Source organism: Massilia sp. UYP34, from assembly GCF_056279385.1.
This window is the reverse complement of sequence record NZ_JBWBRF010000007.1, coordinates 57,672-115,342: the sequence shown is the minus strand read 5'-3', so window position 1 is coordinate 115,342 and position 57,671 is coordinate 57,672. Positions and strand designations below refer to the sequence as shown.

The 57,671-nt window shown below is 63.1% G+C and carries 47 protein-coding genes (2 of these 47 cut by a window edge); 21 read left to right on the top strand and 26 right to left on the bottom strand.

Features of this window, described 5'->3' with window-relative positions; genetic code table 11:
* The 3 genes from ACZ9AQ_RS13535 to ACZ9AQ_RS13525 all read left to right on the top strand — a co-directional run.
* Nucleotides 1-1,717: the 3' portion of a methyl-accepting chemotaxis protein gene (locus tag ACZ9AQ_RS13535; RefSeq protein ID WP_429203796.1), read on the top strand. 5 nt of this gene lie to the left of the window's left edge; only the last 1,717 of its 1,722 coding nucleotides appear in the window; the start codon falls outside the window, past its left edge; the stop codon is at nt 1,715-1,717.
* A gap of 198 nt (nt 1,718-1,915) precedes the next feature.
* A complete protein-coding gene (locus tag ACZ9AQ_RS13530; protein WP_429203795.1) occupies nt 1,916-3,292 on the top strand; it encodes an MFS transporter in 1,377 nt (458 codons plus the stop codon).
* A 20-nt stretch (nt 3,293-3,312) separates the two neighbouring features.
* Complete coding sequence (locus ACZ9AQ_RS13525; RefSeq protein WP_429203794.1) at nt 3,313-5,658, top strand: GH36-type glycosyl hydrolase domain-containing protein; 2,346 nt, start codon at nt 3,313-3,315, stop codon at nt 5,656-5,658.
* Nucleotides 5,659-5,791: 133 nt separating this feature from the next.
* Here ACZ9AQ_RS13525 and ACZ9AQ_RS13520 read toward each other — a convergent pair whose 3' ends face one another.
* Entirely contained in the window at nt 5,792-7,573 is a 1,782-nt protein-coding gene (locus tag ACZ9AQ_RS13520; protein ID WP_429203793.1) for a glycoside hydrolase family 16 protein, read from the bottom strand.
* Nucleotides 7,574-7,814: 241 nt separating this feature from the next.
* The gene (locus ACZ9AQ_RS13515; RefSeq protein WP_429203792.1) at nt 7,815-8,333 is read right to left on the bottom strand and encodes a gluconokinase; all 519 of its coding nucleotides are present in this window, start codon (nt 8,331-8,333) and stop codon (nt 7,815-7,817) included.
* Between the two features lie 302 nt (nt 8,334-8,635).
* Between ACZ9AQ_RS13515 and ACZ9AQ_RS13510 the strand changes: the two genes are divergently transcribed.
* The 4 genes from ACZ9AQ_RS13510 to cynS are packed head-to-tail and all read left to right on the top strand — an operon-like array spanning nt 8,636 to nt 12,304.
* Entirely contained in the window at nt 8,636-10,030 is a 1,395-nt protein-coding gene (locus tag ACZ9AQ_RS13510; RefSeq protein ID WP_429203791.1) for a CmpA/NrtA family ABC transporter substrate-binding protein, read from the top strand.
* A gap of 14 nt (nt 10,031-10,044) precedes the next feature.
* Nucleotides 10,045-10,920: a nitrate ABC transporter permease gene (gene ntrB / locus ACZ9AQ_RS13505; protein WP_429203790.1), complete on the top strand. Its 876-nt coding sequence runs from the start codon at nt 10,045-10,047 to the stop codon at nt 10,918-10,920.
* Nucleotides 10,910-11,815, top strand: coding sequence for an ABC transporter ATP-binding protein (locus tag ACZ9AQ_RS13500; RefSeq protein ID WP_429203789.1), 906 nt, complete (start codon nt 10,910-10,912; stop codon nt 11,813-11,815). The genes ntrB and ACZ9AQ_RS13500 overlap by 11 nt, the downstream gene beginning before the upstream one ends.
* 39 nt (nt 11,816-11,854) lie before the next feature.
* Nucleotides 11,855-12,304, top strand: coding sequence for a cyanase (gene cynS / locus ACZ9AQ_RS13495; protein ID WP_123068334.1), 450 nt, complete (start codon nt 11,855-11,857; stop codon nt 12,302-12,304).
* Nucleotides 12,305-12,329: 25 nt separating this feature from the next.
* On the opposite strand, the gene gntR is transcribed toward cynS, so the two are convergent.
* From gntR to ACZ9AQ_RS13480, 3 genes are all read right to left on the bottom strand, one after another.
* Complete coding sequence (gene gntR / locus ACZ9AQ_RS13490; RefSeq protein WP_429203788.1) at nt 12,330-13,358, bottom strand: HTH-type transcriptional regulator GntR; 1,029 nt, start codon at nt 13,356-13,358, stop codon at nt 12,330-12,332.
* A gap of 92 nt (nt 13,359-13,450) precedes the next feature.
* Nucleotides 13,451-16,651 (bottom strand): error-prone DNA polymerase, encoded by a 3,201-nt coding sequence (locus ACZ9AQ_RS13485; protein ID WP_429203787.1) that lies wholly within the window; start codon nt 16,649-16,651, stop codon nt 13,451-13,453.
* Between the two features lie 251 nt (nt 16,652-16,902).
* Nucleotides 16,903-19,050, bottom strand: a complete 2,148-nt coding sequence (locus ACZ9AQ_RS13480) for a hypothetical protein (protein WP_429203786.1) — start codon at nt 19,048-19,050, stop codon at nt 16,903-16,905.
* Between the two features lie 313 nt (nt 19,051-19,363).
* Here ACZ9AQ_RS13480 and ACZ9AQ_RS13475 point away from each other — a divergent pair, with 313 nt between their 5' ends.
* Both ACZ9AQ_RS13475 and ACZ9AQ_RS13470 read left to right on the top strand, forming a co-directional pair.
* Complete coding sequence (locus tag ACZ9AQ_RS13475) at nt 19,364-21,538, top strand: protein kinase domain-containing protein (protein WP_429203785.1); 2,175 nt, start codon at nt 19,364-19,366, stop codon at nt 21,536-21,538.
* Nucleotides 21,538-22,116 carry a hypothetical protein gene (locus ACZ9AQ_RS13470; RefSeq protein WP_429203784.1) on the top strand — a complete coding sequence of 193 codons (579 nt, stop codon included), beginning with the start codon at nt 21,538-21,540 and terminating at the stop codon, nt 22,114-22,116. The genes ACZ9AQ_RS13475 and ACZ9AQ_RS13470 overlap by 1 nt, the downstream gene beginning before the upstream one ends.
* Before the next feature lie 12 nt (nt 22,117-22,128).
* Here ACZ9AQ_RS13470 and ACZ9AQ_RS13465 read toward each other — a convergent pair whose 3' ends face one another.
* Nucleotides 22,129-23,670 carry a sigma-54-dependent transcriptional regulator gene (locus ACZ9AQ_RS13465; RefSeq protein WP_429203783.1) on the bottom strand — a complete coding sequence of 514 codons (1,542 nt, stop codon included), beginning with the start codon at nt 23,668-23,670 and terminating at the stop codon, nt 22,129-22,131.
* 222 nt (nt 23,671-23,892) lie between these two features.
* On the opposite strand from ACZ9AQ_RS13465, the gene ACZ9AQ_RS13460 reads away from it, so the two are divergent.
* The 4 genes from ACZ9AQ_RS13460 (at nt 23,893) to ACZ9AQ_RS13445 (ending at nt 28,297) form a co-directional block, all read left to right on the top strand.
* The gene (locus ACZ9AQ_RS13460) at nt 23,893-24,600 is read left to right on the top strand and encodes a PhzF family phenazine biosynthesis protein (RefSeq protein ID WP_429203782.1); all 708 of its coding nucleotides are present in this window, start codon (nt 23,893-23,895) and stop codon (nt 24,598-24,600) included.
* 138 nt (nt 24,601-24,738) lie between these two features.
* Complete coding sequence (locus ACZ9AQ_RS13455) at nt 24,739-27,135, top strand: TonB-dependent receptor plug domain-containing protein (protein WP_429203781.1); 2,397 nt, start codon at nt 24,739-24,741, stop codon at nt 27,133-27,135.
* A 126-nt stretch (nt 27,136-27,261) separates the two neighbouring features.
* Nucleotides 27,262-28,065 carry a hypothetical protein gene (locus ACZ9AQ_RS13450; RefSeq protein WP_429203780.1) on the top strand — a complete coding sequence of 268 codons (804 nt, stop codon included), beginning with the start codon at nt 27,262-27,264 and terminating at the stop codon, nt 28,063-28,065.
* Nucleotides 28,066-28,147: 82 nt separating this feature from the next.
* A complete protein-coding gene (locus tag ACZ9AQ_RS13445; RefSeq protein WP_429203779.1) occupies nt 28,148-28,297 on the top strand; it encodes a hypothetical protein in 150 nt (49 codons plus the stop codon).
* A 208-nt stretch (nt 28,298-28,505) separates the two neighbouring features.
* Here the strand turns inward: ACZ9AQ_RS13445 and ACZ9AQ_RS13440 are convergent, their stop codons facing one another.
* The 5 genes from ACZ9AQ_RS13440 to ACZ9AQ_RS13420 form a co-directional block, all read right to left on the bottom strand.
* Nucleotides 28,506-29,636, bottom strand: a complete 1,131-nt coding sequence (locus tag ACZ9AQ_RS13440) for a branched-chain amino acid ABC transporter substrate-binding protein (RefSeq protein ID WP_429203778.1) — start codon at nt 29,634-29,636, stop codon at nt 28,506-28,508.
* Nucleotides 29,637-29,738: 102 nt separating this feature from the next.
* On the bottom strand, nt 29,739-31,088 hold the full coding sequence (locus ACZ9AQ_RS13435; protein ID WP_429203777.1) for an ATP-binding protein: 1,350 nt from the start codon (nt 31,086-31,088) through the stop codon (nt 29,739-29,741).
* Nucleotides 31,085-31,747 (bottom strand): response regulator, encoded by a 663-nt coding sequence (locus tag ACZ9AQ_RS13430; protein ID WP_429203776.1) that lies wholly within the window; start codon nt 31,745-31,747, stop codon nt 31,085-31,087. The genes ACZ9AQ_RS13435 and ACZ9AQ_RS13430 overlap by 4 nt, the downstream gene beginning before the upstream one ends.
* Before the next feature lie 48 nt (nt 31,748-31,795).
* Complete coding sequence (locus ACZ9AQ_RS13425) at nt 31,796-33,325, bottom strand: Do family serine endopeptidase (protein WP_429203775.1); 1,530 nt, start codon at nt 33,323-33,325, stop codon at nt 31,796-31,798.
* Nucleotides 33,326-33,593: 268 nt separating this feature from the next.
* Nucleotides 33,594-34,064 carry an Hsp20 family protein gene (locus ACZ9AQ_RS13420; protein ID WP_429203774.1) on the bottom strand — a complete coding sequence of 157 codons (471 nt, stop codon included), beginning with the start codon at nt 34,062-34,064 and terminating at the stop codon, nt 33,594-33,596.
* A gap of 217 nt (nt 34,065-34,281) precedes the next feature.
* Here ACZ9AQ_RS13420 and ACZ9AQ_RS13415 point away from each other — a divergent pair, with 217 nt between their 5' ends.
* Complete coding sequence (locus ACZ9AQ_RS13415; RefSeq protein WP_429203773.1) at nt 34,282-36,195, top strand: M61 family metallopeptidase; 1,914 nt, start codon at nt 34,282-34,284, stop codon at nt 36,193-36,195.
* Between the two features lie 92 nt (nt 36,196-36,287).
* Here ACZ9AQ_RS13415 and ACZ9AQ_RS13410 read toward each other — a convergent pair whose 3' ends face one another.
* The 11 genes from ACZ9AQ_RS13410 to ACZ9AQ_RS13360 form a co-directional block, all read right to left on the bottom strand.
* Entirely contained in the window at nt 36,288-36,656 is a 369-nt protein-coding gene (locus tag ACZ9AQ_RS13410) for a hypothetical protein (protein WP_429203772.1), read from the bottom strand.
* Nucleotides 36,657-36,723: 67 nt separating this feature from the next.
* Entirely contained in the window at nt 36,724-38,325 is a 1,602-nt protein-coding gene (locus ACZ9AQ_RS13405; protein ID WP_429203771.1) for a Y-family DNA polymerase, read from the bottom strand.
* Between the two features lie 234 nt (nt 38,326-38,559).
* Entirely contained in the window at nt 38,560-38,826 is a 267-nt protein-coding gene (locus ACZ9AQ_RS13400) for a monovalent cation/H(+) antiporter subunit G (protein WP_429203770.1), read from the bottom strand.
* Between the two features lie 20 nt (nt 38,827-38,846).
* Complete coding sequence (locus tag ACZ9AQ_RS13395) at nt 38,847-39,113, bottom strand: MrpF/PhaF family protein (RefSeq protein ID WP_429203769.1); 267 nt, start codon at nt 39,111-39,113, stop codon at nt 38,847-38,849.
* Nucleotides 39,110-39,457: a Na+/H+ antiporter subunit E gene (locus tag ACZ9AQ_RS13390; RefSeq protein ID WP_429203768.1), complete on the bottom strand. Its 348-nt coding sequence runs from the start codon at nt 39,455-39,457 to the stop codon at nt 39,110-39,112. The genes ACZ9AQ_RS13395 and ACZ9AQ_RS13390 overlap by 4 nt, the downstream gene beginning before the upstream one ends.
* Complete coding sequence (locus ACZ9AQ_RS13385; protein WP_429203767.1) at nt 39,454-40,923, bottom strand: complex I subunit 5 family protein; 1,470 nt, start codon at nt 40,921-40,923, stop codon at nt 39,454-39,456. The genes ACZ9AQ_RS13390 and ACZ9AQ_RS13385 overlap by 4 nt, the downstream gene beginning before the upstream one ends.
* A complete protein-coding gene (locus ACZ9AQ_RS13380) occupies nt 40,920-41,306 on the bottom strand; it encodes an NADH-quinone oxidoreductase subunit K (RefSeq protein ID WP_429203766.1) in 387 nt (128 codons plus the stop codon). The genes ACZ9AQ_RS13385 and ACZ9AQ_RS13380 overlap by 4 nt, the downstream gene beginning before the upstream one ends.
* Complete coding sequence (locus ACZ9AQ_RS13375) at nt 41,303-41,728, bottom strand: MnhB domain-containing protein (RefSeq protein WP_429203765.1); 426 nt, start codon at nt 41,726-41,728, stop codon at nt 41,303-41,305. The genes ACZ9AQ_RS13380 and ACZ9AQ_RS13375 overlap by 4 nt, the downstream gene beginning before the upstream one ends.
* On the bottom strand, nt 41,725-43,977 hold the full coding sequence (mbhE, locus tag ACZ9AQ_RS13370) for a hydrogen gas-evolving membrane-bound hydrogenase subunit E (protein ID WP_429203764.1): 2,253 nt from the start codon (nt 43,975-43,977) through the stop codon (nt 41,725-41,727). Before mbhE ends, ACZ9AQ_RS13375 begins: the two co-directional genes overlap by 4 nt.
* 8 nt (nt 43,978-43,985) lie before the next feature.
* On the bottom strand, nt 43,986-45,083 hold the full coding sequence (locus tag ACZ9AQ_RS13365; RefSeq protein WP_429203763.1) for a calcium/sodium antiporter: 1,098 nt from the start codon (nt 45,081-45,083) through the stop codon (nt 43,986-43,988).
* Between the two features lie 154 nt (nt 45,084-45,237).
* Nucleotides 45,238-45,666, bottom strand: coding sequence for a tellurite resistance TerB family protein (locus ACZ9AQ_RS13360; protein WP_429203762.1), 429 nt, complete (start codon nt 45,664-45,666; stop codon nt 45,238-45,240).
* A gap of 101 nt (nt 45,667-45,767) precedes the next feature.
* Here ACZ9AQ_RS13360 and ACZ9AQ_RS13355 point away from each other — a divergent pair, with 101 nt between their 5' ends.
* Nucleotides 45,768-45,974, top strand: coding sequence for a LysR family transcriptional regulator (locus tag ACZ9AQ_RS13355; protein ID WP_429203761.1), 207 nt, complete (start codon nt 45,768-45,770; stop codon nt 45,972-45,974).
* Here ACZ9AQ_RS13355 and ACZ9AQ_RS13350 read toward each other — a convergent pair.
* Nucleotides 45,971-47,115, bottom strand: a protein-coding gene (locus ACZ9AQ_RS13350) for an IS3 family transposase (RefSeq protein ID WP_429203760.1) whose coding sequence is annotated in 2 segments (ribosomal slippage) — nt 45,971-46,857 and nt 46,857-47,115 — 1,146 coding nt in all. Because the reading frame shifts where the segments join, the coding sequence is not laid out codon by codon here. The two genes, ACZ9AQ_RS13355 and ACZ9AQ_RS13350, sit on opposite strands and share 4 nt — an antisense overlap.
* 85 nt (nt 47,116-47,200) lie before the next feature.
* On the opposite strand from ACZ9AQ_RS13350, the gene ACZ9AQ_RS13345 reads away from it, so the two are divergent.
* The 6 genes from ACZ9AQ_RS13345 (at nt 47,201) to gmtX (ending at nt 55,777) form a co-directional block, all read left to right on the top strand.
* The gene (locus tag ACZ9AQ_RS13345) at nt 47,201-47,926 is read left to right on the top strand and encodes a LysR substrate-binding domain-containing protein (RefSeq protein WP_429203759.1); all 726 of its coding nucleotides are present in this window, start codon (nt 47,201-47,203) and stop codon (nt 47,924-47,926) included.
* Nucleotides 47,927-48,367: 441 nt separating this feature from the next.
* Entirely contained in the window at nt 48,368-49,111 is a 744-nt protein-coding gene (gene imuA, locus ACZ9AQ_RS13340; RefSeq protein ID WP_429203758.1) for a translesion DNA synthesis-associated protein ImuA, read from the top strand.
* A complete protein-coding gene (locus tag ACZ9AQ_RS13335; RefSeq protein WP_429203757.1) occupies nt 49,044-50,513 on the top strand; it encodes a Y-family DNA polymerase in 1,470 nt (489 codons plus the stop codon). The genes imuA (ACZ9AQ_RS13340) and ACZ9AQ_RS13335 overlap by 68 nt, the downstream gene beginning before the upstream one ends.
* 37 nt (nt 50,514-50,550) lie before the next feature.
* Nucleotides 50,551-52,017, top strand: coding sequence for a gamma-mobile-trio recombinase GmtY (gene gmtY / locus ACZ9AQ_RS13330; protein WP_429203937.1), 1,467 nt, complete (start codon nt 50,551-50,553; stop codon nt 52,015-52,017).
* Nucleotides 52,014-55,127 (top strand): gamma-mobile-trio integrase GmtZ, encoded by a 3,114-nt coding sequence (gene gmtZ / locus ACZ9AQ_RS13325; protein WP_429203756.1) that lies wholly within the window; start codon nt 52,014-52,016, stop codon nt 55,125-55,127. Before gmtY ends, gmtZ begins: the two co-directional genes overlap by 4 nt.
* The gene (gene gmtX, locus ACZ9AQ_RS13320; protein WP_429203755.1) at nt 55,124-55,777 is read left to right on the top strand and encodes a gamma-mobile-trio protein GmtX; all 654 of its coding nucleotides are present in this window, start codon (nt 55,124-55,126) and stop codon (nt 55,775-55,777) included. Before gmtZ ends, gmtX begins: the two co-directional genes overlap by 4 nt.
* A 55-nt stretch (nt 55,778-55,832) precedes the next feature.
* Here gmtX and imuA (ACZ9AQ_RS13315) read toward each other — a convergent pair whose 3' ends face one another.
* From imuA (ACZ9AQ_RS13315) to ACZ9AQ_RS13305, 3 genes are all read right to left on the bottom strand, one after another.
* The gene (gene imuA, locus ACZ9AQ_RS13315; protein WP_429203754.1) at nt 55,833-56,429 is read right to left on the bottom strand and encodes a translesion DNA synthesis-associated protein ImuA; all 597 of its coding nucleotides are present in this window, start codon (nt 56,427-56,429) and stop codon (nt 55,833-55,835) included.
* A 131-nt stretch (nt 56,430-56,560) separates the two neighbouring features.
* The gene (locus tag ACZ9AQ_RS13310) at nt 56,561-57,589 is read right to left on the bottom strand and encodes a DUF2955 domain-containing protein (protein WP_429203753.1); all 1,029 of its coding nucleotides are present in this window, start codon (nt 57,587-57,589) and stop codon (nt 56,561-56,563) included.
* Nucleotides 57,590-57,591: 2 nt separating this feature from the next.
* Nucleotides 57,592-57,671 carry the end of an HlyD family secretion protein gene (locus tag ACZ9AQ_RS13305; RefSeq protein WP_429203752.1) on the bottom strand. It continues 1,087 nt past the right edge of the window, so 80 of the gene's 1,167 nt are visible here — the last part of the coding sequence; the start codon falls outside the window, past its right edge; the stop codon is at nt 57,592-57,594.

Here is a 57,671-nt window from a genome sequence, read left to right as displayed (position 1 = left end):
CAATTTCATCAAACTCAACATCGGTACGCGCCTGGCCGCGGGCTTCGCCCTGACACTCCTGATGACCGTCATCATCGCCACCGTCGGCGTCTGGCGCCTGAACCAGGTCGCCCAGGAGACGTCGTCGATTCTGGCAGAACCGCTGGCGAAGGAGCGCATGATCTCCGAGTGGTATACCCAGATCTTTGCCGCCGTGCGCCGCACCGCCGCCATCGTCAAGAGCAGCGACCCATCGCTGACCGAATTCTTCAAGGAAGACGCGGCCGCCACCGGCAAGCTGTCGGCTGATTTGGTCAAGCAGATCGAACCCTTGATCAGCGGCGACGACGAAACCGCCCTGTTCAAGTCGGTGATGGAACACCGCGCCGCCTACAGCAAGGCGCGCGACGGCGCGGTCAAGGCCAAGGCCGAGGGCAACGTCGAACTGGCGGATCAGATCCTGACCCAGCAATTCAACCCGACCGCCAAGGCCTATCAGGAACGCGTGAAGGAACTGGTCGACCTGCAGCACAAGCGCATCGCCACCAGCGCCGAGCTGATCGCCAGCACTGCGGCCCGCGGCAACGTCGTGATCGGTTCGCTGGCCGCCGGCGCCCTGCTGCTGGGCGGCGTGTTCGCCTGGCTGCTGACCCGCTCGATCACCCGTCCGCTGCGCCAGGCCGTGCACGCTGCCGAGCAGGTGGCGGCCGGCGACCTGACGGTGGACATCGACAGCAAGGCCCATGACGAAACCGGCGCCCTGCTGCGCGCCCTGGGCCATATGAATACCAGTCTGTCGAAGATCGTGGACGAAGTGCGCAGCGGCACCCAGACCATCAGTGGCGCCTCGAGCGAAATCGCGGCCGGCAGCTTCGACCTGTCCAGCCGCACCGAGCAGCAAGCCGCGGCGCTGGAAGAAACCGCCGCCTCGATGGAAGAACTGACCGGCACCGTGCGCCAGAACGCGGACAACGCGCGCCAGGCCAACCAGCTGGCGATCACCGCCTCGAGCGTCGCCACCCAGGCCGGCCAGGCGGTCGACCAGGTAGTCGCCACCATGGGTTCGATCAACGATTCGTCGCGCAAGATCGTCGACATCATTTCGGTCATCGACGGCATCGCCTTCCAGACCAATATCCTGGCGCTGAATGCGGCCGTCGAAGCGGCGCGCGCCGGCGAACAGGGCCGCGGCTTCGCAGTGGTCGCGTCGGAAGTGCGCACGCTGGCGCAACGCTCGGCCGCCGCCGCCAAGGAAATCAAGCAGCTGATCGGCGACTCGGTCGAGAAGGTCGACACCGGCACCAAGCTGGTCGACCACACCGGCGCGACGATGCGCGAAGTGGTCGACTCGATCCGGCGCGTGACCGACATCATGGGCGAGATTTCGTCGGCCAGCCAAGAACAGATCACCGGCATCGACCAGGTCAACCAGGCCATGGTGCAGATGGACAATGCGACCCAGCAGAACGCGGCGCTGGTCGAGGAAGCCACCGCCGCCACCGCGGCCCTGCAGGAACAGGCGCAGCGCCTGGCGCAGGTGGTCGATGTGTTCAAGCTCGATGCGCGCCATGTGACCCCGGCGGCGCCGGTGACGCCGGTGAAGCGTCCGCCGGCGCGTCCGGCGCTGGCCAAGCCGGCGCCGAAAGCGGCGGCCAAGCCCGCCCCCCTGGCCAAGCCAGCAGCCGCCAAGCCTGCGGCCACAGCCAAGGTCAGCGAGACGGAATGGGAAGAGTTCTGATCGTCCCGCACCGCTAGTCAACAAGCCGCCGTCCCTTGTCTGGCACGGCGGCTTTTTCATTTGGTGCGCACCCTTTCCATCAACCTTTGCATCGCGCTACTCGCGACGTCGTGATTCTGTTTGACATGCCGTTCACTCGACGGCATACTTGCCGGAGATGTTAGCGCTCACATAACACACAAAAATCTGGAGACGACCATGTTCAAGCGCGGGCCCGAGACACCTGCAGCAGCGAACGCCCCCCTCGGCTGGCGCGAAAAGCTCAGCTATGGCGTAGCCGATATGGGCTTCAATTTTTATTGGGCCAATATCGCGACCTTCCTGCTGATCTTCTATACCGACACCTTCGGCATCTCGGCGGCGCAGGCCGCCACGCTGCTCGCCTCGATCAAGCTGATCAACGCCTTCACCGACCCGCTGATCGGCGCCGCCGCGGACCGCACCAGCACGCGCTTCGGCAAGTTCCGCCCCTACCTGGTCTGGATGTCGATCCCGCTCGGCGCCGCCGCCGTGCTGACCTACACCACGCCCGACCTCGACGCCGACGGCAAGCTGCTGTGGGCCTACGCCAGCTACCTGGCGATGATGGTGTTCTACACCTGCGTCAACATCCCCTACAACGCGCTGTCCGGCGTGATGTCGGCCGACCCGCAGGAGCGCTCGACCATCAACGGCCTGCGCTTCATCTTCGCCTTCGCCGGTTCCACCCTGGTGACGGCCGCCACGCCGTCCATGGTGGCGTGGCTCGGCGGCGGCGACGATGAACGCGGCTGGCAGCTGACCATGGTGGCCTGGAGCGTCGCCGCCGCACTGATGTTCCTGATCACCTTCGCGGGCACGCGCGAGCGGATCGCGCCGCCGCCCGGCCAGAAGAGCGACGTGCTGCGCGACATCCGCGACCTGGCCGCCAACCGTCCCTGGGTCGTGCTGTTCGTGCTGGCCCTGGTGATCATGGTGACCATCACCCTGCGCACCACCACCTCGGCCTATTACTTCAAGTACGTGGTCGAACGTCCCGAGCTGATGGCCAGCTTCGTGCCGACCTATATGATCTTCGCCGCCATCGGCGCCGCCTGCACGCCGCTCATGACCCGCTTCGTCGACAAGAAGCTGCTCATGATCGTCCTGATGAGCGCGACCGCGGTATTCTCCGCCGCCTTCTTCCTGATCCCCAGCGACCGCATCGACCTGATGTTCGCGCTGCAGGCGGCCACCGGCTTCGTGCTCGGCCCCAAGTCGCCGCTGGCGTTCTCGATGTACGCCGACACTGCCGACTACAACGAATGGACCACCGGCCGCCGCGCCACCGCCATGACCTTCGCCGCCGCCACCTTCTCGCAAAAGCTCGGCACCGCGGTCGCGGTGAGCGTGATCGGCGCCGTGTTCACCGCCCTCGGCTACGTGCCCAACGCCGCGCAGACGACCGGCTCGCAGGCCGGCATCGTGTGGCTGATGTCGTTCGTGCCGGCCGCGTTCGCCCTGCTGGCGGTGCTGGTCATGTGCTTCTATCATCTCGACGCCAGGCTGCTGGCGCGCATCCAGCTCGATCTGGCGGCGCGCAAGGCGGCGCCATGAACACCCAGGAGATCCGATCCATGCTGCACCCGCAAGACGACCGTTATGTGCTGACCAGCCCCACCGCGATGCCGCAGGCCGGCGGCTTCCTGTGGAACCGCCGGATGATGATCCAGTCGACCTGCCGCGGCTATGCCACCGCGCAGTTCATGCAACCGGAGCCGAGCAAGTATTCGCACGCGCCGAACATGCAGGCCAAGTCCTTCATGCAGCCCGAGCAGCATTATTACGCCCACCATCCGGGGCGCTTCTTCTATGTGAAGGACGAAGACACGGGCGAGCTGTTCTCGGCGCCCTACGAGCCGGTGCGCGCCAGCACCGACCGGTTCGAATTCTCGGTCGGCCGCCACGACCTGCGCTGGACCGTCGAGAAGTTCGGCATCCGCATCGAACTCGTGCTCGGCCTGCCGGTGGACGACGTCGCCGAGCTGTGGTCGATGGCGGTGACGAACCTGTCGGACCGCCCGCGCCGCATCAGCGTCTACCCCTATTTCACGATCGGCTACATGTCGTGGATGAACCAATCAAGCGAGTACCGCCACGACCTGGGAGGCATTGTGGCTTCCAGCGTCACGCCCTACCAGAAGCTGGAAGACTATTTCAAGAACCGCCTGTTCAAGGACCGCACGGTGCTGCTGTGCGAGCAGCCGCCGGACGCCTGGGAGACGGGCCAGATCGCCTTCGAGGGCGAAGGCGGCCTGCATGCGCCGTCGGCGCTGGCGGGCGAACGCCTGGGCTGCGGCGACGCGCGCTACGAGACGCCGGCCGCCGTGGTCCAGTACCGGCTGGCGCTGGCACCAAGCGAAGCCACGACGCGGCGCTTCCTGTTCGGCCCTGCGTTCGACGATGCCGAGATCGTGTGCCTGCGCGAACAATACCTGAGCGAACAGGGCTTCGCCGCCGCCGCGCGCGACTACGCAGCCTACATCGCCGAAGGAGAAGGCGTGCTCCGGATCGCGACCCCGGACCGCGAGCTCGACAACTTCGTCAACACCTGGCTCGCGCGCCAGGTCTACTACCACGGCGACGTCAACCGCCTCTCCACCGACCCGCAGACCCGCAACTACCTGCAGGACAATATGGGCATGGCCTTCGTCAAGCCGGCGGCGGCGCGCGCCGCCTTCCTGCATGCGCTCTCCCAGCAGGAGGCCAATGGCGCGATGCCGGACGGGATCCTGCTGTTCGACGGCGCGGAACTGAAGTACATCAACCAGATCCCGCACACCGACCACTGCGTGTGGCTGCCGGTCTGCCTGCGCGCCTACCTCGACGAGACGGGCGACGACGCCATTCTCGATGAGCCGGTCGCCACCCACGACGGCGAAGTGAAAACCGCGTTCGAGCGCATCTCGCTGGCGATGGACTGGCTGTTGCAGCGGCGCGATGCGCGCGGCCTGTCTTACATCGAGCAGGGCGACTGGTGCGATCCGATGAACATGGTCGGCTACAAGGGCCGCGGCGTCTCGGGCTGGCTGACGGTGGCGGCGGCTTACGCGCTGAACCTGTGGGCCGACGTGTGCGCGGCGCGCGGCGACGCCGCTTCGCTGACGCGCTACCGCGCCGGCGCCGAAGCGATGAACGGCGCCGCCGGGGAACATCTGTGGGACGGCGCCTGGTTCGCGCGCGGCATCACCGACGACGACGTCAAGTTCGGCGTCGCCAGCGATACCGAGGGCCGCATCTACCTGAACCCGCAGAGCTGGGCCTTTCTTTCGGGCGCCGCCAGCGTCGAGCAGCGCGCACTGATGCTGGAGGCGATCGACGAAGAGTTGCGCACGCCCTACGGCGTGCAGATGTTCGCGCCGCCCTACAGCGGCATGCGCGAGGACGTCGGCCGCGTCACGCAGAAGCATCCCGGCTCGGCCGAGAACGGCGCCGTGTACAACCACGCCTCGGTGTTCTACGTCTACAGCCTGTACACGATCGGTGAAGCCGACCGCGCCTTCGACGCGCTGCGCAAGATGATCCCCGGCCCCGGCCTGGACGACTACCTGCAGCGCGGCCAGCTGCCGGTGTTCATCCCCAATTACTACCGCGGCGCCTACAAGGAATATCCGCGCACCGCCGGGCGCTCGAGCCAGCTGTTCAACACCGGCACCGTGGCCTGGGTCTACCGCTGCCTGATCGAGGGCCTGTGCGGCCTGAAGGGAGACCTGAAGGGCTTGACGGTGGCGCCGCAACTGCCGTCCGGCTGGGACGGCATGACGGTGAGCCGGCGCTTCCGCGACGCGACCTTCGAGGTCGACATCAAGCGTGGCGCGGTTGACCGGGTCGAGGTGACGTGCGATGGCGCCGCTATGCCCGCGGCCCGCATCGACAGTATCGAAGCGGGCCGCACGTATCGTCTGGACGTGATCGTACCGTAGGGTTGGCGGCTCGTAATCTGGTCCACTGGACCAGATTACCCGACGCGGTGATGGTTGGCGGCGAGATCATCCGGTACGAAACCGGGACCGATAACGATCACCGCGTCGGCGGCATAGCCGCCGACCCTACGCGTTATTGCATCGTATGCGCCTGCTGCTGCGTATCCACCGCGAAGTTACGCTGCGCGTCCCAGTAGGTGAACCAGTAACGCACCACGTCGCCGATCTTCAGGCCACCTGCGGTATACGTGTTGACGCCGTTCGCGAGCTGCATCCGCACGTTCTGTTGCGCCCCGTTGTTGACGGTGTAGTGCACGTCGGCCCAGCCGCCGGTGGTGGTGCGGAACTGCAGCATCGTCGACGAGATCTGGCTGACCGAGGTCGGGCCGCTCGGCTCCGGTTGCGGCGTGGCGCCGCCGCTGCCCGACTCCCACACGATGTCGTCGATCGCGAACTGGAAGCTCGACGATGGCAGCGCGCCGTCGATGCTCGAGATCATGAAGATGTCGTGGATCGACTGCGCCGCGACCAGCGGTCCGAGCAGGGTCGAGACGGGAATCGAGGCCTGCGCCCACTGGCCGTTGCGCGTCAATCCGTAGGCGGTGGTATTGGCCGGGAAGTTGACCCAGTTCTGGTTGGTGTAGGTGTCGCCGATGCCGATCCTGAAGCCCACGTTGGCCGGAATCCGGATGCGGAATTTCACGGTGCCGTTGGCGCGGTAGTTGCTCAGGTTGCGCGCCTGGCGCGCCTGGATGCCGCCGCCGAACCACTGGCCCGGCGCCGTATAGTTCCAGGCGATGACGTTGCTGCCCTCGAACGGCGCGGTGTTGCCGGCGCCGGTGGAGGCGGCGTTCCACAGGAAGATGTCGGAGCTCGTCCCCGCCACCAGCCTGTTGTTGACCGCCGTGGTGTCGGTGAACACGCCGAACTTGCCGGCCACTTCGGGCACGGTCTGGTCGCCCAGCTTCACCTGGCCCTTGCCGTCCATCTGGTAGACGCGCACGTAGTCGACGTACATGGTGGCCGGCAGCGGCGCGGTGACCTGGCCCGGGTTGGCGGCGTCGGTGAAGTTGCCGCCCACGGCCATGTTCAGCAGCAGGTAGAACGGCGCCTGCAGCGCACTCGAATTGACCGGCAGCGGCGCGTTGTACATATTGTGCTCGACGCCGTTGTCGACCGTCGTGAAGCGCATCTGGCTCTCGTCCCAATAGAAGCGGTAGGTGACGAAGCGGTTCGCGAGCGAGTTCTGGGGCACGTACCAGTTCTTGGTCTGCCATGCGGTCGAGGCGGCGCAGCTCTCGTTGCCGGGCACGCAGGCGGCCTGCTGCCAGGTGATCACGTTCGAGCCGACGAAGTGGTTCGACGACGGCGCCCCGCCGTGCGCCCGCTCGGATGCCTTGTGGCCCATCTCCATGATGTCGATCTCGCCGTTGCGCGGCCAGGTCTGCGGGCTCACGCCCAGCAGCCACGCGGCCGGCCACAAGCCGGTGCCGAGGTTCGGCGTGGCCATGCGCACCTCGATCATCCCGTACTGCACCTGCACCTTGTTCTTGGTGTCGAGCCGGGCCGAGGTGAAGACATTGTTGCCGACCGTCTGGCTGCGCGCCTGGATCGCCAGCGCACGCGTGCCCGATTCGAACGGCACGTTGACGATGCTGGCGTTGTTGGGGCTGTAGTACTCGAGCTCGGCGTTGCCGTAGCCGCACAGGCCGATCTGGCAGCCGTTACCGTCCTGCAAGTTCCACACGCCGGTGTTCACGCTGCTGCCGTTGAACTCCTCCGACCACAGCAGCTGGCCGATGACCGGGTTGGTGACGCTGGCCGCCGCCTGCGCCCCGCACGCCAGCAGGATGCCTGCGGCCAGCGCGTGGAAAGGTTTCCATCTCGAACGATGATTCTGGTTCTGGTTGTTCACGTCGACTCCTCTTGTTCTCAGTACAAGAATATGCGGCCGTGCCGGGATGGCGCGCCGCGCCCCGCCAACTTTGCCGTTGGTCTCGAATGTGCGGATTCGTGCGGAATACGGGATTTGGAAACCTTTCCACAACCGGAACGAAAAATATAGTCCGATTCCCGGAAGGCGTCAAACAGATGTGAACGGTTCGCGTGCGATTATCCCGCCAGCATATGCATGCGGCAGGGCGGAGGGCGCCGCATCAACGGCCGACGCTGGCGAGGATCTGCGCGACCAACCGTTCCGGGGTGTCGCGAATGTCGAGGGTGATGCCGGCTTCGTCCGGCTGCAGGGGTTCGAGCGTGCTCAGCTGGCTGTCGAGCAGCGACGGCGGCATGTAGTGCCCGGGGCGGTTGCTGACGCGCTCGAGCAGCAGGGCGCGCTCGCCGGCCAGGTGCGCGAAACGCACGTCGCCGCCGGCGCTGCGCAGCAGGTCGCGATAAGCGCGCTTGAGCGAGGAACACGACAGCACCACCCCGCCCTCGCGTGCGGCGAGCTGGTCGCGCAAGGTCAGGAGCCAGTCGTGGCGATCGTCGTCGGTCAGCGCGGCCCCGGCGGTCATCTTGGCGATATTGGCCGGCGAATGAAAGGCGTCGCCTTCGATGAAGGGCACGCCCAGCGCCAGCGCCAGCTGCGCGCCGATGCTGCTCTTGCCGCAGCCGCTCACGCCCATGACCACCCAGGCCGTTCCCTTGTCGTCGTCTCGCGCTTGTCTCGTCATGTTCTCTATGTTAACGCTAACACCCATGCGGCGATTGTAGCGTCTGCGCAGGAAGGATGTAAAGCGCTCATGCACCATGGTTGGGCAGATGCGCGGCGCCGGTGCCGGCTCGCGGCAATCGCACGCTCCAGCCGCGCCGCAGCCGGCCGCCGAAAATGACGGAATTCGCCTTTGAAATGAACGGCTTACCCCTGCACGACGCCAGATGGCACAGGTCTTGCTGATGACATTGCTCAAGCATGGGCATGCCCGCCTCGCCAATTCGTTTTTTGCGTCATCACCACTACCAGGGGTCTTCGCCAATGAAAGATGAGAATCTGTACCGTCCTTATTCGACCGAGTCTTCCTTGACCGGCTGCGCCTGCGGCAGGCATGGTTCCCAGGACGAGCACGATCGCGAGGCGCAAGCCGCCCGGCTGCGCCGCGCAGGCGACGCCGAAGCCTTGTCGGGCGACTTCGTCGAAGCGGCCGCGGTGCGCGCGCTGTTTCCGCATGAAGCGACGCGCCGCAACCTGATCAAGGCGGTGGGCGCGCCGACGCTGATGGCGGCGATCGGTTCGCTGCTGCCGCTGGCCAGCCTGCAGGCCAATGCGATGGAAAAATCAGGCGCGCTCGAAAAGAAGAACCTGAAGATCGGCTTCATCCCGATCAACTGCGCCACTCCCTTGATCATGGCCGACCCGATGGGCATGTACAAGGCGCAGGGTCTGAACGTCACCCTCAGCAAGACCGCCGGCTGGGCGCTGGTGCGCGACCAGATGATCAACCGCGAGCTCGACGCCTCGCACTTCCTGGCGCCGATGCCGCTCGCGATGTCGATCGGCCAGGGCGGCACGCCGCAGCCGATGCGCGTCGCCACCATCCAGAACATCAACGGCCAGGCGATCACGCTCGGCCTCAAGCACAAGAACAACCGCGACCCGCGCAACTGGAAGGGCTTCAAGTTCGCGATTCCGTTCGAGTACTCGGTCCACAACTTCCTGCTGCGCTACTACCTGGCCGAGCATGGACTGGACCCGGACCGCGACGTCCAGCTGCGCGTGACGCCGCCGCCCGAGATGGTCGCCAACCTGCGCGCCGGGAACATCGACGGCTTCCTCGGCCCCGATCCGTTCAACCAGCGCGCCGTGTTCGACCAGATCGGCTTCATCCACATCCTCACCAAGGACATCTGGAATGGCCACCCTTGCTGCGCCTTCGGCGCCTCGAAAGCCTTCATCGACCAGAACCCGAACACCTTCGCCGCGCTGTACCGCGCCATCCTGAACGCCACCGCGATGGCGCACAAGGCCGAGAACCGGGCCGAGATCGCCAAGGCCATCAGCAAACCGGCCTACCTGAACCAGCCTGAGACCGTGGTGCTGCAGGCGCTTTCCGGCCGCTTCGCCGATGGCCTGGGCAAGGTGCGCAACGAGCCGGACCGCGCCGACTTCGACGCCCTGCCCTGGTATTCGATGGCGACCTGGATGCTGACGCAAATGCGGCGCTGGGGCTACCTGAAGGGTGACGTCAACTACAAGGCGCTGGCCGAACAGGTGTTCCTGCTCACCGATGCGCGCAAGCAGATGGCGGCCCTGGGCATGCCGGCGCCGGCCGCCGCCGCGAGCGGCTACCGCCCGTTCACGATCATGGGCAAGACCTACGATCCGGCCAAGCCGCAGGCCTATCTGGACAGCTTCGCGATCAAGCGCGCCTGAGACGGGACGAAACAATGCACAAGCAACTCAAGTTCAAGGCGGCGCTGCTGTCGCTGGCGCTGCTGCTGGTCTTGCTCGGCGTCTGGCACATCGCCACCGCGCCGCGCGCCGCGGCGCCGGCCGTGGCGATGAGCGCCGAGGAAGCCGAGTACGCGGCCCTGATGGGACAGGCGCCAACCGCCGCCGCGGATCCGGCGCCCGCCGCGGGCAGCGGCTTTCCCACGCCGTCGCAGTTCGCGCGGATAGCGGCCGGCCACCTGGGCGAACCGTTCTACGATCGCGGCCCGAACGACCGCGGCGTCGGCATCCAGCTCGGGCATTCGCTGGTGCGCGTCGCCCTGGGCTATCTGCTGGCGATGCTGGTGGCGATCCCGCTGGGCTTCGTGATCGGCATGTCGCCGCTGCTGTACCGCGCGATCGATCCGTTCATCCAGGTCTTGAAGCCGATCTCGCCGCTGGCCTGGATGCCGATCGCCCTCTACACGATCAAGGATTCGTCGATCTCGGGCATCTTCGTGATCTTCATCTGCTCGATCTGGCCCATGCTGATCAACACCGCCTTCGGCGTGGCCGGCGTGCGCAAGGACTGGCTCAACGTCGCGCGCACGCTCGAAGTGTCGCCGCTGCGCAAGGCCTTCCTGGTGATCCTGCCGGCGGCGGCGCCGACCATCATCACCGGCATGCGCATCTCGATGGGCATCGCCTGGCTGGTGATCGTCGCCGCCGAAATGCTGATCGGCGGGAACGGCATCGGCTACTTCCTGTGGAACGAATGGAACAACCTGTCGCTGGCGAACGTGCTCTTCGCCGTGCTCATGATCGGCATCGTGGGCATGGCGCTGGACCTGATGTTCGCCGCGCTGCAAAAGAAAGTGACCTATGCCGAATGATCGTTTCGTCCAGGTCGATGGCCTGGCCAAGACCTACCGCGCCGGCCAGCCGCCGGTATTCGAGGGGGTGAGTTTCGCGATCGAGCGCGGAGAGTTCATCTGCATCATCGGCCACTCGGGCTGCGGCAAGAGCACCATCCTGAACGTGCTGGCCGGACTCGAAGCGGCCAGCGCCGGCACCGTGATCATGGACGGCCGCGAGGTGACCGGCCCGGGGCTCGATCGCGGCGTGGTGTTCCAGAACCACGCCCTGCTGCCGTGGCTGAGCGTGGAAGACAATATCGGCTTCGCCGTGCGTTCGCGCCACCCTGACTGGTCGCGCGACAAGGTGCGAGAGCACGGCGCGCGCTTCATCGAGATGGTTGGCCTGAGCGGAGCGGCGCGCAAGAAGCCGTCCGAGCTCTCCGGCGGCATGAAGCAGCGGGTTGGCATCGCGCGCGCCTTCGCTGTCGAGCCCAAGATGCTGCTGCTGGACGAACCGTTCGGCGCGCTCGACGCGCTCACCCGCGGCACGATCCAGGACGAGCTGCTGGGCATCTGCGCGGCCACGCACCAGACGGTGTTCATGATCACCCACGACGTCGACGAGGCGATCCTGCTGGCCGACCGCATTTTCTTGATGAGCAACGGGCCCCAGGCGCGGATCGCCGAGATCGTCGTCAACACGCTGCCGGCCGAGCGCAGCCGCGCCACGATCCACCGCGATCCCCAGTTCTACAAGATCCGCAACCACCTGGTCGACTTCCTGGTGCGCCGCTCGAAGATGCTGCAGCAGTCCGGCGCCGACGGCGCCGAGCCGCAGACGACGCGCATCGTGCGTCCCGGCCTGGAAGACGCAGCAGCGCCGGCCGCGCCCACCGCACCCGACCATTACCCCGCCCGGGCTTCGGCCTGAGCATCCACCTTTACCACTACCACATCGATGGAGCCCACTATGATTTCATGCCGTGAAGACGTCACCAAAATGATCCTGTCCGCCAAGGTCCGCAAGGGCATCAAATGGCGCGACGTGACCGAGGCCACCGGCCTGTCGAAGGAATGGACCACCGCCGCCTGCCTGGGCCAGATGACGCTGACCAAGCCCCAGGCCGAGGCGGTCGGCAAGATCTTCGAGCTGTCCGACGAAGCCATCGCCTGGCTGCAGATCGTGCCCTACAAGGGTTCGCTGCCCACCGCCGTGCCGACCGATCCGCTGATCTACCGCTGGTACGAACTGGTGAACGTGTACGGCACCACGATCAAGGAACTGATCCACGAAGAATTCGGCGACGGCATCATGAGCGCCATCGATTTTTCGATGGACATCCAGCGCACCGAAGACCCGAAGGGCGACCGCGTCAATGTTGTCTTGTCGGGTAAGTTCCTGCCTTACAAGAGTTACTAAAAACGCGCTACTCGCCTTCGTCGGCTCAGGCGCTCTCGCGCTCGCGCAGGGTGAAGCCCAGGTCGATGCGCTTGCGTTCGGGCTCCTGGCCCTTGATCACCTGCAGCAGCAGGCCGGCGGCCTCGAAGCCGATCTGGTAGCGCGGCGTGTCGACGGTGGTCAGGGACGGCATCATCCATGCGGACGCGGGCAGGTCATTGAAGCCGCATACGGCGATGTCCTGCGGGATGCGGATGCCGTGGCGCTGGCAGTGATAGATGGCGCCGTGGGCCAGGTCGTCGTTGCAGCAGAAAACGGCGTCGCAGTCGGGCATGTCCGCCATCATCCGTCCCATCAATTCGGCGCCGAGCGCGATGGTGGAGCGCTCGGGCACCATCAGCTCGAGCCGTGGGTCGGCCAGGCCCGCCTCGGCCATCGCGGCCCGATAGCCGTCGGCGCGCCGCAGCGTGCGCTCGTCGAGCTGGGCGCCGATGAAGCCGATGCGGCGATAGCCCTTCCTGACCAGGTGGCGCGTCATCTCCATGCCGGCCTCGAACTGCGAGAAGCCGACCGACAGCGCGCCGGGATCGTCCGACAGGTCCATCATCGACACCGACGGCACCTGCGACGCTTCCAGCATCTTCGTCACGGCCGGGCTGTGGGCCTGGCTCGAGAACAGGATGCCGTCCGGGCTCGACTGCAGATAGGTACGCAGCAGCTTTTCTTCCTCGGCCTGCGAATAATAGGTATTGCCGATCAGGAGCTGGTACTGGCCCGGCGCGACGGCGTCGTGGATGCCTTCGAGGACGGCGGTGAACACGGCGTTGGAAAACGACGGCACCAGCACCACGATCACATGCGATTGCGACGAGGCCAGCGCGCGCGCGGCGCGGTTGGGCACGTAGCCGAGTTCCGCCACCGCCTGCTCCACCTTGACCCGGGTGAGCTCGGAGACCATCTGCGGCTGGCTCAGCGCGCGCGAAGCGGTCATGATCGACACGCCCGCCATGCCGGCCACCTGCTCGAGCGTCGCGCGCCCCGTCCCCCTGCCCTTGCTGCGGCCCGTCTTATCCATGGTCATCCTGTCGTAGCGTTCTACATCCCTGGTTCCATTCTATCAACAATGACCAGGGCCTTCGTCGCGAACCTCGGCGGGCCGCCGCGCCATCAGCAAAAATCCCTGCTGCGCGCATCCAGAGCGCCCAGCAGGTGCGACAGGTCCACCAGCCGCTTGGCCACCAGGTGGCGCACTTCTCCCTGGCGCTGCCAGATGCCGTACACCCCGAGCAGCGGTGCATTGAGGACTTCACGCCGCTGCTGCTCGACCAGGGTCGGCCACACGATCACATTGACGTTGCCGGTCTCGTCTTCCAGCGTCATGAACAGCACGCCCTTGGCCGTGCCCGGGCGCTGGCGCACCGTGACCAGGCCGCAGGCGCGCGCCAGCTGGCCGTCCTGGTAATCCATCAGGGTCGACGCCGGCATGAAGCGCTGCCCGAGCAGGCGCGCGCGCAGCAGCGCCAGCGGATGGCGGCCCAGCGTCAACCCCTGCGCGCGGTAGTCGCCGACGATCTCTTCGCCTTCGCTCGGCGCGGCCAACGTGGGCGTCTCTTCGCGCGGCACGGTCGGGCGCAGCAGATCCTTGTCGGGCGCCGCGCCCGATGCCTGCCACAAGGCTTCGCGCCGGTGCCCGGCCAGCGAGCGCAGGGCGTTGGACGCGGCCAGCACCTGCAGGTCGCCCCGGTCGAGATGCGCGCGCCGCGCCAGGTCGGCCACGCTGTCGAACGGCCGTATGGCGCGCGCCTGCTCGATGCGCTCGGCCGCTTCCTGCTTCAATCCGCGTTGCAGCGAAAAGCCCAGCCGCACCGCCGGCTGGCGCGAACGGTCGACGGGGTCGTATTCTTCCAGCGCCGAATCCCAGCCGCTGACGGCGACGTCGACCGGCCGCACTTCGATGCCGTGGCGGCGCGCGTCCTGCACCAGTTGCGAGGGACTATAAAAACCCATCGGCTGGCTGTTGAGCAGCGCGCACAGGAAAGCGGCCGGCTCGTGGCACTTGAGCCACGAACTCGCATAGGCCAGCAGCGCGAAGCTGGCCGCGTGCGATTCGGGAAAGCCATACTCGCCGAAGCCCTGGATCTGGCTGAAGATCGCTTCGGCGAATTCCTGCTGGTAGCCGCGTTCGAGCATGCCGCCCACGATGCGCTCGTAGTATTTTTCGAGGCCGCCCTTGCGCTTCCAGGCCGCCATCGCGCGCCGCAGCTGATCCGCCTCGCCCGGCGTGAAGCCGGCGCCCAGGATCGCCACCTGCATCACCTGCTCCTGGAAGATCGGCACGCCAAGGGTGCGCCCGAGCGCGACCTTCATCTCGGGGCTCGGATACTCGACCGGCTCCAACCCCTGGCGCCGGCGCAGGTAGGGATGGACCATGCCGCCCTGGATCGGGCCGGGCCGCACCACGGCCACCTCGATCACCAGGTCGTAGAAGCGGCGCGGCAGCATCCGCGGCAACATGCTCATCTGCGCGCGCGATTCGATCTGGAACACGCCGATGGTGTCGGCCTGGCAGATCATGTCGTAGGTGGCGCTGTCTTCGAGCGGGATGTCCTGCATCTCGAACACGTCGCCATAGCGCTGGCCCACCAGTTCCAGGCCGCGCCGCATCATCGACAGCATGCCCAGCGCCAGCACGTCGACCTTCATCAGGCCCAGCTCTTCGAGATCGTTCTTGTCCCACTGGATCACGCTGCGGTCCGCCATCGTCGCGTTCTCGATCGGCACCAGGCGCGAGAGCTTGCCCTTGGCGATCACGAAGCCGCCCGGATGCTGGGACAGGTGGCGCGGGAAGTTCAGCAGCGACTGCGCCAGCGTGGCCCACTGGCGCGACAGCGGCGCCTCGGGATCGAGGCCGCTTTCGGCCAGGCGGCCCAGCAAATCGGCGCGGCTGTCGAACCAGTGATGGGTCTTGGCCACCTTCTCGACGATGGCAAGGTCGATGCCGAGCGCCCGCCCGCTGTCGCGCAGCGCGCTCTTGGGCCGGTAGCTGATCACCACCGCCGCCAGCGCCGCGCGCTGGCGGCCGTACTTGTTGTAGATGTACTGGATGACCTCCTCACGCCGCTGGTGTTCGAAGTCGACGTCGATGTCGGGCGGCTCGTTGCGTTCACGCGAGATGAAGCGCTCGAACAGCAGGCTGGCGCGGGCCGGATCGACCTCGGTGATGCCGAGGCAGTAGCACACCGCCGAGTTGGCGGCCGAGCCGCGCCCCTGGCACAGGATGTGTTGCGAGCGCGCGAAGCGCACGATGTCGTAGACGGTGAGGAAGTAGTGTTCGTAGCCCATCTCGGCGATCAGGTCGAGCTCGTACTCGATCTGGGCCTGCACCTTGGCCGGCACGCCCTGGCGAAAGCGCCGGTGCGCGCCGATCCAGGTTTCGCTGCGCAGGTAGCTGCTGGCGTCGTGGCCTTCGGGGACCACTTCGTCCGGGTATTCGTAGCGCAGCTCGTCGAGCGAGAAGGTGCACAGGCGCGCGATGCGCACCGTCTCGGCCAGCGCCTCGCGCGAATAGATGTTGGCCAGGCGCAGGCGCGCGCGCAGGTGCTGCTCGGCGTTCTGCGCCAGGCCGTAGCCGCAGGCGCCCACCGGTTTGCCCAGGCGGGTCGCGCTCAGGGTGTCCTGCAAGGGTTTGCGCGAGCGCACGTGCATACAGACGTGGCCAAGGGCGACGATCGGCAGGCCGTGCTGCCAGCCCACCTCTTCCACCGTGGTGCGGTGGGCGTCGTCGAAGGCGCGGTGCAGCTGGGTGAGGCCGAGCCAGGCGCGGCCCGGGAAGGTGGTGGCCATCCATGCGGCCTGCGCATGCAGGCGGTCGACGTCCTGGGCCTCGTGACCGGGGTATGGCGGCAGCAGGATCGCCAGGCAGTCGGGCATGTGCTGCAGGTGCGCGTATTCCTGGATGGGATTGGCCAGGTCGTCGGGCGTGAGCAGATAGGTGCCCTTTTCGCTGCGCGTGCGGCCGATCGTGATCAGTTCGGACAGGTTGCCATAGCCGTTGCGGTTCTGCGCCAGCAGGATCAGGGAGGGGGCCGGCGTCAGAGCGTCGTCGGGGTTCTTGAGGTGGAAGTGGGCGCCGATGATCAGGGGCAGGCCGGCGTTTTTCGCTTCGGCGTGGGCGCGCACGACGCCGGCCAGCGAGCATTCATCGGTGAGGGCCAGCGCGAAGTACCCCAGCTGCACCGCGCGCGCGACCAGCTCCTCGGCGTGCGAGGCCCCTTGCAGGAACGAGAAGTTCGAGAGGCAGAACAACTCGGCGTAGGGGGGCAGCGCCTGGGGAGAGGGGGGCTGCGCGGTGGGGGTGGGCTTGGTCACGCTGGCGAGCTGTCGAACAGCCAATACTGTATAAAAACACAGTATAACCGAGCTGGGGGATGTGGCTGGGGAAGTTGTGGCTATGGCTTGGTCATGAGGGATAGGCTGGATTGGGGGGTGAGCAGTAGCTTGTGGTGACTGGACGTGCAGAAAGATATTTCTGCGTCGCAATCGTCAATTCTCTTTAAGCATTGACGATAAGAAACCAAGTGTTCTTATTCTAGGCGGAAAATTTCCGCGTTTATCAGCGACTAAGACTTACACGTATGTCGGAAAGGCCGCGGCATTGGCCCAAAGAACGAGCCGGAAATATCTTGCGGCCCCATCCGCTCGCGCAGGCTGAACGCACCACCACCTTCCGCGCGGCGCAAAACTGGCTGATCCGCACTGACCATACGCTCATATGCAAGCATCAAGGCAGCTCCACCCGTGGAATTGATGTAGTCGAGCATCTCCATCGTGGTCTCATAAGCCCAATCAGAGAAGCTCTCGCCCAGTTCGCCCCCTGCCGTCGCGCCGGTACTCGTGACGCCGCCCTGCACTTTCGTCAGGATCGTGACGATGGCCCACGACATCCCCATCCATCCAGTCGTCGCCAGCGTCATGCGCAGCACCGGCATGAGGATGCCCGCTTCGTGGATCGCCTTGAGCACGCCAAGCAAGGCGCCCGCCGGCATCGCGCGGTTGCAGTCGATGGTCGCGATCAGGATCGCGATCTTGTTCATCACGCCAGGATAGCGCCGCAGAAAGCGGTACAACGCCGGACCGATCTGCTGCGGGTCGCCGAGCAGTCTTCCAAGGCCGGCCGCTAGAAAGCAGCCGCCGGTGAGCTTCCACACCACGTTCACCAGCTTCATGTCGACTGGACCATCCAGCACCGTCGCGCTGGCGAAGGCTTGCAAATGGCTGGCATTGCCGGCCCGCGTGGGGCTCAGCAGCAGGTTGAAGCAGGTGGAAAAATTGGCCTCGTAGCTGCCGTCGATCGCGATGGCGCCGCTTGCGGTCACCGCGATGAACGGCGCTCCCGCTCCACCGACGACGCCGATATTGATGGCGCCATTGGCCTGGAGCGACGCCATCAACCGGATCGCATCCTGAGCGCTGCCGCCCGCGCGCAAAGTGCCGTCGCTATCCGCGCTCACATAGCTGCCGTCACGGCATTGCAGGGTGATGGCGGCGGCATCCAGGGCCTCCGGCACGCCGATGGTGAACACCTCGGCCGCATCGCTCGAGGTCCCGAGCGCCGTGATCCGGCCGTCGGCGGCGATCGACCAGTAGCCGGCTGCCCCGGTCTGGAGCTTGATCTCGTCGCCGGCAGCGAGCAGCCCAGCCAGCGAGACGAAGTTTCTGTCCGTGGTGAACGCAGGCTCGGGCTGGGTGATCGAGACCGGCGTATCTTCGGGCACGTTGACGCTCGATATCGCCGCCACGCCCCAGCTATAGACCATCGAGAACGACTTGACGGCGGCCGGCCAGGTGTCGCCAAAGGTCAGGCTGTCGGCCGTGAACGACAGGCTTCCATTCTCGACCAGCGCGACGACCTTCGCCGTGACGTCGACCGGTCCGTAGGCGGCGGCGAGGATGTTCAGGGCGCGTGGGTCGAGCGACGCCTGCGCGGCGGGAGCGGCCGGGTCGTAGTCGATCTGTAGAAGCTGGTTCTCGATCGTCGCGGCCAGTTGCGGCTTGCGGCCGGCATACTGGTAGACCACGTGCAGGGTCTTGCGCATGGCCGGCCAGCCATCGCCGAATACGCTGCTGGATGCGGCGACGGACAGCCTGCGCCGGCTCACGCTGGCGCGGACGATGTCAGTGACGTCCTTCAGGCCATAGAAGGCGTTCAGGATGTGCAGCGGCGGACGGTAGCTGAGCGCATAGGGGTTGCCCTCGACGACGATGTCGATGAACGGCACCTGACCGCTGTAGCTGGCCACGATGACGAAGGTGTTGCGCCTCTCCTTATCGGCCTCGCCAAGGGTGGCGCTGTCAGCGACCAGGGACAAGGTTCCGGCCGAGTGATCGGCCAGATTGCGTACCGTTGCGCTCACGTCGGCGGAGCCGAAGCTGGCGCCCCACACGGTCAGTGCCGGCTGCGCGGTGTTGTCTTCCTTGATTGGGGCAGGAACCTGGGCAGCTTGCCCGAATTGCTGCGCGCCGATGTTCAGCGTCTGGCCTTCTAACGCCGTCGCCACGAACGTCGGGCCGCCATCATAGCGATAGACGACCGTCAGCGTCTTTTCGTGGCCGACCCAGGCGTCGCCGAACGCCTGGTTGCTCGCCAACACAGACAGGGTCTCTGGAAAAGCCTGACGGTTGACCTGCTTGATGACCTGGGCAGTGACCTGCCTGAGTCCATAAGCCGCGCCAACGATCTGCAGGACGCCTGTGCCTTGGGTAGCCATACTTGAATCTTCTTTCCGGAATGAATAACATGCATTGCGACAGTTGCAACGAGAGGCGAGACAATGGTCGTTACGTCTCTGTCGGTACACTGGTTTGCAAGCTCCGTGCCACCGTAAAACATGGCGTCGCCGCAACAAAATCAAGGATTTAGTCGACTATGTATGCCTGCTGGGTGTAAAACAGCGGGGGTTTTTACATGTCAACAAAGAAGTTGACACGCTGGTGCCTGAATCGCGAGGTTTGGAATGTGTATTCGGCAAGTTTCTCTTCCTGTAGCATTTATGGCGCCTGCGCCAACCTAATGAGCCGCAAATGACTTCATCGCCTGACCTGATTGCCAACCCCAGTACCGAGCGATATCGCCTTGGTAAGTTGCTTGGCAATGGTGGTTTTGGCGACGTGCATGAGGCGTGGGATCCCGCGCTGCAGCGTAGTGTTGCCATCAAGCGTTTGAAGCCTGATCTGGTGCGCGATCAGCCGGACAACCTGCTGCAGGAAGCCCGGCTTGCGGCGTCACTGCGGCATCCTGCTTTCATCCAGATTTATTCGCTCGAAGACGACGGCCATAGCAAATCGATCGTGATGGAACTGGTAGGGGGCAAGACTCTGCATCAGTTGCTTTCCACGACCAAGCTATCGAGGGATCAGATACTTGATATCGTTTGCCAGTTGGCGGATGCGATGGCGCAGGCGCATGCGGCGGGCTTGATTCATGGGGATTTGAAGCCGGCCAACTTGATGATCGAGCCATCAGGGCAGTTGCGCATCATGGATTTTGGGCTGGCACGCAAGATCGATCCGCTTGCGACCGAGTCGGGCGATGTGCTGCAGACTCAGGGCACCATCGCCTATCTCGCGCCTGAAATTTTGAATGGCAAGTATCCGAGTATGCTCAGCGATATTTATGCTGTGGGCGTATTGATGTACGAGATGATGCACGGAGAGCGTCCATTTTCCCATTTGCATGGGTTGGCGTTAGCTGCTGCGCAAGTACAATCGTCCTGCGCGCAGTGGACGTTTTCTCCTGATGCCGATCAGGATATGGTTACATTGGTACGTTCAATGTGTACGCCCGATCCGTCTACACGGATGGGAACAATGATGGCAGTTCACCAAGCTGCATGCACATTGCGAGAATCGAAAACTTATACGGACCCGACATCACCTATAAATCTTCCAGAAGCGGTAGCACTCTCTTCGTTTTTTGGTAACTGGCGCAAGATTGGATATGCGTGCGCGGCATTTGTGCTTGCGATAGGCAGCATGGTATATGCTCCAATATCGGAAAACCTCAATCATCAGCTGGCACCTACAATTTCTGATTCCACGCGGATATCGAAGGGAATGGCAGCATTACGGCATCTTGACCATGAAGAAAGCGTCGATGCCGCAATCGAAAACTTTAACGCCATCCTAACAAAGCAACCAAATCATGCCGCTGCAGCTGCCGGAATAGCTCTGGCATACGCGTTGCGCTATGCAGGTGATCGCGGGGACGAAAGCTGGCTGCAACGCGCTGACGCTAGTGCGCAAGCTGCCCTTGCATTCGACGATCAATTAGCACTTGCCTATGCTGCCAAGGCTTATGTAAGGTGGCAGCAAGTTCAAAACGAAGAAGCATTGCAGCTTGCTGAACAAGCCTTGAAATTAGATCCAAAGAGTATATTTGCACTTAATACCAAATGTGGAATTCTGATTCGCATGCAGCGCTATTCAGAGGCAGCAAGTAGCATCGAAATCGCGCGTGAAGCATATCCAAACGAACGTATGTTCATTGATCACTTAGGAGCGCTTCGCTATGCTCAAAATGATTATATAGGCGCCGAAAAGGCTTTCCGCGACAGTATCCGACTTGAACCAGACGCAATAGCTGCATATGCTAGCCTAAGCGCGACGCTGGTACGTCTAGGCCGTGAAGACGAGGCATTGCAAGTACTGCAACAGGGTTTACAGGTGCGTCCTAACGGACGCCTTTATAGCAATCTAGGAACAGCCCTGTTCAGTCGAGGAGACTACATCGGTGCGGCTAAAGCATTTGAACATGCAGTTTCTACCACAAAAGGCAATAGCATTGCGTATTTGCGATGGGCCAACCTAGCCGACACCTTACGTTGGGTTCCTGGTCGCGAAAAAGACTCTCAACAAGCTTATCGCAACGCAGTGGCGTTACTAAAACCTTTACTTGATCGCGCGCCCAACGACGCCACAATGGCTTCGCGAATGGGCTTATATTCAGCCAAGTTAGGCGACAAAAGCACAGCATCAATACAGAGCCTCAAGGCAGCGAGTACCAAACCCACTAATGCGGATATCCGCTTTCGAGCCGCTATCGCTTTTGAACTGACAGGTCAACGCACTGCCGCCCTGACTGAACTAGTCGCTGCACAGCAGCTCGGCTACCCCACCAAATTAATTAGCACCGAGCCAGATTTATTGGCACTGCGGAGCGATCCGCGGTTTGATTTACTTCGTATGGAAAGGAAATAATGACGCAACCATTGATGGCACTAACAGCGCGCCTTGACGTTAACCAAGTGGATGATGGTATCGATTGGATATTTTCGGATATAGATTCCATAGGCAGTGCTGATCGCACCGCAACGGACCCGCATTGGAATCGCGATATCGTTTTTTCCGCTGGTCAAGAGTTTCGTATTGCAATCGCCGCCAGTGATCAAGACAAAACCGGCTTTGAGTCGCTCGAGGTCATTGATTGCTGTGTAATCACGCGCCCTCAAATCCTATGTTGCGGAAAGGGCGTACGTACAAATTACGCCCCGCCTTCCCTTTTCGTCGACAGCGATGGCAAACAGCTGGGCGCCCTATATAAAATTGATCCTTCAGCTTTCTCTGTACACGGTACAGGTATTGATCCGACGAAAGGGAGGAAGGTCACGTTACTTTGGGATGGAAATCTCAAAGTCGGCCCATATAACGGATTTTGGGAAATCTCGTTCTACGTTACACTAGGCATTAAGCGCGTAGGCGAAGATAAGATCCAATTACGCGTATTTTATTTCGATCCTGAAGGCGAAGTTGGTAACGGCTCAGAACCGCCCAACTGAATTCCTTAAAATTCAGGCAACCTTATCAAGTCCCAGCAACACCACATGACGCCTCAGCGACTCCGCCGGCGTCATGAGCCTTGATGCACACCGCCTGAGATCACCCTCACAGGCCATCCAGGCCGCACGAATCTCTTCCTCCGCAACATTGGCAGGAAAACGAATCCGAGGGTGAGCCTCCAGCAATTTATAGACTGTAGGCCGTGAAATCCCCAGCATCTTAGAAGCCGTCAGAATCTGCCATTGACTCTTCTCCATCGCCTCCACAACATCGTCATCGCTCAACTCAGACACCTTGCGGCGCACCGGCGTCGAAGGAGCAGCAGGAGAAGCCGCAGCATTGGTACCAGCAAGACCAACCGCCTGCACTACCGCAGGCATCCCCACCGCCTGCTCCAACACCGGCACATTCCCCGCCTGCAAATCCAGCGCCACCCGCCGCATCGCATGCGCCAGTTGCCGCACATTCCCCGGCCAGTCCCCATTGAACACTTGGCTCAGCAACTCGAACGGCAGATTCCACCCCACCCCCGGCGCCTCGGCCTCCAGAAAATGCCGCATCAATACGCCCAGATCCTCGCGCCGCTCACGTAACGCCGGCACCCGAATCACGAACGCCTCGAGCCGCCGCCGCAAGGCCTGGTTGAATCCACCCTCCCCCAGATCCTGGTCGGTCGCCGCCACGATCCGCGCATTCGACCGCGCATCCGCGCCCGCCCCGAGCGGCCGATACTCGCCACTCTCGAGCACGCGGAGCAGCATGGCCTGCACCGACGCCGGCGTATCCCCGACCTCGTCCAGGAACAGGGTGCCATCCTCGGCCTCGGCAAACCACCCGCGCCGGCTACCCGTCGCCCCGGTGTATGCCCCCTTGACCGCACCAAAGAGTTCCACCGCCGCCAGCGACTCGGTCAAGGTCGCCATATTGATCGCGACAAACCGCCCGTTTCGACGCCCGCTCAGCGCATGAATCGCCTGCGCCGCCACCTCTTTACCGCTGCCGGTCTCGCCCAGCAGCAGCACCGGCATGCTGGTTCCCGCCACCTGCGCGATCGCCTCGCGCATCTTGATCGCTCCGTTGCCCACGCCGATCAAGCCGGGCACATTCGCCACCCGCGGCAGGCTGCGCATCAGGTGCAGGCACACGAAGATCTGGCTCCCGAGCCCGATCACGATGCCGCGCTCGAGCTCACTTGCCGTGAAACGGTCGATTCCGTTCGACGGCCGGCCATTGAGTTCCAGCCCCATCTTTCCGCGCACGTGCTCGATCTGGATGCCGCCCTCGGCAACGAAGCGGATGTGCACCGGCTCGCGCGTGATCGAACGCTCGCCCAGCGGCGTGCCTTCATGCCCCGCGCCGGGACGTACGGACAGCGGCGCGAACAGCGGCGCAAACCGGTTCAGCGCGATCGCGCCGCCCGCGGCCGGGCCGAGCATCTGTTCGCCGATGCGTTCTCGCTGCGGATGCCACAGAATCGTGATGCCCAGCACCGGCGCCGATGCGAAGTCCTCTGCCATGCCATAGCTGGTCAGTGTTGCGTCGGGATCGCTCACGCTCCTCCACTCACGAAGTTGGCGCCGAGACAATCGAAATACTCTTGAAACATGGGCAAAGTCAGCACAATCCGCCTGATGAAAGATACACACAAATTCTAACCGATCGGAACGCTTCAGCGGCCTCGCGAAACCCGGCACATTGTCGTTTCTGGTCAGCCCGAAGCGGCCAATCCGGCTATGATCCGGCCTCGACCGCCCGGCCCGACAAGAAGGAGCCCCATGCACGTCCACACCCTGCGCTGCTTCGCCGCCACCGCCAACGCGGGCAACCCCGCCATCGTCATCGAAGACGATCCGTCGCAGCCGGATGCACGCCAGGCCTTCGCGCGGGAGCGCAACACCACCTGCGTCTGGATCGATCCGCCGCAGGACGACGGCATGGCGGCCATCGTCGACTTCTACTATCCGCACACGCGCAGCCCCCTGTGCCTGCACGCCACGCTGGCCGCGGCCGCGCGGCTGTTCGCTCGGCCAGGCGCGAATCCACCATTGACGGTGACGACCGCCATGCACGGCCAAGCGCTCGCACTGAGCCGCGAAGCAGAACACCTGTTCGTGCGCCTTGCGCCGCAGGTCGCCTCGGTCGGCAGCCCGAAACTGCTGGTGCGGGTGCGCGACCCGGCCACCCTGCACGCGCTGGCGCCCAACCTGGAAGCGATCGTGCAGTGGGGCACGGAGAACGGTGTGAATGGCCTGTACGCCTATGCAGGCGATGCGGATGCAAAGGTCTTCGAAGGCCGCAACTTCAACCACCTCGACCCACGCCTCGAAGACAGCGCCACCGGCGTCGCGGCGGGCGCCCTCACCGTCCTGCTGGGCCACGCACTGACCGTGCGCCAGGGCCGCGCGACCGGACACGATTGCCTGATCCGCACCCGGACCGAAGCCGGCGCCGTGCTGGTCGGCGGTCTCGTGGAGACGACTTGACGCGCCGAATTGCCTCGCTTTGCCATCACTCGGCTAAATAAACTATAGCTATAGCAATATACCGTTGCGTTATTGATACATTGCGATGGTTACTGTGGAAACAATTGAGTAATATCCGAATTTCCTTCGGAGAAGAATGTGATTAAACTCAAAATAATGTCTGGTTCGGTGCTGTTTGCTTTATATGGTAGCGCTGCCCTGCTGTCCCTCGTCCCTGCCGTCGCCCACGCACAGACCGCGCCAAGCGTCGCCAGCGGCGCGGTGATCCCCAGCGTCAGCGTGGTCGGCTCGCGCCGCGTCGGCGCCGCATCGAGCACCGACACCCCGGTCGCCATCGACTTCATCCCGATGACGAAGGCCGCCGAACAAAGCGGCCAGTTCGACCTGGCCCAGGTGCTGTCCAACCTGTCGCCCTCGTTCAACTCCACCCGCCAGACCGGCGCCGATGGCGCCGACCTGATCGACTCGGCCGCCCTGCGCGGCCTGGGTTCGGACCAGACCCTGGTGCTGGTCAACGGCAAGCGCCGCCACACGGTGGCGCTGGTGAACCTGTTCGGCGCGCGCAACCGCGGCAATACCGGCACCGACATGAACGCGATTCCCGTGATGGCGATCCGCGAAGTGCAGGTGCTGCGCGACGGCGCCGCCGCCCAATACGGCTCGGACGCGATCGCCGGCGTGATCAACATCGACCTCAAACGCAGCCTGGGCTGCGAATCGGTGCTCGGCTACGGCCAGTACACCGCGGGCGACGGCGAGAACTGGCTGGCCTCGGCCTATTGCGGCGTGGCGGTGGCCGGCGGCGTGCTGGGCATCACCGGCGAATACTACGACCGCGGCCGCTCCAACCGCTCCGAAGCCGGCAACCCGCGCATCATCGGCGACACCAAGTCCGAGAACCAGACCGTCTACCTGAACGGCGAATTCCCGACCGGTCCCGGCAAGCTGTATTTCACGGCCGGCGCGCAAAAGCGCGATGCTTCCTCCGCCGCCTGGGCGCGCGAAGGCCTGGGTTCCGAAGACATCCCGTCGCGTAACTCGGCCGCGATGTACCCGGACGGCTTCGTCCCCTTCATCGGCGGCGACGTCGACGACCGCTGGGGCACCGTCGGCTACCGCTGGGCGGTCGGCGAATGGAATGCCGACGTTTCGCAGACCTATGGCTACAACCGCCTGAAGTACGACATCGACAACACGCTCAACGCCTCGATCGCCAACCGCGATTTGATCAACGGCGGCCCGGGCGTCAGCGCCAGCCGCTTCTACGCCGGCGGCTTCTCGTTCCAGCAGTCGACCACCAACCTCGACATCAGCCGTTTCTACGACGGCGTACTGAAGGGCATGAACGTGGCCTTCGGCCTCGAGCACCGCCGCGAGAACTACAAGATCTTCGCCGGCGAGACCGGTTCGTGGATCGACGCCGACGGCGTGGGCGAAGGGGGCAACGCCGGCAGCCAGGGCTTCCCGGGCTTCCAGCCGGGCGACGAGACCGACAGCGACCGCCACAGCAACGCCGCCTACCTCGACATCGAGCTCGATGCGACGGACCGCCTCAAGCTGCAGGCCGCGCTGCGCCACGAACGCTATTCGGACTTCGGCTCGACCACCACCGGCAAGCTGGCCGGCGCATACCGCGTGACGCCGAACGTGCTGCTGCGCGGCTCGGCCAGCACGGGCTTCCGCGCGCCGTCGCTGCAGCAGGTGTACTTCTCGTCGACCTTCACCGACTTCGTCGGCGGCCAGCCGCTCGACGTGGTGCTGGCGCCGAACGGCGGCCGGGTGGCCAACGCCGCCGGCATCCCGCAATTGAAGGACGAGGAATCGAAGAGCTATACCCTGGGCCTGACCTGGTCGCCGACCGGCGCCACGTCGCTCACGGCCGACCTGTACCGCATCGACATCGACGACCGCATCGTGCTGTCGGGCCGCTTCGACGCCGACAACTACCCGGCGCTGGGCGCCACCCTGCAGCAGCTGGGCGTGGGCCAGGCGCAGTTCTTCGTCAACTCGGTCGACACCAAGACGCAAGGCCTGGACCTGACCGTGTCCAACCGCGCCAAGGTGGGATCGGGCAACCTCACCACCTTCCTGGCCATGAACTTCAGCAAGACCGAAGTGCAGCGCGTGAAGGCGCCGGCGGCACTGGCTGGTTTCGAGGACGTGCTGCTGTCCGAGCGCGAACGCCTGTTCATCGAAGAAGGCGCGCCGCGCCGCAAGGCCACGCTGGGCCTCGACTGGACGCAGGGCCAGCTCGAGACCTCGCTGCGCGTGATCCACTTCGGCCCGCAGACCCTGGGCACCTTCTCGGGCCCGCCGGTGCCGAACCACCACTATGAGGCGAAGACCTCGGCCGACCTGTCGTTCACCTGGGCCTTCACCGAGAAGACCCGCCTGACCGTCGGCGGCACCAATATCTTCGACGTCAAGCCAACCAGCCAGGATCCGAACGAGACCGACAACGGCTTCAAGTACGAGAGCGTGCAGTTCGGCCTGAACGGCGCGGCGATGTTCGCGCGCCTGGCGCACAAGTTCTGATCGCTCGTTTCAGGCAGGCGTAGCGCAACGGCCCGCGGTCATCGCGGGCCGTTTTCATTTGGAACGGTCCACCGCTCGGCCGGCGGGCGAGCTATCATGCTTTTCTTTTGATGCCGTAAGGAAGACATGCAAAAACTGATCGCCGAACTGATGCGGCTTTATCTTCCCGCCGACGCGCCACCGGCCGACGTGTTGACCCTGCACGTGCTCGGCCAGCAGAACGTGCCGATCAGCCTGACGGGCGGCGACGGCCAGACGCGCGCCATGATGATCCCTTTTCGCCGGGCCAAGGGCCTCGAGGGCGACGCCCATTGGCTGCGGCTATGCGAGGTCGCCAACGCGCTGCAGGAAACGCTCGGCCTGCCCGCTCCTGCGGTGAGCATCTCGGGCGGCGACGCCTATTACCTGTGGCTGTCGCTGGCGGAGCCGGTGCCGGCCGACCGGGCCCAGACTTTCCTCGAACGCCTGCGCGACGCCTGTTTTCCCGAGATCGAACTGGACACCGACGCCGTGCGCGCCCCGATCGCGCTGCCGCCCTGCCTGCATCCGCGCACCGGCAAATGGGCGGCGTTCATCCATCCGGGCATGGGCGCCTCGTTCGCCGACGAGCCGGGGCTGGACATGGCGCCGCCGCCGCTGGGCCAGGCCGCCTTTCTCGAACGGCTGGAAAGCATCGGCAAGGAACAGTTCGAGCAGGTTTTCCAGGCGCTGGAACCGGCACCACAACCAGCGCCGCAACCGGCGCCCGCGCATGTGCCGGCGCATGCGCCCATGGTGGCCGCCGCGCCGGCACTTCCGGCAGCGCCACTCGCGCCAACGCCAGGCCTGCTGCTCAAGGATGCGACGCTCGAAGACATCGTCCGTCACCTGCATGCGATGCACATCGAACCGACGTTCCGCCACCTGATTCCAGCGCCGCAGCGCGACTGACGGTGCGCGCCAGCGGGACGCCGTCCGATCGGCCGTCATGCGACACTGGCCACCCTGAATCTTGCATGTGAAGGAGCGCCCCATGACGACAGACCAGCAAACGCCGGACCAGCCATCGACCGTCCAGCCGGCCGATACCGATGGACTGAAGCACAAGAAACCCGAAGAGTTGACGCCGGAAGAACTGCGCCTGATGGCCGATACGATGCCCGGAGAAGGACCGGGAGACTGAGGCTCGGCGAGGCCTCGTAGCGTGCCGGAATACTTGGGTTCCCGCCTACGCGGGAACGACGTATGGCTGCGGTGAGCAGAAGTTACTCTTGTGGCCCGCTGCCCCGACACGTCGTTCCCGCGCAGGCGGGAACCCAAGTTCCATCATCCCTGCCGCGCAGGCGGGAACCTGAGTTCCATCACCCCTGCCGCGCAAGCGGCAGCGCTTGTTACTTGGTCACGGTCAGCAGCGAACGCTTGCCGCCCTTGAAGGTATACAGCGTGATCGCGCCGTCGCGGATGTCGCCGCGCTGGTCGAACGCGATCGGGCCGGTCACGCCCTGGTACTGGATCTTCGCCAGCACTGGCAAATACCTGGCCGGTGCCGACGAACCGGCCTTCACCATCGCCTCGGCCATGGCCAGCGTCGCGTCGTAGGCATACGGCGCATTGATCTGCACGTCGATCCCGAAACGCTTCTTGTAGTCGGCGCGGAACTTGTCCATGCCGGCCTTGGCGTCGCCCTGCACGCCGCCCGCTTCCGCGCACACCACCTGGCCATCGACCATGGTGCCGCCCGACAGCTTGAAGATCTCGTCCGAGCAGATGCCGTCGCCGCCCATCATGCGCACGTTCATGCCCAGCTGCTTCATCTGGCGCAGCATCGGGCCGGCGGTCGCGTTCATGCCGCCGAAGAACACCAGATCGGGCTTGGTGGCGCGGATGCGGGTGACGATGGCGGAAAAGTCGGTCGCCTTGTCGTTGGTGAATTCGCGCGCGACGACGCTGCCGCCGGCTTTTTGCAGGCTGCGCGAGAATTCGGTCGCCAGGCCCTGGCCATAGGCGGTGCGGTCGTCCACCACCGCCACCCGCTTCACCTTCATCGTGCCGGTGGCGTAGCGGCCCAGGGCCTGGCCCAGCTGCACGTCGTTGGCGATCACGCGAAAGGCCGTGTTGAAGCCTTGCTGGGTGTATTTCGGGCTGGTGCTCGAGTGCGAGATCTGCGGGATGCCCGCGGTGTGATAAATCTTGGAGGCCGGGATCGTGGTGCCCGAGGTCTGGTGACCGATCACGCCATTCACCCTGGCGTCGACCAGCTTCTGCGCCACGCTCGTGGCCTGCTTCGGATCGGCCGCGTCGTCCTCGGCCACCAGCTGGAAGGTGACCTTCTTGCCGCCGATCGTCACGCCGCGCGCGTTGAGCGCCTCGATCGCCATGCGCGCGCCGTTCTCGGTGTCCTTGCCGAAATAGGCCACCGGGCCGGTCAATCCCGCCACGTGGGCGATCCGCACCACTTCCTGGCTCGAGGCCACGCCGGCCAACGTCGACAGCACGGCTGCCATGATTATCTTCTTGTTCATCGATTCCTCATCCATTGCAATGCGGGCCAAGGCCATGCCCGGCCCGCGGAACCGATCATTCTACCGCGAGCGGGCGCGGCGCGTGTCACGCCGATGCAAGAGCTAGACAGCGGCGGCGGCCGGCGCCTTGAACGTGACGACCGCCTTCAGCCCGCCAAGGCGCGTCGATGCGTCCAGCGCCAGCGTCGCGCCGTGGCGCTCGGCGATCGCCTTGATGATGGCCAGGCCCAGGCCGCTGCCGGCGGCATCGCTGCCGGCCACGCGGTAGAAGCGGTCGAACACGCGCTCGCGCTCTTCCGGCGGGATGCCCGGCCCGCTGTCCTCGACCTGCACCACGATCTGTTGCCCATCGTGCTGGACCGAGATGTCGACCATACCGCCCTCGGGCGTGTACTTGACCGCATTGTCCACCAGGTTGCGCAGCAAAATCTGCAGCGCGTCGGGCTGGCCCTCCACGGTGGCCGGGTCGGCCTGCTGCACGCCCAGGTCGACGCCCTTGGCGGCGGCCACGCCGGCCAGGTCGGCCACAGTGCGGCGCGCCAGGTCGGCCAGGTCGACCGGGCGGGCGACCGCGCCCTCGGCGGCGGTGGCCTCTTGCCGCGCCAGCACCAGGAGCTGCTCGACCAGGCGCGTGGCGCGGTCGATGCCGGCGGTCAGGCGCCCCACCGCGACGCGGCGCGCTTCCGGATTGTCGGCGCGGTCCAGGCTCTGCGCCTGCAGGCGCAGCGCGGCCAGCGGCGTGCGCAGCTCGTGCGCGGCGTCGGCCACGAAGTGCTGCTGGGCCTCGAAGGCGGTCTTGACGCGGCCGAACAGCAGGTTCAGCTCCTGCACCAGCGGGCGCACCTCGTCGGGCAAGCCGGTATCCGACACCGGAGACAGGTCGTCGGCCTGGCGCGCGGCCACCTGCGAGCGCACCCGCGCCACCGGCTGCAGCGAGCCGCTCACGACCCACCACACCACCAGCATCAGGATCGGCATCATGACCGCGATCGGGCCCAGGGTGCGCAGGGCGAGATTGCCGGCCATGTTGCGGCGCACGGCCAGGTCTTGCGCGACCTGCACGGTCTGGTTCGAGGTCTGGATCGAGAACACGCGGTAGGTGGTGCCGTTGGCGCGCACGTTGGAAAAGCCCAGTACCGCGCGCTGCGGCAGGCGCGCGCGCGACACGCTGTGGAACATCTGCACGCCGTCGGGAGACCACATCTGCACCACCATGTCGTCGTTGCCGCTGGCGCTGCTCTCGGCTTCCATGCGCGCGCGCGCCTCGTCGTTCGACAACGGCGTGCCGGAACGCAGCGACAGCGCCATCTGCTGCATGTGGTAGTCGAAGATCTGGTCGGCGTCATGCAGCGCGGTGCGGTAGGCGATCGTCGCCTGCGCCACCGCCGCCAGGGTGATCGCCGCGAGCAGGAACCAGAGCAGGCGCCCGCGCAGCGAGTGCGTCATTTTCATTCCTTGGGCACCATGTAGCCGACGCCGCGCACGTTCTGGATCAGGTCACTGCCCAGTTTCTTGCGCAGGCCGTGGATGTACACTTCGACCGCGTTGCTGGAGACTTCGTCGCGCCAGCTGTACAGTTTTTCTTCGAGCTGGGCGCGCGACAGCACCGCGCCGGGCCGGGCCACCAGCGCCTCGAGCACCGCCCATTCGCGCGCCGACAGCGACACCTGCGTGCCGTCGACCAGCACTTCGCGGGTGGCCGGATTGATGCTGATGTTGCGGTGCTCGAAGATCGGCTCGGCGCGCCCGGCGGCGCGGCGCAGCAGCGCGCGGATGCGCGCCAGCAGCTCGTCGAGGTCGTAGGGCTTGAGGACGTAGTCGTCGGCGCCGGCGTCGAGGCCGGCGATGCGCTGCTGGACCGAGTCGCGCGCGGTGGCGACCAGCACCGGGGTGCGGTCCTTGCGCGTGCGCATCGAGCGCAGCACCTCGAGGCCGTCCTTGCGCGGCAGCCCCAGGTCAAGCAGCACCAGGTCGTAGTTCTGGTTCTGCAGCAGGGCCGTGTCGGCCATTTCGCCGTCCTTGACCCAGTCGACGGCGTAGTGCTCGGCCCTGAGCAGGTCGAGCACCACTTCGCCGATCATCGTATCGTCTTCCACCAGCAATAGCCGCATGTGTTTCCCTAAAAGGTTGGCCGTGCGGGTCGAGGACGCCGTGCTTCCTTACCCGATCCGCACCGGAATGAAGATTTTGTCACCACCGCGCTGGATCAGCAAGGCCACCGACTTGCTGGCCTTGGACACCATGTCGCGCACCTGCTCGACCGTGTTCACTGGCCGGCCGTTGACCGAGATGAGCACGTCGCCCGGCTCGACACCGGCGATCATGGCGGCGCCCGAGGCGTCCTCGATCACCAGGCCGTTGGCGATGCCGCTGCGGCGGCGCTCGCTCGACTCCAGCGGACGCAGGCTCAGGCCCAGCTTGGCGCTGTTGTCGGTCACCTCGGCCAGTTCCTGTTGCTGACCGCGGCGCGGCCTGGCGGCGGCATCGCCCAGCGTCGTATCGACACGCACCAGTTTACCGTCACGCCAGACATCGAGCGCCATCTTGTCGCCCGGCTTGGACAGGGTCATCAGCGCCGGCAGGTCACCCGACGAGACGATGGTCTTGCCGTTGGCGCTGCGGATCACGTCGCCCGGCTTCAGGCCGGCGCGTTCGGCCGGACCGCCGCGTTCGACGCTCAAGACCAGCGCGCCTTCGACCGACTCGAGCTTGAACGAATCGGCGAAGCCCTGGCCGACCTCCTGCACCTGCACGCCCAGCATGGCATGCTGCACCTTGCCGGTGGCGACGATCTGGTCCTTGATGCGCACCGCAAGATCGATCGGGATCGAGAACGACAGGCCCTGGTAGCCGCCGGTCATGCTGTAGATCTGCGAGTTGATGCCGACGACCTCGCCGCGGGTATTGAACAGCGGACCGCCCGAGTTGCCTGGGTTGACGGCGACGTCGGTCTGGATGAACGGCACGGCGGCGTCCGAAATCGTGCGGCCGGTGGCGCTGACCACGCCGGCGGTGACGGTGCTTTCCAGGCCAAACGGCGAACCGATGGCCAGCACCCACTCGCCCACCAGCAGCGACTGCGATTTGCCCAGCGGCGCCACCGGCAGGCCCTTGGCGTCGATCTTGAGCACGGCCACGTCGGTGCGCGGGTCGGAGCCCAGGACCTTGGCGCGGAATTCGCGGCGGTCCTGCAGCTTGACGGTCACTTCGTCGGCGCCTTGCACGACGTGGGCGTTGGTGAGGATGACGCCGTCCGGGCTTACGATGAAGCCCGATCCGGCGCCGAAAACGGGAGTCCCACGATCGCCGCCGCGTTCGCCGCGTGGATCCTGAAACTGTCGGAAAAACTCATAGAAGGGATGGCTCGGGTCGAGGTTCGGCAAGCCGCCGCGACTGGCGGTCTTGGCGCCGCCGACGACGCGGATGTTGACCACCGCCTTGCCCTGCTGGGCGGCGATGCGGGTGAAATCGGGGAGCGCAACGGTCGACGCTGGAGCGCCCGCGGCGGCGGCCGGCGCAGGCGCGGGCGCTGCTGCGACGGCAGGCGCGGCTTGGGCCGCGGCACTGGCGACGGCATTATTGTGATTGACAGCGATGGCACCGACCGCGCCGCCGATGACGCCCGCGGCACCCAGGGCCAGCATGAGGCGTTTGGCAGTGATGGCAGTAACGGCACTTGGGTTCGACATGGTGTGTGCTCCTGGTGAAAATGTGTGAATCGATGTTGAGTATCGATGGACGTATCTTCGCGCAACCGCCTTAGATCCTGCTTAAGTTGACAAGGCGTGGGGCTTAGGCGCGCATTAATGATGAGCGACGGTATTCTCTTCGTTAGCCCCAAATACGTCGTTCCCGCGCAGGCGGGAACCCAAGTTCTGCCCGCGCTATCCAGACGCTTGCAAAATTAGGTTCCCGCCTGCGCGGGAACGACGTGGTTACGCTAACGACAGACCAGGCTTAGGCGGCTTCGCGCTGTTCCAGGGTCTTGACGTTGCCGCCCTCGACGGTGCCGGTCGCGTCGCCGATGGCGATCTTGCGCGGCTTGAGGGCTTCGGGCACTTCGCGCACCAGTTCGATGGTGAGCATGCCGTTGTCGAACGACGCGCTGGTGACCTTCACGTGGTTGGCCAATTGGAAGCGCTGCTCGAAATCGCGCGCGGCGATACCGCGGTGCAGGAAGGTGCGCTGGGTGTCGTCCTTCTGCTTGCGGCCGGTGACGTGCAGGCTGTCACGCTCGGTGATGATCTCGATCTCGTCGCGGCTGAAGCCGGCGAGCGCCATCACGATACGGTATTGGTCTTCGCTCACCAGTTCGATGTTGTAGGGCGGGTAGCTCGGCTGCGCTTCGGCGCGTTGCTCGAGCAGGCTGGCCAGACGATCGAAACCGATGGCGGAACGGTACAGGGGAGTCAGGTCGAAAGTACGCATGATGTCATATCCTTTTGAAAGTTAAGCGATAAGGGACGGAACCTCTGTTGAGCATTCCGTTGGTACCAATCTAATGGCATGCCAAACGATTTTCAAGTGATACGAAATACGGATTTTTAGCGAATATTGCAAATTTTATTTGCATGATGTTTCAGCGGAAATCTGTCTCGAGAGGGGTGCTACACTCGCCGGCTTACCTCAGCTTTCACGATTGCCGATGACCGCATTCCCCTTCCTCGCCCGCGCCGCCCGTCAGGCAGGCGCCCTCGCTTTCGCGCTCGCGCTTGCCCTGCCCGCTTCCGCCCAGGTCCCCGCCGTCGGCAACGACCCGTATCCGGGCACGATCGCGCTGCACGTCGACGCGAGCAACCTGTCGCAGCAGATCTTCAGCATGCGGCTGTCGATGCCGGCGCGGCCGGGTCCCATGACCCTGCTTTATCCGCAATGGGCGCCGGGCAACCACGGCCCCAACATTCCGCTGACCCAGCTGGCCGGCCTCAAGTTCAGCGCGGGCGGCAAGCCGCTCGAATGGAAGCGCGACCCGGTGCAGGTCCACGCCTTTCACGTGACGGTGCCGGCAGGCGCCACCGAACTGGTGGCCGAATACCAGTTCCTGTCGCCGCTGGACACCAGCCAGGGCCGCATCACGATGACCGACGACATCCTCGGCGTGCAGTGGCAATCGGTGGCGCTGTACCCGGCCGGCTACCACGCGCGCCGCATCACGGTGCTGCCGACGCTCACCCTGCCCGCCGGCTGGCAGTTCGCCAGCTCGCTGGCGGTCGAGGCCCGCACTGGCGACGAGGTGCGCTTCAAGCCGCACGACCTCGACACCCTGGTCGATTCGCCGCTGTTCGCCGGCCGCTATTTCAAGCGCATCGACCTGGCGCCGGGCGCGAAAAATCCGGTGCTGCTCAACGTGGTGGCCGACAATCCGGAGAACCTCGAGGCGAAACCCGAGCAGGTCGCGCTGCACCGTGCGATGGTCGACCAGGCGATCAAGCTGTTCGGCTCGCGCCACTACAGGCAGTACGACTTCCTGTTCGCGATCTCGGACGAATTCGGCGGCATCGGCCGCGAGCACCAGCAATCGAGCGAGAACGGCGTGCGACTCGGCTACTTCACCGACTGGGGCCGCAACGAAGGCGGCCGCGAGCTGCTGCCGCACGAATTCGTGCACTCCTGGAACGGCAAGTTCCGCCGCCCGGCGGGCCAGGACGTGGCCAATTTCAACACCCCGCTGCGAAACGAGCTGCTGTGGGTGTACGAGGGCCAGACCCAGTTCTGGGGCAAGGTGCTGGCGGCGCGTTCCGGCCTGGTGTCGCAGAACCATGCGCGCGAAGCGCTGGCGATCGACGCGGCGCGCTACGACAACACCCAGGGCCGCGACTGGCGCGCGGTGCAGGACACGGTCAACGATCCGATCATCAACGGCCGCAAGCCGATCGGCTGGGGCAACTGGCAGCGCAGCGAGGACTACTACACCGAGGGCATGCTGATCTGGCTCGACGTCGACAGCAAGATCCGCGAACTCTCGGGCGACAGGCGCAGCCTGGAAGACTTCGCGCGCGCCTTCTTCGGCATCGAGGACGGCAGCATCGACCCGGTGTACTACACCTTCGACGACGTGGTGGCCACCCTGGCCAAGGTGCAGAAGTTCGACTGGGCGCCGTTCCTGCGCGCGCGGCTGGACGGCCATGGCCCCGGCGCGCCGCTCGACGGCCTGGCCCGCGCCGGCTGGAAACTGGTGTACGGCGACACCCCGAGCAACGCGGTCCGCGCCTTTGAAGAACGCAGCCGCAGCGCCGACTTCACCTATTCGCTCGGCTTCTCGGTGCGCGGCAATGGCGACGTCACCGGCGTGGTGTGGGACGGCGTGGGTTTCCGCGCGGGCCTGGCGGCCAACACCACCATCGTGGCCGTCAACAACCGCGCCTACAAGGGCGACGTGCTGAAGGCGGCGGTGCGCGCCAACAAGGACGGCAAGGCGCCGATCGCGCTCCTGGTGCGCAAGGGGAACAATCTGCGCACCATCACGCTCGACTATCGCGACGGCTTGCGCTATCCGACGCTGGAGCGCATTCCCGGCACGAAGGATCGCCTGGATGCGTTATTCAGGGCGGCGAGATGATCCGGTCCGGGCAATGACATCGGCGGCGGTCTTCGGGCCGCCGTTTTTATTGGTGACGCGTCCGTCTTGACCGGCGCCGGCGTCGATGCTCGTCACTTCCACTCACCACGCTGGTTCACCAGCGTCTTCTTGCCTTCGGTGACCACCAGCCGGCCGTCCGCGAACACGGTATAGGTCGTGCGGCCGGACTTGAACACATGGCCCTGGAAGGCGCCGGGCGTGACGCCGTCGGCCGCCATCGAGTGCAGGGTCTTGCCGCGCAGGGTGATCGCCTTGCCGGACTTCTTGCTGGCGCCGACGTAGCGCACGTCGTCGCAGGTGACGTTGCCCTCCTCGCACTGCTGCGTGATCTTGACGGTGAAGCCCGGCGTTTCCAGGGTCTGCTGCGCCTGGGCCTGGGCACGGGTCGACGCTGCCAGCGTCAGGGCAGCCAGGACTGCCAGGTTCGTGAATCGCTTCATGGTTCCTCCGGACGGCTTCGATGAACGGATCATTCCGCACGGATTATGCCTCACCAGGATTGCGGCATTACCCGAACAAGCCATGCAGGAACCAGCGCGGCGCGGCATCCTCGCCGGTGCCGTTGATGCGCTCGCGATAGATCCAGTACAGCGCGTGGTCTTGCCCCTCGGCGATGAAGTAGTCGCGCGTTTGCGTCTGGCTCCACCATCCGGCCTCGATGCGTTCGGGATTGGACGCCACCCGCAGGGGCGAACCATAGAACGGCCGGTGGTCGCGCATCAACAATGCGATCGGCTTGGCCAGCAGCCAGCTCGGGCGAGGCAGGCTCCGCACGTCGGGCGGCATCTGCGCCGCGCGGGCGGCGGCGCTCACCTTTTGCTGCACCGGCACCCAGGCATTGGCGACTTCGGGCCGGTAATCGGCCATCGGCAGCGCCTGCAAGACATTGTCTGTCCCCAGGCGCGCCACCAGCAGCTCGATCATGCGCATCCGGTCTTCCTCGCTGCCGCCAGGATCGGGAAACAGCGAGTCGGTCGGCGGCGCCATCGCCTGCAATTGCTGCGCTTCCAGGCCGATGCCGATCACGGGCGCCGCGAGTTCGAGCTTGGCCAGGCGTTCGCGCAGCAGGCGCAGCAGGTGCTCGTCGCGCCAGGTGGGTTCGGCCAGCGCCACCTCGACCAGGGTGGGTGGACGCGCCATGCGCCCGCGCTCGTGATCGAGCGACAGCCGGATGCGCTCGACCGCCAGCTGGCGCGCACACAGCCAGCCCGTCATCTGCAGCACCAGGCGATGGGCGCCGGCCAGCAACAGCTCGGCCTGTTCAAGCCGGTCGAACAACTCGAGCCGCGCATGGAAACGCTCCGGCGGCGCGACCCACTGGAACAGTTCGGCGTGCATGCCATAGGCGGCATCGAGCATGTCGAGCAAGTCCCGCCCGCAGCGCCGCTGCAGGCCGGGCCGCGGCAGCCGCCGCAGCTCATCCAGGCGGCGGCAGCCGATGCCATCGAACCAGCCGGCGAACGGCCGCGCCGGCGGCAGCAAGCCCACCGGCAAGCGATCTAGGCGCCGCACCAGCGAGTCCATGGTCAAGGTGCGCCCCGCATTGCCGCGCGCCAGCAGCCAGGCCCCGCGCGCGGTGGGCGCACAGGCGATGCAGGCCGTGAAACCGAGCGCCGCCATATTGGCGCGCACCCGCTCGCACAGGCGCCGGATGCCGCCGAACAGGCGCAGGCTGGCGCCGATATCGAGCAGCAGCGTCGCTTCTTCGGCCAGCGCCACCTGCGGCGTGTACTGCAGCATCGTCATGGCCACCGCCCCCATGGCTTCGGCTTCGCGCTCGTGGCTGCGCAGTTCGATGCGCGCCTCGGGCATCAGCATCAGCACGCTGCCGCGGCGCATGCCGATCTGCACGCCGGCAGCGCGCGCCGCCGGCGACAGCGCCATCACCCGCTCCTGTTCGAGGATGACGCTGCCAGGGTCGCGACCGGGCCCGCCATGGCCATCACCGCCAGGCGCGCTGCCGTCTGCTCCACTCACCGGTTCACCCACCGGGCCGCCAGCAGGGCCACCGGCAGCGCCGCCGGCCCCGCTCGCCGCCTCACTGAACCAGCGTGGGCTGAAGACCTCGAGCGGTAGCTGGGGCAAATACAGGCCGATCCAGAGGCGCATGGCGTTGCAGTAGTGAAGATCCAAGAGGAAGGAACAGCGGCGCCTCGCGCTGCGGTCTTTTTGCTAGTGAACAAAACCTAATATTTGATCATGTATGAAGTCCTGACATCACATATATTGCGGTCTATCCGACCCATGCGTATCGCCAAGGACCAAATGCTCCAATGGTCCTTGACCGGAATCTAGTCGTCGCATGCACGCGAGTGCAATGAATCCACCTTCCACGAGATTGGATCAGTCCGACTCTAAAGCGTCCGACCTGGACGCCGCGGCGCGTGCCAGCGCGTGCGAAGCAATCGGCACTGTCGCGGCGAGCACCGCCACCAGCGTACCGATTCTGATCCCCCATGCCCACGACGGCTGCAGCACGGCCAGTCCGGCAAGCATGACGCCGAGAGCGAGCGTCGCCGCCTTGGTCGCCGCATGCTGCCGCGATAGGGCGTCTGGAAGCCTGAGCAGGCCCAGCGCCGCCACCGCGAGCAGTGCGGTGCCGAAAATCATGAGCGCCCATCCCAGGGCAGTCACGGCGCATCCTCTTCTGGCGCCCCGGCGCGCAGCGCGAAGGCCCAGCAGACAGTGGCGAGGAACGCGATAAGGGCGAAGCCGAGCGCAACGTCCAGGAAAGCCGTATGGCCAGTACGCGCGGCGGCCACCAGGCAAGCTGCAAGGGCGCAGGCGCTGAGGGCATCGACCGCCACCAGCCGGTTCGCCGTCCCAGGCAGTCGCCGCAAGGCCTCCAGGACCAGCAGCAGCGCCAACCCAAGAAACACCTCGGCCAGTATTGTCATGACATCTCCTCTTTAGCAAACAGCACCCGCACGGCACCTTCAAACAGCAAGCGGATTTCCTGCAGTGCCGCCTCGTCGGCGCCGCCCCCGGCATCGAGCAGATGCAGGCGCATCCGTCCAGCCGCGGCATCGACATCGACCGCCGTGGTCCCAGGCGTGAGGCAGATCAGGCAGGCGAGTACGGTGGTTGCCGCAGGTCCCATGGGTTGGAATCTGTACTCGACGAAACCGGGCGCGAGGCCGCGCGGCGGACGCAGGATGCGCCAAGATATTTGCCAGCCCGAACGCGCAATGGCGGCGAACAAACGCCACAAGATCAGAATGACGGCGACGATGCGTCTCATGGTGAAACCTTGGCGAGTGGCGGGGCTATCGTCCCGGCTGCTGCATACAGGAAATCGATGAGCGGGCCCGGCATCAGGCCCATAGCCAGGGCCAGCAGCGACAGCATGCCACAGGCAGCCCAGGCGCCCGGCGGATGGGCTGCAGGCGGCTCGGTGGGTGGCGTCGGGTGCGGTTTCCAGAATGCCTCGATCCAGATCTTGGCCATCGACAGCAGAGTCAGGCCGCTAGTGAGTAATGCTAGCGCCATCCACAGATAGCGTTCCTGGCCAAAACCCTCGCGCAGGACCAGCAGCTTGGCCCAGAAGCCGGACAGCGGCGGAATCCCGACCAGCGCGGCCGCGCTTAGCGCGAACAGGACGGCGAGCATGGGATCACTGCGCGCCAGGGCGCCGATCCGGCGCAGGTCGTGATGCCCTCCCTTACTCGCGATCATGCCCGCGATCAGGTACAGGTTGGCCTTTACCAAAATGTGGTGGATGCTGAAGAACAGCGCCGCGGCGATCCCGGCAACCCCGCCAAGTGCCGCCGCCAACAGGATATAGCCCATCTGGCTCACGCTGTGGAAGGCCAGGATGCGGCGCAGGTCGTAGTGATACACCGCGCCCATCACGCCCGCGACCATGGTGGCACAGGCGATCCAGCCCAGGGCCTGGGCGTAGGCTGGCGCTCCGGCCGGGAAGACCTCGTAAAGTACTCGTAGCAACGCGTAGGCCCCGACTTTGGTTGTCAACGCAGTGAACAGCGCCAGCACCGGCACCGGCAGCACCGGATAGGCGGCCGGCAGCCAGAACAGGAAGGGAAAAGCGCCAGCCTTGATGAGCAGGGCAACAAGCAACAGCGCGCCCAGCAGCAAGGCGAGCGGATCGTCGCCGCGCCCGGCCAGCGCTCTCCCCAGCGCCTCATAGTTGAGCTGGCCGGTCAGGCCGTACAGGCCTGTCACCGCGGCCAGCAAGAGGACGGTGCCGAACAGGTTGAGGACCAGGTATTTCAGGCCAGCCTCCAGGTGCGCCGGTTTGCGGCCGGCGACGATCAGCCCGAGGGCCGCGATCAGCATGACTTCGAACCAGACATAGAGGTTGAACAGGTCGGCTGTGGCGTAAGCCCCGCCCGCCCCTGCCAGCAGGCCGTGCGCCAGCGGCGGGCCGAACGGCGTGGCCAGCGCTCCACCGCGGCTAGGGTAGACCAGCACGGCCACGGCCAGCACGGCATTAACGGTCAGCATCAGGGCGGCGGCGCGGTCGATACGGAAGGCGATCGCGAAGGGCGCGGCCCATTCGCCGAAGCGCGCCGTCAGCACTATGCCTCCGATGGAGCCGTACAGCAGCGCAGCGCAGCACAGCAGGAGCAGCAGTGCGCCGACCGCGCTGGCTGCACGCTGGCGGCGCGGGCGCCGGGCCAGCGCGACCGTCAGCGCGGCCGTGAGCAGCGGCACCAGCACCGGTGCGGCAACGAGCACACCATTCATGGTATCTCCCCAGGCTCGCCGTCCGGGCGCGGCGGCGGTTCAGCCTGTTCCAGCGCGTCGGCGTCGGCGCGGCTGTCGTGCGCGGCCAGCGCCAACGCCAGGGCGATGCCAAAGCAGGCAAAGGCGAAACCGATCACGATCGCCGTCAGTACCAGTGCTTGCGGCACCGGGTTGGCCACTGCCGCCAGCGGCGCCGCCGCGCCTGGCGCAATGAGCGGTGGCGCCGCCTGGCCGATGCGGCCGGCCGCGAAGACAAACAGGTTTACTGCTGAACCGAGCAAAGCCAGCCCCACCGAGATCGACACCACGTCGCGCGAGCTCGCCAGATACAGGCCGGCTGCCGCCACAAGGGTCACGCTCGCCGCAATCGCCCACTCGATCATCGCAAGCTCCCCAGTAGCCGGAGGCAGAATCCGCCCAGCGCACCCCATACGCACAGCGCCACACCGAGGTCGAACAGCAGCACAGTGGAGAGCTTGAGCGCCATTGAGCCTACAGCGAGCTCGCCCCACCAATGGGTGAGGAAAGCCTGCCCGAGAGCCAGCGCCGGCAGGCCGCTGACCACCGCCAGGACTAACCCGAGGGCGCTCAGGGTCAGCGGACTGAACGGCATCCGGGCGCGCGCGGCTGCTACGCCGAACACCATCGCATGGGCGGCTGTCGCTGCTACCGCCACCAGCGCGGCGACGAAGCCGCCTCCGGGCGCATTGTGCCCGCGCAGCAGCAGCCACAGGGCTGCGCCCAGCATAATCCAGTAAAGGAAGGACACGGTGGTTTCCAGCACGATCGAGCGCTCCGCATTCATAAACCTTTTCTCCTGAGCGGCAGGCGGCGCGCCAGCGGCCACGCCGCCAGGGCCGCGAACATGACCACTGCGATCTCGCCAAGCGTGTCCAAGCCGCGAAAGTCGACAATGATGACATTGACCACATTGCGTCCATGCGCGTATGGCACGCTCTGCGCGAGGAAGTAATCCGCCATGGCGGGGTCGAGCGGCCGGCCGGACAGCGCCAGCAGCACGGCGCCGAGCAGCAGGCCGAAGGCCAGCGCGACGCCAGCCCGCCAGGCGTTGGCCCGCCCCACACCCGCGCCGGCGCCCTGCTGCTGGCGGTAGCGGCGCAACGCGACCGCGGCCACCACCACGAAGACCGTCTCCACAGCGAGTTGAGTCAGGGCCAGGTCGGGCGCGCCCTGGAACAGGAAAACAAGGGCGCTACCGGCGCCGACAGCGCCGGCGCCAAGCAGTCGCTGGAGCGTGTCGCGAGCACGCACAGCCAGTACGGCCCCCAGGATGGCGGTGGCGCATCCCACCAGCGCCCCGGCGCCGTCGACCTTGATCGCTGCGGGCGGCTGAAAGTTCAGGCCGAATGCCCAAGGCGCGGACAGCAACACCGTGGCGGCAACCGTTGTGAGCAGATAGCGGCTCAGGCGCCGCGCCTGCAGGCCGCGCGCCAGCACGCCAGCCGCGTGCTTCAGGCCGTGCAGCGCGGCGCCGTAAGCGGCAGCGGGGCCGGCGCTGTCGAGGAAACGCAGTCGGTCGAGTATCCGGTATAGGGGATTCCACCCTGCGTACACTATCGCCCCAACCGCCCAGACGACGGCAAAGCTCTCGATGCGGAGCAGCCATTCGGTTTCCAGAGACGCATCGGAGCGCGTCAGCGCTGGGGAGATCATCCGGGCTGCATCCGTCACCAGCGGTTCGGCCAGCGCAGGGAACAGCCCGAGCGCGATGCCTATGCTGGCGAGCGTCAGTGGCGGGAGCGCGAGCCGCCATCCGCCCTCGTGCGGCGCGTGGCCTGCTGGATGGGTAGGGCGACCAAAGAAGATACGTAACACCGCCACGCTGGCGACTGCCACGCCAACCATGCTCACCAGCAGGCTGGCGCCTTCGACTATCCACAGAATCTCACTTACTTCCTTGGCGGCCTTGATAGTGTCCTTGGCGACAAAACCGACCGTGGCCGGCAAACCGGCCATCGACAGGCCCGCCAACAGGGCCGCCAGCGCGGTTGCGGGCATGCCATGTCGCAGTCCGCGCAGCCGGTCAATCATGCGCGTTCCGGTGGCGTGGTCGACGTTGCCGGCCACGAAGAACAGCGGCGCCTTGTACAGCGCATGGGCCAGCAGAAAGGCGACAAAGGCCAATGCGCCCAGTTCGTTAGGCAGGCCGATGAGCACGGTCAGCGTACCCAGCGCGGAGACGGTGGACCATGCAAGGATGCGTTTCAGGTCTCGCTCGCGGGGGGCTTGGACGGCGCCCCACAAGGCGGTGATCGTGCCGATCGACAGGAGCGTTACTTCCCACCAGGGAATCGCGCCCATTGCCTCGTCGAAGCGGGCCATCACATACACCCCGAGGTTAACCATCGTGGCCGAGTGCAAATAGGCCGAGACTGGCGTCGGTGCGGCCATTGCGCCCGGCAGCCAGAAGTGGAAAGGGAACTGGGCCGACTTGGTCATGGCGCCAGCCAGCACCAGCGCCACCCCCGCCTGGAAGCGGGCATCCTCAAGCACGGCGGGATCGAGGTGTGCCAGGTCGCTCAGCCGCAGCCCGGGCGCGGCCAGCAGTATCAGGACGATCCCGGCAAGGAGGGCCAGCCCGCCGGCACCGGTGACCAGCAGCGCCTGACGCGCGCTGTCGCGACTGTCCTGGCTATCGTGTTCGAAGCCCACCAGCAGAAAGGACAGCACACTGGTCGCCTCCCAGAACAGCAACAGCAGCAGCAGGTCGTCAGCCAGGATTGCCCCAATCATGGCCAGGGTGAATGCGATCAGCAGGCACATCAATTGGCCGAGCCGGGTATGGCCGCGCAGGTAGCCGGGGGTATAGGCGAGCACGGCCGCGCCGACGGCGCACACGAGCAGCAGGAACAGGCGCGCGAGTCCATCGGCGGCGAAACCTAGGCGGACGCCAAGCGGCGCCACCCACGGCACGGACCAGCTTGCTGGTTCGCCCGGCAGGCCAGCCACCGCCGGCAGCAACGCCAACGGCAGCAGCCAGGCCGCGCGGATCCATAACGGCTGCGACGCCGCCGGGAGCGCTGTCTGCACCATGTCGTTTCCTATCCGGGAGAACCCGGATTCATTTGCCTGCTCTGCCACTCGCGCCAGGCGACGACCGCCAGCGTCACGGCGACCAGCGGCAGCACCGCCGTCACCATGATGGCGCTGTAGGGCTGCAACGCGTCATGCTGCCCCGCTGCCAGTAGCACGTAAGCCATGTAAGCAGCATACAGCCCGAGGAACAGGGCACCTTCCCAGCGGGCAATCAGGTTCCCTGTGAAAAATATTGGCAGACAGGCGAGCGCCACAGCGATCATGACCGGCAGGTCAAATGCGAGCACCGAAGGGGCGACCGCTATCCCTGTCTGGCTCACCACGGACGACAGACCCAATACGCCGAGGATATTGAATACGTTGCTCCCTACCACATTGCCGACCGCGATATCGCGCTGGCCCCGCAGCGCCGCGATGATGGAAGTGGCCACCTCTGGAAGCGAAGTGCCGGCCGCAACGATGGTCAAGCCAATGACCAGTTCGCTGACTCCGAGGTACTGCGCGAAGCGGACCGCCGAGTCCACCAGCCAAGTGGCGCCCAACACCAAAGAACCGAGCCCGGCGGCAATGAGTAGCAGCTGCGCCGCAGGGCGGCTCTCCCAACCTGGGGAGGATGCAAGCGCCTCATCGGGCAAGCCTACATCGCCGCCCTGATTTTGGCGACGCGACTGGTAGATTAAGAACGCGGTATAGACGACTAACAGGCCCAGCAGCAGGGCACCGTCGCCACGGCCGAGGCGCCCATCCAGTGCCAGTGCAAGCAGTAGCAGCGAGACGCCGATCATGACCGGCACTTCCTGGCGCACTAACTGGCGCGCCACGAGCAGCGGCACGATCAGGGCGGAAACGCCGAGGATGAACAGGACGTTGAAGATGTTGCTACCCACAACATTGCCCAGCGCCAGGTCAGCGCGGCCGGCGATCGCCGACTGAACGCTGACAGCTAACTCCGGTGCACTGGTACCGAACGCCACCACGGTAAGTCCGACCACGAGGGGCGAAATGCCGACCGAGAGTGCAAGACGGGAAGCACCGCGTACCAAAGCTTCCGCGCCAACGACGAGGAGCACCAGCCCGAACAAGAACAAGAGTACATCCATCATCACGTCTCCTTTTCAGGCAGGGCCGGCAATGTCCGGTAACTGCCGCTGTGCAGCCGATTATAAAACTCATCGTGTCGGGACGGCGCGCGATGGTAACGGACATGGCGCCGGTGGTGCTCCGGTTAGGCCGAGACTGCGCCTGCGGCGACCTGCCTCATCCTGCCAAGGTGTCGGCAGGAGAGTAGTCCCTGGCCTGGTCGTGGCCGAACCAAGCTCTGGCCGCGCGCCGTACCAGGGTCATTTCGCGGCCATCGACGCGGCCGTCCGCCTGGACGATGTCAGCCATGGTCTTCCACAGGCAGATCTGCAGCAGCGGTTCCTGAACCTCAAGCATCAGGCTGTCCAGCAAGACCGGATCAATCTCGACAATGCCCGCGCAGCGGTTGGCGGCGTTGTTGAGCAGGTCTTCGCACAATTCGCGCAGGGTATGGTCGAATGTGTCGTCGTCGACCTTTACCTGTTGCAGGAACTTGGCATGATGCATGGTGCGCACCTCGGACGGGCTGATGTGGCCGTCAACGATCATAGTGAGGGCCAGTAGTCGGCTGATTGCTGCGGGACTGTTAGCGGGATAGGTATGCATGGTGACCTCATCAAAGTGATTGTAAGGTCACTATAGAAGCGCCAAAGCTTAAAGTAAAATCAATTAATCTTTACTAAAACATCAATTTTTCTGAGGATTGCATGATCAACTATAAGCACCTCTACTATTTCCAAACGGTTGCTACCAATGGTACGGTTGCGCGGGCGGCCGAGCAGCTGCATGTAACGGCGCAGGCAATCAGCATGCAGTTGCAGGTCCTGGAAGCCCAGTTAGGCGAGGCATTGTTTCAGAAGAGAGGCCGGGGGCTCGAACTGGCCTTCCCCCATCGATACGGACACTTCCGTTAGGCGCATTTTAGATTTTCAAACTGTACCGGGCTGAGATAGCCGATAGTGGAATGACGCCGGCGTGGATTGTAGAACCTTTCTATGTAATCGAACACGTCTGCGCGTAAATCATCCCTGGTCCGGTAATGCTTTTTGCTCAGGCGCTCAGTCTTGAGCGTCGAGAAGAAGCTCTCCATTGCAGCGTTGTCCCAGCAGTTTCCGCGACGGCTCATGCTGCAAACAATGCCGTGTGATTCGAGCAGGCGCTGGAAATCCTCGCTCGTGTATTGGGAACCTTGGTCCGAATGATGCACCACAGCGCGAGGCCGGCCACGGCGGAAGATGGCCATCAGCAGAGCGTCCATTACCAGCTGTGCGGTCATTGTCGGTTGCATCGACCAGCCCACCACGCGCCGCGAGTACAGGTCCAGCACGACAGCGACAAACAGCCAGCCTTCGCCCGTCCACACGTAAGTGAAGTCGGCTGCCCATTTCTGGTTTGGGCCTGTCGCTTCAAACTGCCGGTCCAGCAGGTTCGGCGCGATGGCATGCACTGGTGAGTCAAGCTGGCCTGGCGCGCGGCGCCGCTTGTGACGGGCCTTGATGCCAGCAGCTTTCATCAGTCGTGCCACACGGTTCTCGCTGCAAGAGAAACCAGCATCGATAAGGTCTCGCACTACGCGTGGCGAACCGTATGTGCCATCGCTGGCTTCGTGGCTGTGCTTGATTGCGTTGAGGAGCTGGGCGTTCTCGCGTTCATGGGCACTTGCTGGCCGGCCGAGCCAGTCGTAGAAGCCACTGCTCGATACGCCGAGCAGACGGCACATCGTCCGTGTTGGCCAGATGGTTCGATATTTGGCGATGAAGCCGTATTTCACTTGAGGTCGGCTGCGAAGTAGCCGAGCGCCTTTTTTAATATGTCGCGCTCCGTCTTGACCTTCGCCAGCTCGCGCCGCATGCGCTCGTATTCCTGGGCCGATACCTTCTCACGCCCGACTGCGACCTCTGCACCGACGTGGGCATCTCTGCACCACCGACCCAGCAAATTAGCACCGATGCCAAGGTCGCGGGCTATTGCCGCCTTGCTCGCGCCAGGCTGGCCTACCAGCTTGACTGCTTCGCGCTTAAACTCTTCTGAGAACAACCGTCTTTCACGTGCCATGTAATACCTCCGATAGGAACATCATACCTATCGAAAGCGTCCGTCGTGGTGGGGGAAGGCCAAACTGACCGAGGCGGGCAAAACCGTGTTGCGCTATACCACGCAGATCTTTGACATGGGCAATGAGCTGGAACAAGCGATGCGGCGAGGGGCATTCGCCGCGGAAACGCTGCGAATCGGCATTTGCGACATGATCGCAAAGACCATGATCTTCCGCCTTCTGCAGCCGGCGCAGGGGGCAGGATTGGGAATGCGCCTGATTTGCAAGGAAGGGCACTTCGACGACTTGATGATTGCACTCACGGCACACCAGCTCGACCTCATCATCGCCGACAAGGGCCTGCCACCAGGAGGTGCGATCCGCGGCTACACTCACCTGCTCGGTTCGAGCACGCTTACTGTAATGGGCCACCCCGACCTGTGCAGAGCTTGGCCGGGCTCCTTCCCGCAGCGCCTGAAAAATGCGCCTTTCCTGCTGCCGGGGCAGGACGCCGCCATCCACAGTCAGCTCAGCAGCTGGTTCGAGAGCAACGAGTTGCGTCCCATCGTAGTGGGTGAATTCGACGACGGAGCGCTGTTGAAGTCCTTCGCCCGCGCCGGTACCGGGTTCATCGTGGCGCCTACAGTGCTGGCCGATATCGTGTGTGAGGAAAACGCGCTGGAAGCCATTGGCACGATCGACGCCATCGTCGAGCATTTCTATGCCGTGTCGGTCGAACGGCGAGAGAGCCACCCGGCAGTGCGCCGCATCCTTGATGGGGCGGCCGCGATCTTCGGCCGCACAGTGAAACAGATAGGACAGACAGCCTGAGCAGCTTGTTGCCGGATGCACCTTCAAGTGACTGTGCCGGGACGGCGAGCCCGTTACGCGGAACACCAGACCACTGCGGCAGCCAGAGGGTCGAAAGTTCGCCGCTGGAAGGACAGATGGACCCGTTCTTCAAACAGCCTATGGAGGAATCAGTGTGGTTCCGAGTCTTCAGCTGCCTTGGCAACCCGCTCCTGATAGACCCAGTACAAGGCACGCTCCTGGTCCTGCGCAACCAAGTAATTCCTGGCCACGGTGTTCCCCAGTAGGTATTGCGTTTAGTTAAACTCCTAAAGTGCAAGCATCCTTGCCACAGCGGCCGGCCCGGCTATGCAGCCATTTTCCCGAGCGCATACAACTGCCAGCCAGTAGCCCAAAAAACCACCTTGCACTTTCATCCATTCACAATTTATACTGTACAAATATACAGTACAAAACTCATATATGCTTACATCACCTACCAATGTTGCTCAAAAGACTGGGAAAGTGCCCCAGTCAGTTCTACGTGACGTATGGCGTGCAAGCGAGTTAGCGATCGCACGATCGACTGTCCAAACCACTGGGCACGATCTGCTCGACAAAGAACTACCGGATAGAGGGTGGCCGAGGTCGGCGCTTATCGAACTACTTGTGCAGCAAAACGGTATCGGGGAAATGCAATTGCTACAACCTATGCTATCCCCCTTATCATCTTCGCAACGAGTGGTGCTTATCCAGCCACCTTATCATCCCCATCTTATGGCCTGCCGTGCTTGGCAAGTGAATGAACGAAATTTGTTATGGCTCCGTCCAAAGAGTTCATCAGATGCCCTATGGGCTACCGAGCGAACTCTTAAAAGCGGAAATTGCGGTGCCGTCATACTTTGGCAAACAGATATTCGACCTGAAACACTTCGGCGGCTGAACCTCGCCGCCCAAACCACTGATACATGGTTTTGGCTTATGCGGCCTATCTCAGCTGCAGCGAACGCTTCGCCATCACCGTTACGCATAGCACTTCGTCCTATTCATGGTGGACTTTCTGTTGATATTGTCAAACGAAGAGGACCTTCCTGTGAAAACCCTTTTTTTATTTCGTTGACGAATATGCCTGTGGGTCGCCGGTCACTGGACAAAGATTATGAAACTCCTGTTAAGCGTCCATCTACCTTCATTGCCACTAGAAGCACTACGCCCGCGTTGGTCTGAACCTGGGCAGTTTGTCGTTATCGACCAAGGAGTGGTACTGGCGATGAGCTTCGAGGCAGCGCAGTGCGGCATACGCTTACGCATGCGCCGCGATAGCGTATCGGCTCTCGCCCCTACGGCAACAACTCTAGATCGATCGCCAGAAAAGGAGAACCAGGCGCTTCACGCTATTACAACCGCGCTAATGCAGTTCACTCCGGAAATCGATTTCCAGGAAGATTTCTCGGTTCTATTGGACGTTAGTGCAAGCCTCACGTTATTTAAAGGACCACATTCGCTCTCCCTGCGCGTCTCCGGCATTCTTAGCTCACTCGGCTTTACGTCGCAAATCGGTACTGCCCCGACAGCAGAAGGCGCCTGGTTGCTCGCAAGAAGTAGGCGCCAAGACGGATTTACTCTACGTCGCCGAACATTATCGATAAGAACCTTGCACCACCGGCTGAGCATGTTGCCTTGCAATCTACTTCCAAAGGCTGCTCCCTATAGGAACTGGCTTAATGACATTGGGGCAGAGCAGATTGGTGCGCTCCGTAGACTGCCCAGAGCCGGCCTTTTGCGTCGAACTAGCAAGGAATTAATCTACGCGCTTGATCGAGCATACGGCGAAGAACCGGAAATATTTGACTGGATCAAGCCGCCACTACAGTTCAAAGCACGCGTAGAGCTCTGTGATCGCGTCGAGCACGCCGGGGCGTTGCTCCACAGCGGAACCAGTCTGATCCTCCAGTTAGTTGGTTGGCTAAAGTCCTTGCAACGAGCAGTCCGAGTTTGCGTCTTCCTTCTTGAACACGAACGCGGTCGCGCCGCAATAGCGCCTACAAAGATTGAGATAATTTTGGCAGAGCCCGCTTGGGACGAAGGACACCTAATTCGGCTTCTAAAAGAACGTCTCCCGAAGATTCAACTTACCGCGCCTGTAATTGGCCTCTACCTAGAAGCGGTACAGACCGAAGCCGCCCACCCAACAAATGAATCCCTTTTCCCCGAGCCTGGTGGCTCGCTAGAAGATTATCATCGACTTCTTGAGCTATTGACTGCACGACTCGGTCACGAAAATGTATTAACCCCTAATAACGTTGAAGATTATCTTCCAGAGGTCTACAATGCCTGGGCATCCGCGACAACCAAACCAATCAAGGCTAATACAGAATTCGTTGCCAATAATCGACCATTTTTCTTATTGCCAAAGCCTATTGCGCTACTAGTGCGTAATGAGCGACCATTTTATGGTAGTCCGCTTAAAATAATTCGCGGCCCGGAGCGAATAGAAGCTGGTTGGTGGAGTGAGCAATCTGCTTCCCGAGATTACTTCATTGCTCAGGGAAATGATGGAAGTTGTTACTGGATCTATCTGGAACGCGCCAATGATGCGCGATGGTTTTTACACGGCTTGTATGCCTGAAAATAAAACCAAGTCATAAACCTTATGTTTGCCCCTGATGATCCGACGAGAAACCGCACGCTACCATACCGTTGCCAGCACACTAATAAAACGACCCGCCCAGCCTAGTCGAAGAATATATGTCTTATATATTCTGACCGACGACGACGGCAGCAGCGACCCGATGCTGCCTTTAGTTAAATATATCCTTGAAAACGCTAGTAGCCGTTCTTTGGCATGGCAGCGTGAGCTTTGCAGAGCTGTAGGGTTGTTTGTAGATTTCATAAAGTCGAATCAACAGCATTTCAAGTCTCAACTAGACAGGCCCCAACTTCTTGCTGAATTTGCCGAAGTACTAATTGGCGGAACAATCGAGCTCGATGGGACGGATTCATCAGGCCTGTTCTGGACGTCAAAAACAAACGCACGCGCAAAACTTCTCCTAACGCTTCTAACTGGCTTTTCCGATTGGCTAGTACAGCGCTACGACACAAAACCAATCAATCCTTGGCGTACTGCCTCATACGCAGAGCAGATAGCATATTGGCGTCGCTTTGACGAGCGACGTGCGCATGCACTGCTCGCCCATACGTTCGATCGAGAGGCAATCCAAGCCCGATCAAAGTTTTCACGCACTGTTGCGATAAGGCAGCGGTCGCTTGTGCACGAGACATCGACAGCCAAACATTTTCCGGAAGAGAAATTAAACGAACTTCTGACCGACGGGTTTCTAATCCGCGGCAACCAACGCTTAAGAAACATGCATGAGAATATACACGTCCGGGATATCATGATCACAATGCTTTTGCAAGGGGGCGGACTGCGCGAATCGGAACCGTTTCACCTATTTGTCAGTGACGTCCTGATCGATCCACAAAATCCTAAGTCAGCGATGGTCCGCCTGTACCACCCACAATACGGATCAGCCCCACACGACTATATTGACCCGATCACCGGCAAGCTCATCCCTGCAAACAGAGAAGAATACCTCCGTGTCAAATGGGGCCTGCAACCAAGGAATACCGTTCAAGGACGCTTCCATGCAGGCTGGAAAGATCTAAAACTAAGTAACGGCAGAGAGAAATATGCGCTGATTCATTGGTTTCCCACATACTGGGGCGAGGCGTTTCTTATCTTGTTCAAGAATTACATCATGAATTCTCGCAGCCGACATGCTTTGCATCCATATTTATTTGTCAGCGCAAAAGAAGATGTCAAAGATGCTCCCTATACGATTGGTGCATACCGACAACTCCATGGAAAAGCAGTCAGGCGCATAGGGCTAACCCCTTCCAAAAACTCGGGAACGACACCGCACGGGCACCGCCATGCATATGCACAAAGTATGACAGACGCTGGCGTCTCCAGCGAAGTTATCCAGGCCGCTATGCACCATAAATCCCCAGAATCACAACAGATCTACAAAGAAGCTTCTGTTGAGAAAACTAACCGCGAGCTGCGCAACGCAAGTGCGAAGCTGAGCCCGACCTTCATTTCTCCTTCCACTTGGAATCCAGAAGCATGACCCGAACCTTCATTCAATCAGACGACTTCACGATCGTAGTTTCCGAGATAACCGGAAATAGGATGATTAGAAACAACAGTATCGATGCGTTCTTATTGGGACCTAATTTCGACGTAAACAAAGCTGCACGGCTCTGTAATGAACTAACGCAAGCGTGCGCTCAAAGTGATTCCGGCAAACGAATACGCGCCAGCAGGTTTCATGTAGCTTTGGAAGCAATTTCTTCAGCAACGCAAACGGCAGATTTTATTACAGCATTCAACGATCTTGTTTCAATGATCGTAGATGCAAAGGATTCGGACCGAGAATATATTACGCGGATCGGGTTACGTACCCGATTTTTTCAATTAACCCACACCCTTTGGCAAGAGGATCTGCTCGCAGCCCCATCACACTCGCCGTTTGGCCGCAGGGCCTCCATAACTATGGACAAATTAGTCGTATATCCTCGCATGGAGTGGATTCGCGAGATTAAGGCAGCTAGCGAAATGTCATACGATGTCGCACGCAGTGGCGCGGCACTTCGTATATGGCGGGTAGCAATGACCTGTATCGGCGTAAAAGAAATAGGTGACCTAACGCCAACGACTGTGCAACAGGAAGCGCTGGAATATACAACCGGGAATTCGGCCGGTGCAATCCGGCCCCTTCTCAAAATACAGAAACGAATTTACGGCGGGAAAGCGATTTTTACCGAGCACGACTGGAATCTCGGACGAGGCAGGACGAAACGAATGCTTGATTTTTCCGATTTCGTCGCGCGCGATCCTACTCTAGAGCAGTGGCAGCAACTGATGCTCTCATGGTTGTCAAATGCAGTGACTGGTGGGCTTGGATCAAAGCGCGATGGTCTCACGGTATTTATGCGATATCTTGAGGAAAATCCGACCGTCACACGAAACCCGTTAGAGTACGTATCGCGTCAGCACCACATTTCTGTACGTCTAGAAGATTGGCTGGAGACAAGAGGCCTTGATATATCCACGACTGCTCAACGCCTTTCGCGCATCGCGGTCTTCTTCGATTGGTACGTTGATGTCAAACTCTGCATGGAGGACGATTACGGCCGTCCTGTTCGCAGCCCAGAGTTTTATAACCCGGTGGTTCGACGCAAGGAGTTGAAGCACCGCTCAGAAACAGCTAGAGAAGCATTGCCGATCAAATACATTAACGAGCTGATCCATTTAATAACCGATAACGACTTCGAATGGCCAAAGCAATCGTCCGAGGACTATATAAAACACTATGACACGGTCTCCGATTTATGGATCAAGGTATGGAGCCCAGTACGCTCGCACGCGATACTCATGAAGCTTTATTTACCTCTGCGAACTTATCAAGTAACGATGTTGGACAGTGGCGAGGCTGATACCGAAATTTATCAAGATAAGCGTTGGGTAGCGAATACAGGTCCTGCTGCGTCAACGGGTGCGCGCAACTTCCCAAACGGTGTGTTGCGCCGCTTTCGAGATCGAACACTGGGTAGCGATTTTGTAGGATTTTATGTCAACACCAACAAGACGGCTGATCGCTTTAAGGATGGTAAAGACCGTGGTTACGAAATCCCATGGCAGCACGACGAGGTCATATCGCTAGTGCAAAGAATGATCGAGTGGCAGTCGACGTACAACCCGATCTTTGAGCCCACCCGTTGGTCGGACCTCACCAACCCAATTTACATTCGTAATTTTACTGAAGCGCAACTCAAAGCTCGTGGCTCGACATGCTTTCTATTTCGCGACCCAAACAAGTCACGTAAAGACCAGCCTATAACGTCTTCCAGGTTAGCTCATTTTTGGCGGAAGCTCCTCGACGAACTCGAAAGACGGGTTGCCGCACGAGGCGAAGTTCTCCCGAACGGGCAACCGATTCGGTTTATCGATTCGCGTGGTAAAGACGGAAGACCTATGGTTCCTTCGTTCGACCTGCACTCGCTACGAGTTTCGATCCTCACGGCTTTGTCAGTAGAGGGCGGCGTGCCCCTCGCTATTCTCAGCAAATGCGTAGCGGGACACGCTACAATCCTGATGACCCTCTACTATCTTAAGCCTGAAGCTTCCTATATTTCGCAAAAGTTAGCTGAAGCACAAGAACGCATATTGAGTCGGGAGAAAGAAAACTATCTTCGCTTTCTTCAAGACTGTAATTTGAAGCAGGCAGAGTCGGTGGTTGCGAGTAACAACCAAATTGGTCTACATGCTTTGCAAAAGAACAGTCCCACCGCTTGGCTCGTAGGGGATCTGGGAATTTGCCCTGTTGGCGGGAGCATGTGCGCGACAGGCGGCCCAAAAGTCACTGGCGAGAATAACCGGCACGATTATCAGGCTACCCCAGGCGGGCCGAGGAACTGCATCCGGTGCCGCTTCTTCATCTCCGGCCCTGCCTTTCTTGGCGGACTTGTGGCGCATTTTAACTCGATCGGTATCGAGATCATGGATGCTAGCACTCAGCTTCGGCAGATGGAAAACAGCATTATCGAATTAGAAAATATGATGGCCGAGAATAGCGAAAGCGACCAGAAAGCATCGAGAAAGCTTGATGCTCTGTATGGGCGGCGCGAATCGGCCTTAACGGATCTGGACGATGTCTCCCATAATTGGCACTCCACCTACTCCATGATTGAGCGAGCTAAAGCATTGATCAACACGGAGCCACTTGCGGAGCACATTGGCTCTGCCGTTCGACTCCTTGCAGGGGGCGATATTACTGACATTAGCACCGCTCTGGAAAAAGCAACGGAATTTGAATTATTCAATAACGTCTGTCAGCATGCCACGGTGTACCCCGCACCAACGGTCCCATACGCAACGCTAAGGCGGGGCCGTTTACTGGACGCTATGCTCGCGAGGAACGAAAGGCATCCAGTATTCGCCACCCTGACAGACGACCAAGCGCTCGCGGTCGGCAACGAATTCGTGAATTTTCTCTATGCTCGACTCGGTTCCGTGGAATCCCAGCGTGTCCTGGACGGCTCCAGGATGCTTCAGGCAACCGGAATGCTTGATGAGATAGACACAATGCTGAAACAGCAAATTGGTAACCCGCTGAAAATGGCGTTACTAGTAAAAAAACAGACACCAGGTCTCGGTTTTGCAGGAAGCACCCAATGAAGATAGATCCAAATTTGTTCCTGGCAGAGTTGTGTAAGCATGCAACACCACGGAAGGCGCAGTCATTACAGCTGATCTATACCATCTGTAACGAACAAGCTACGCGAGGTAGCAGAGACTACTCGATCGCCACGATAGGAGCACTTTCCAGCGCGCGTGGTGGCCCTTCCAGCGCCGCGATTCGGAACAAGCCGGGCGAAGATTACCGTGCGTTGATCAAGGCATTTGCTGAGTCAGTACAAGGATTCAGCAAGAAGAAACGTGAACCTGAACACAGTGATGCCGACCGCCTCCTCGAAGGTACACATGACCCAGTCCTTAAAGCGAGAATTCGGCTGATGCTGGCAGAATTAACATGCCTCCGCGGCCAACTCTTGGCCGCCAGGAACCTGGCGAATCAAAACGCTGTGCTAACCCTCGATAACGACATCCGCCCAGTCGCTCAGGAGACGATGGAAGGGGAAAAGTTGCTCTTCACCCTGCAGGAAGTAAGCGCACTCAGCGATGCAATAAGTACTTCCACGATGGCGCATTGGGGCTGGAAACTAGACAAAGCAGGACGCGTGACAACCGAATCTGGCCAGATCGTGTTCCGCGCGGGATTCGGAACTGCGCTCCACAAAGCTATCGAATTTACAACAAAATCCTAAGATATGATAATAATGACGGTAAGCTCTTGAATTCAAAGAAATATTATACTAATCACTAGCAAAAGTTCGGCCCCCGGCGTTTGACGAAGTCGATATTCATGCCGCCGGCCGCCGGCCGCAACGCAAGACGCAAAGGCGCGGGGGATGCGTCTTGCGCCGCCGCCAGCGGACGGAGCATGAAAAACAGCGTTTCGCCGCCTTGCGCCGCCAGGTGCAGGCGGCGCAGATTGTCGTTACGCATATGGTTGGCCCAGAACAACAAGGCGCCGCAACTGCCGCTGCGCAACACCTGCTCGGCTGCCCATAGCGCGTCCGCGGTGCGCGTCGTGCGCAACCACAATAGCTGGGACGGCTCCAGGCCGAGCGCGGCAAGCGCCAGGGCCTGGGGTGGATGGGGCGGCTGCAGCAGCACGATGCGGCGTTCGGCACAGGCGGCCAGGGCCGGCCGCAGCAGGCGCATCTCGCCGATGCCGGGCTGCTGCAAGTGCAGGTCGACCAGGGTGCCGCCCGGCCAGCCGCCGCCGGGAAGCTGGCTCGACAGCGTCGCGTGGCCGGTATCGACACAGCGCGTGCCGGCATGCGCCAGCTGCGACGCGCGCCACAGCGATGGGTGCACTGCCTCGGGTGCGGCAAGGATGGCGGAGTGTGTCATGTCGGGCTTATCAGACAAATACTGTATAAACATACAGTACTAGCTGGCGCCGCGTTTGGCAAGACCTATTCATTTTGGCTATACCAATTGGGTAACTGGTATTGACTAAAATTAAACGTCCCTCAGCGGCTTCATCTCGTCATTCGCTCCTCCCGAGCCGCAGTCCTCGATGCGCGCCAGCCTTCCAGCGCCCACACGATGGCCCAGGCATACAGCGCGAGCGCGATGAACAGGCTCACCCGCACGAGCGAGGCGTGGCCGACGTCCTTCCCCACCACGCTATCCTCGATGGCCGGGCCCAGCAGGATCAGCATGGTCACCAGGGCATTGCTCCAGAACGAGGATGGCAGCGCCGAGCGCGTGACGCCGAAGATCCGGGCCCCGCTCCAGAACGCGGCGGCGGCCATCCACAGCACCAGCATCCACAGGGTCGGCAACACCGCCAGGCCGAACCAGGCCAGGGCCGCCATGCCCGCGCCCGCCAGGGTCGAGCCGACCAGCACCCGCCCCGCCGAGCGGGCGCCGGTGGAGCCGGCCTGCTGGCCCAGCATCACCGCCTTGATGATGGCGGCCAGATAGAAGGCCGGGTTGATCAGGGCCAGCACCAGCACCGGCATGACCACCAGCGTCGCCTGCGCGGCGCGCCATCGGGCCGTGTGCGCGGCCGCGGCCGGGGGCGCCGGCCTGGCGGCGGGGTCCGCCGTTTCCGGGAACAAGGCGTGCGACAGGCTGCCGACCAGCACGCCGACACCGAGCCCCAGCGCGATGGCGGTGCCGAGCGCCAGCGCCAGGGCCTGGTCGGCCACGCCGGCCACCGGTATCACCGTGAGGGCAATCACCACGATGATCGCCAGCGGGCTGCCGCTGCGCAGGCCGGCGAGGAAGACCGCGTACAGCAGCAATGCCGTCAACACCAGCGCGACGCTGGCGTAATGCTCCAGCAGCGGCACCATCAGCACGCCGGCCGCCAGCACCGCGGCGACCAGCAGCGCCACCACCATGCCCTTGAGCAAGGGGATCGGCGGCCCGGGTTTACTCAACATCAGCACGGTCACGACGCACAGCACGAACGGCGACGGCAGCGCCAGGCCATAGGCGAGCAGCACGGCCAGCGCCAGGCCGATCGCCAGCCGCAAGACCGCCTTGTCAGCGCGCTCCATCGTCAATAAATGTAGGAAAGGTAGCTCATCAGGCGGATGAAGACGGCGCCCAGCCAGTTCATCACGGTGTAGTCGTCCGTAT

Excerpts from the sequence above, each read along its gene's own strand:
- ACZ9AQ_RS13530 (WP_429203795.1), top strand. The coding sequence starts at position 1,916 with ATGTTCAAGCGCGGGCCCGAGACACCTGCAGCAGCGAACGCCCCCCTC.
- ACZ9AQ_RS13525 (WP_429203794.1), top strand. The coding sequence starts at position 3,313 with ATGCTGCACCCGCAAGACGACCGTTATGTGCTGACCAGCCCCACCGCG.
- ACZ9AQ_RS13515 (WP_429203792.1), bottom strand. The coding sequence starts at position 8,333 with ATGACGAGACAAGCGCGAGACGACGACAAGGGAACGGCCTGGGTGGTC.
- ACZ9AQ_RS13510 (WP_429203791.1), top strand. The coding sequence starts at position 8,636 with ATGAAAGATGAGAATCTGTACCGTCCTTATTCGACCGAGTCTTCCTTG.
- ntrB (WP_429203790.1), top strand. The coding sequence starts at position 10,045 with ATGCACAAGCAACTCAAGTTCAAGGCGGCGCTGCTGTCGCTGGCGCTG.
- ACZ9AQ_RS13500 (WP_429203789.1), top strand. The coding sequence starts at position 10,910 with ATGCCGAATGATCGTTTCGTCCAGGTCGATGGCCTGGCCAAGACCTAC.
- cynS (WP_123068334.1), top strand. The coding sequence starts at position 11,855 with ATGATTTCATGCCGTGAAGACGTCACCAAAATGATCCTGTCCGCCAAG.
- gntR (WP_429203788.1), bottom strand. The coding sequence starts at position 13,358 with ATGGATAAGACGGGCCGCAGCAAGGGCAGGGGGACGGGGCGCGCGACG.
- ACZ9AQ_RS13480 (WP_429203786.1), bottom strand. The coding sequence starts at position 19,050 with ATGGCTACCCAAGGCACAGGCGTCCTGCAGATCGTTGGCGCGGCTTAT.
- ACZ9AQ_RS13475 (WP_429203785.1), top strand. The coding sequence starts at position 19,364 with ATGACTTCATCGCCTGACCTGATTGCCAACCCCAGTACCGAGCGATAT.
- ACZ9AQ_RS13470 (WP_429203784.1), top strand. The coding sequence starts at position 21,538 with ATGACGCAACCATTGATGGCACTAACAGCGCGCCTTGACGTTAACCAA.
- ACZ9AQ_RS13460 (WP_429203782.1), top strand. The coding sequence starts at position 23,893 with ATGCACGTCCACACCCTGCGCTGCTTCGCCGCCACCGCCAACGCGGGC.
- ACZ9AQ_RS13450 (WP_429203780.1), top strand. The coding sequence starts at position 27,262 with ATGCAAAAACTGATCGCCGAACTGATGCGGCTTTATCTTCCCGCCGAC.
- ACZ9AQ_RS13445 (WP_429203779.1), top strand. The coding sequence starts at position 28,148 with ATGACGACAGACCAGCAAACGCCGGACCAGCCATCGACCGTCCAGCCG.
- ACZ9AQ_RS13440 (WP_429203778.1), bottom strand. The coding sequence starts at position 29,636 with ATGAACAAGAAGATAATCATGGCAGCCGTGCTGTCGACGTTGGCCGGC.
- ACZ9AQ_RS13435 (WP_429203777.1), bottom strand. The coding sequence starts at position 31,088 with ATGAAAATGACGCACTCGCTGCGCGGGCGCCTGCTCTGGTTCCTGCTC.
- ACZ9AQ_RS13430 (WP_429203776.1), bottom strand. The coding sequence starts at position 31,747 with ATGCGGCTATTGCTGGTGGAAGACGATACGATGATCGGCGAAGTGGTG.
- ACZ9AQ_RS13425 (WP_429203775.1), bottom strand. The coding sequence starts at position 33,325 with ATGTCGAACCCAAGTGCCGTTACTGCCATCACTGCCAAACGCCTCATG.
- ACZ9AQ_RS13420 (WP_429203774.1), bottom strand. The coding sequence starts at position 34,064 with ATGCGTACTTTCGACCTGACTCCCCTGTACCGTTCCGCCATCGGTTTC.
- ACZ9AQ_RS13415 (WP_429203773.1), top strand. The coding sequence starts at position 34,282 with ATGACCGCATTCCCCTTCCTCGCCCGCGCCGCCCGTCAGGCAGGCGCC.
- ACZ9AQ_RS13410 (WP_429203772.1), bottom strand. The coding sequence starts at position 36,656 with ATGAAGCGATTCACGAACCTGGCAGTCCTGGCTGCCCTGACGCTGGCA.
- ACZ9AQ_RS13405 (WP_429203771.1), bottom strand. The coding sequence starts at position 38,325 with ATGCGCCTCTGGATCGGCCTGTATTTGCCCCAGCTACCGCTCGAGGTC.
- ACZ9AQ_RS13400 (WP_429203770.1), bottom strand. The coding sequence starts at position 38,826 with ATGATTTTCGGCACCGCACTGCTCGCGGTGGCGGCGCTGGGCCTGCTC.
- ACZ9AQ_RS13395 (WP_429203769.1), bottom strand. The coding sequence starts at position 39,113 with ATGACAATACTGGCCGAGGTGTTTCTTGGGTTGGCGCTGCTGCTGGTC.
- ACZ9AQ_RS13390 (WP_429203768.1), bottom strand. The coding sequence starts at position 39,457 with ATGAGACGCATCGTCGCCGTCATTCTGATCTTGTGGCGTTTGTTCGCC.
- ACZ9AQ_RS13385 (WP_429203767.1), bottom strand. The coding sequence starts at position 40,923 with ATGAATGGTGTGCTCGTTGCCGCACCGGTGCTGGTGCCGCTGCTCACG.
- ACZ9AQ_RS13380 (WP_429203766.1), bottom strand. The coding sequence starts at position 41,306 with ATGATCGAGTGGGCGATTGCGGCGAGCGTGACCCTTGTGGCGGCAGCC.
- ACZ9AQ_RS13375 (WP_429203765.1), bottom strand. The coding sequence starts at position 41,728 with ATGAATGCGGAGCGCTCGATCGTGCTGGAAACCACCGTGTCCTTCCTT.
- mbhE (WP_429203764.1), bottom strand. The coding sequence starts at position 43,977 with ATGGTGCAGACAGCGCTCCCGGCGGCGTCGCAGCCGTTATGGATCCGC.
- ACZ9AQ_RS13365 (WP_429203763.1), bottom strand. The coding sequence starts at position 45,083 with ATGATGGATGTACTCTTGTTCTTGTTCGGGCTGGTGCTCCTCGTCGTT.
- ACZ9AQ_RS13360 (WP_429203762.1), bottom strand. The coding sequence starts at position 45,666 with ATGCATACCTATCCCGCTAACAGTCCCGCAGCAATCAGCCGACTACTG.
- ACZ9AQ_RS13355 (WP_429203761.1), top strand. The coding sequence starts at position 45,768 with ATGATCAACTATAAGCACCTCTACTATTTCCAAACGGTTGCTACCAAT.
- imuA (WP_429203758.1), top strand. The coding sequence starts at position 48,368 with ATGCTTACATCACCTACCAATGTTGCTCAAAAGACTGGGAAAGTGCCC.
- ACZ9AQ_RS13335 (WP_429203757.1), top strand. The coding sequence starts at position 49,044 with ATGAAACTCCTGTTAAGCGTCCATCTACCTTCATTGCCACTAGAAGCA.
- gmtY (WP_429203937.1), top strand. The coding sequence starts at position 50,551 with ATGATCCGACGAGAAACCGCACGCTACCATACCGTTGCCAGCACACTA.
- gmtZ (WP_429203756.1), top strand. The coding sequence starts at position 52,014 with ATGACCCGAACCTTCATTCAATCAGACGACTTCACGATCGTAGTTTCC.
- gmtX (WP_429203755.1), top strand. The coding sequence starts at position 55,124 with ATGAAGATAGATCCAAATTTGTTCCTGGCAGAGTTGTGTAAGCATGCA.
- imuA (WP_429203754.1), bottom strand. The coding sequence starts at position 56,429 with ATGACACACTCCGCCATCCTTGCCGCACCCGAGGCAGTGCACCCATCG.
- ACZ9AQ_RS13310 (WP_429203753.1), bottom strand. The coding sequence starts at position 57,589 with ATGGAGCGCGCTGACAAGGCGGTCTTGCGGCTGGCGATCGGCCTGGCG.